Annotated in this window: 35 protein-coding genes (1 of these 35 running past the window's edge); 14 read left to right on the top strand and 21 right to left on the bottom strand. The window is 70.7% G+C overall.

What is annotated here, in order from left to right; all coding sequences use genetic code 11:
• Positions 1–67: 67 nt before the first annotated feature.
• The 5 genes from ACYVK5_RS04220 to ACYVK5_RS04200 all read right to left on the bottom strand — a co-directional run bounded on the left by ACYVK5_RS04220 (position 68) and on the right by ACYVK5_RS04200 (position 6,310).
• Complete coding sequence (locus tag ACYVK5_RS04220) at positions 68–703, bottom strand: response regulator transcription factor (RefSeq protein WP_460702109.1); 636 nt, start codon at positions 701–703, stop codon at positions 68–70.
• The gene (locus ACYVK5_RS04215) at positions 696–2,084 is read right to left on the bottom strand and encodes a sensor histidine kinase (protein ID WP_460702970.1); all 1,389 of its coding nucleotides are present in this window, start codon (positions 2,082–2,084) and stop codon (positions 696–698) included. Before ACYVK5_RS04215 ends, ACYVK5_RS04220 begins: the two co-directional genes overlap by 8 nt.
• A 30-nt stretch (positions 2,085–2,114) precedes the next feature.
• A complete protein-coding gene (locus ACYVK5_RS04210) occupies positions 2,115–3,245 on the bottom strand; it encodes a hypothetical protein (protein ID WP_460702107.1) in 1,131 nt (376 codons plus the stop codon).
• Positions 3,246–3,416: 171 nt separating this feature from the next.
• Positions 3,417–5,039, bottom strand: a complete 1,623-nt coding sequence (locus ACYVK5_RS04205; RefSeq protein ID WP_460702105.1) for a succinic semialdehyde dehydrogenase — start codon at positions 5,037–5,039, stop codon at positions 3,417–3,419.
• Between the two features lie 146 nt (positions 5,040–5,185).
• Positions 5,186–6,310 carry a GuaB3 family IMP dehydrogenase-related protein gene (locus ACYVK5_RS04200; protein WP_460702103.1) on the bottom strand — a complete coding sequence of 375 codons (1,125 nt, stop codon included), beginning with the start codon at positions 6,308–6,310 and terminating at the stop codon, positions 5,186–5,188.
• 188 nt (positions 6,311–6,498) lie between these two features.
• On the opposite strand from ACYVK5_RS04200, the gene ACYVK5_RS04195 reads away from it, so the two are divergent.
• Positions 6,499–7,221, top strand: coding sequence for an exonuclease domain-containing protein (locus ACYVK5_RS04195; RefSeq protein ID WP_460702101.1), 723 nt, complete (start codon positions 6,499–6,501; stop codon positions 7,219–7,221).
• A gap of 123 nt (positions 7,222–7,344) precedes the next feature.
• Positions 7,345–7,977, top strand: a complete 633-nt coding sequence (locus ACYVK5_RS04190; protein WP_460702099.1) for a GNAT family N-acetyltransferase — start codon at positions 7,345–7,347, stop codon at positions 7,975–7,977.
• Between the two features lie 120 nt (positions 7,978–8,097).
• Here ACYVK5_RS04190 and guaB read toward each other — a convergent pair whose 3' ends face one another.
• Together guaB and ACYVK5_RS04180 are read right to left on the bottom strand one after the other, a co-directional pair.
• Positions 8,098–9,615 carry an IMP dehydrogenase gene (gene guaB / locus ACYVK5_RS04185; RefSeq protein ID WP_460702097.1) on the bottom strand — a complete coding sequence of 506 codons (1,518 nt, stop codon included), beginning with the start codon at positions 9,613–9,615 and terminating at the stop codon, positions 8,098–8,100.
• Positions 9,616–9,891: 276 nt separating this feature from the next.
• The gene (locus ACYVK5_RS04180) at positions 9,892–11,124 is read right to left on the bottom strand and encodes a MerR family transcriptional regulator (protein ID WP_460702095.1); all 1,233 of its coding nucleotides are present in this window, start codon (positions 11,122–11,124) and stop codon (positions 9,892–9,894) included.
• 191 nt (positions 11,125–11,315) lie between these two features.
• Between ACYVK5_RS04180 and ACYVK5_RS04175 the strand changes: the two genes are divergently transcribed.
• Positions 11,316–11,603: a WhiB family transcriptional regulator gene (locus ACYVK5_RS04175; protein ID WP_192860911.1), complete on the top strand. Its 288-nt coding sequence runs from the start codon at positions 11,316–11,318 to the stop codon at positions 11,601–11,603.
• Between the two features lie 256 nt (positions 11,604–11,859).
• On the opposite strand, the gene groES is transcribed toward ACYVK5_RS04175, so the two are convergent.
• On the bottom strand, positions 11,860–12,156 hold the full coding sequence (gene groES / locus ACYVK5_RS04170) for a co-chaperone GroES (RefSeq protein ID WP_123815680.1): 297 nt from the start codon (positions 12,154–12,156) through the stop codon (positions 11,860–11,862).
• Between the two features lie 329 nt (positions 12,157–12,485).
• Between groES and ACYVK5_RS04165 the strand changes: the two genes are divergently transcribed.
• The 3 genes from ACYVK5_RS04165 to tsaD all read left to right on the top strand — a co-directional run bounded on the left by ACYVK5_RS04165 (position 12,486) and on the right by tsaD (position 16,163).
• On the top strand, positions 12,486–13,802 hold the full coding sequence (locus ACYVK5_RS04165) for a class I SAM-dependent methyltransferase (RefSeq protein ID WP_460702092.1): 1,317 nt from the start codon (positions 12,486–12,488) through the stop codon (positions 13,800–13,802).
• Positions 13,799–14,950 (top strand): glutamate--cysteine ligase, encoded by a 1,152-nt coding sequence (locus ACYVK5_RS04160; protein WP_460702090.1) that lies wholly within the window; start codon positions 13,799–13,801, stop codon positions 14,948–14,950. Before ACYVK5_RS04165 ends, ACYVK5_RS04160 begins: the two co-directional genes overlap by 4 nt.
• 109 nt (positions 14,951–15,059) lie before the next feature.
• Positions 15,060–16,163 (top strand): tRNA (adenosine(37)-N6)-threonylcarbamoyltransferase complex transferase subunit TsaD, encoded by a 1,104-nt coding sequence (tsaD, locus tag ACYVK5_RS04155; protein WP_460702088.1) that lies wholly within the window; start codon positions 15,060–15,062, stop codon positions 16,161–16,163.
• Positions 16,164–16,226: 63 nt separating this feature from the next.
• On the opposite strand, the gene ACYVK5_RS04150 is transcribed toward tsaD, so the two are convergent.
• The 6 genes from ACYVK5_RS04150 to alr all read right to left on the bottom strand — a co-directional run bounded on the left by ACYVK5_RS04150 (position 16,227) and on the right by alr (position 22,177).
• Complete coding sequence (locus ACYVK5_RS04150; RefSeq protein ID WP_460702086.1) at positions 16,227–17,186, bottom strand: sulfurtransferase; 960 nt, start codon at positions 17,184–17,186, stop codon at positions 16,227–16,229.
• Between the two features lie 183 nt (positions 17,187–17,369).
• On the bottom strand, positions 17,370–17,879 hold the full coding sequence (gene rimI / locus ACYVK5_RS04145; protein ID WP_460702083.1) for a ribosomal protein S18-alanine N-acetyltransferase: 510 nt from the start codon (positions 17,877–17,879) through the stop codon (positions 17,370–17,372).
• A 20-nt stretch (positions 17,880–17,899) separates the two neighbouring features.
• Positions 17,900–18,649: a tRNA (adenosine(37)-N6)-threonylcarbamoyltransferase complex dimerization subunit type 1 TsaB gene (tsaB, locus tag ACYVK5_RS04140; RefSeq protein ID WP_460702081.1), complete on the bottom strand. Its 750-nt coding sequence runs from the start codon at positions 18,647–18,649 to the stop codon at positions 17,900–17,902.
• 108 nt (positions 18,650–18,757) lie between these two features.
• Complete coding sequence (locus ACYVK5_RS04135) at positions 18,758–20,035, bottom strand: cellulase family glycosylhydrolase (RefSeq protein WP_460702079.1); 1,278 nt, start codon at positions 20,033–20,035, stop codon at positions 18,758–18,760.
• A 205-nt stretch (positions 20,036–20,240) separates the two neighbouring features.
• Positions 20,241–20,816, bottom strand: coding sequence for a tRNA (adenosine(37)-N6)-threonylcarbamoyltransferase complex ATPase subunit type 1 TsaE (gene tsaE, locus ACYVK5_RS04130; RefSeq protein ID WP_460702968.1), 576 nt, complete (start codon positions 20,814–20,816; stop codon positions 20,241–20,243).
• A 53-nt stretch (positions 20,817–20,869) separates the two neighbouring features.
• Positions 20,870–22,177, bottom strand: coding sequence for an alanine racemase (gene alr / locus ACYVK5_RS04125; RefSeq protein ID WP_460702077.1), 1,308 nt, complete (start codon positions 22,175–22,177; stop codon positions 20,870–20,872).
• A gap of 77 nt (positions 22,178–22,254) precedes the next feature.
• Between alr and ACYVK5_RS04120 the strand changes: the two genes are divergently transcribed.
• Positions 22,255–23,295, top strand: coding sequence for a pseudouridine synthase (locus tag ACYVK5_RS04120; RefSeq protein ID WP_460702075.1), 1,041 nt, complete (start codon positions 22,255–22,257; stop codon positions 23,293–23,295).
• Here ACYVK5_RS04120 and ACYVK5_RS04115 read toward each other — a convergent pair.
• The 4 genes from ACYVK5_RS04115 to ACYVK5_RS04100 form a co-directional block, all read right to left on the bottom strand.
• Positions 23,289–23,774, bottom strand: a complete 486-nt coding sequence (locus ACYVK5_RS04115) for a type II toxin-antitoxin system RelE family toxin (RefSeq protein ID WP_460702073.1) — start codon at positions 23,772–23,774, stop codon at positions 23,289–23,291. The genes ACYVK5_RS04120 and ACYVK5_RS04115 overlap by 7 nt on opposite strands.
• A complete protein-coding gene (locus ACYVK5_RS04110; RefSeq protein ID WP_460702071.1) occupies positions 23,771–24,160 on the bottom strand; it encodes a hypothetical protein in 390 nt (129 codons plus the stop codon). The genes ACYVK5_RS04115 and ACYVK5_RS04110 overlap by 4 nt, the downstream gene beginning before the upstream one ends.
• Positions 24,157–24,531, bottom strand: coding sequence for a hypothetical protein (locus ACYVK5_RS04105; protein WP_460702070.1), 375 nt, complete (start codon positions 24,529–24,531; stop codon positions 24,157–24,159). The genes ACYVK5_RS04110 and ACYVK5_RS04105 overlap by 4 nt, the downstream gene beginning before the upstream one ends.
• A 225-nt stretch (positions 24,532–24,756) precedes the next feature.
• Positions 24,757–24,903, bottom strand: coding sequence for a hypothetical protein (locus ACYVK5_RS04100; RefSeq protein ID WP_460702068.1), 147 nt, complete (start codon positions 24,901–24,903; stop codon positions 24,757–24,759).
• A gap of 248 nt (positions 24,904–25,151) precedes the next feature.
• Between ACYVK5_RS04100 and ACYVK5_RS04095 the strand changes: the two genes are divergently transcribed.
• The 4 genes from ACYVK5_RS04095 to ACYVK5_RS04080 all read left to right on the top strand — a co-directional run bounded on the left by ACYVK5_RS04095 (position 25,152) and on the right by ACYVK5_RS04080 (position 27,778).
• Positions 25,152–26,576: a helix-turn-helix domain-containing protein gene (locus ACYVK5_RS04095; RefSeq protein ID WP_460702066.1), complete on the top strand. Its 1,425-nt coding sequence runs from the start codon at positions 25,152–25,154 to the stop codon at positions 26,574–26,576.
• Entirely contained in the window at positions 26,573–26,950 is a 378-nt protein-coding gene (locus ACYVK5_RS04090) for a hypothetical protein (RefSeq protein WP_460702064.1), read from the top strand. The genes ACYVK5_RS04095 and ACYVK5_RS04090 overlap by 4 nt, the downstream gene beginning before the upstream one ends.
• A 73-nt stretch (positions 26,951–27,023) precedes the next feature.
• Positions 27,024–27,584: a peptide deformylase gene (def, locus tag ACYVK5_RS04085; RefSeq protein ID WP_460702062.1), complete on the top strand. Its 561-nt coding sequence runs from the start codon at positions 27,024–27,026 to the stop codon at positions 27,582–27,584.
• A gap of 26 nt (positions 27,585–27,610) precedes the next feature.
• A complete protein-coding gene (locus ACYVK5_RS04080; protein WP_460702060.1) occupies positions 27,611–27,778 on the top strand; it encodes a hypothetical protein in 168 nt (55 codons plus the stop codon).
• Between the two features lie 64 nt (positions 27,779–27,842).
• Here ACYVK5_RS04080 and ltrA read toward each other — a convergent pair whose 3' ends face one another.
• Complete coding sequence (gene ltrA, locus ACYVK5_RS04075) at positions 27,843–29,411, bottom strand: group II intron reverse transcriptase/maturase (RefSeq protein WP_460702058.1); 1,569 nt, start codon at positions 29,409–29,411, stop codon at positions 27,843–27,845.
• 841 nt (positions 29,412–30,252) lie between these two features.
• Between ltrA and trpS the strand changes: the two genes are divergently transcribed.
• The 3 genes from trpS to ACYVK5_RS04060 all read left to right on the top strand — a co-directional run bounded on the left by trpS (position 30,253) and on the right by ACYVK5_RS04060 (position 35,862).
• Complete coding sequence (gene trpS / locus ACYVK5_RS04070) at positions 30,253–31,401, top strand: tryptophan--tRNA ligase (protein WP_460702056.1); 1,149 nt, start codon at positions 30,253–30,255, stop codon at positions 31,399–31,401.
• A 278-nt stretch (positions 31,402–31,679) separates the two neighbouring features.
• Complete coding sequence (locus tag ACYVK5_RS04065; RefSeq protein ID WP_460702054.1) at positions 31,680–35,252, top strand: hypothetical protein; 3,573 nt, start codon at positions 31,680–31,682, stop codon at positions 35,250–35,252.
• A 127-nt stretch (positions 35,253–35,379) separates the two neighbouring features.
• Complete coding sequence (locus ACYVK5_RS04060) at positions 35,380–35,862, top strand: glutathione peroxidase (RefSeq protein WP_460702052.1); 483 nt, start codon at positions 35,380–35,382, stop codon at positions 35,860–35,862.
• Positions 35,863–35,967: 105 nt separating this feature from the next.
• Here ACYVK5_RS04060 and ACYVK5_RS04055 read toward each other — a convergent pair whose 3' ends face one another.
• Entirely contained in the window at positions 35,968–37,293 is a 1,326-nt protein-coding gene (locus ACYVK5_RS04055) for a copper amine oxidase (RefSeq protein ID WP_460702050.1), read from the bottom strand.
• Between the two features lie 219 nt (positions 37,294–37,512).
• Positions 37,513–43,725: the 3' portion of a choice-of-anchor G family protein gene (locus ACYVK5_RS04050; RefSeq protein WP_460702048.1), read on the bottom strand. Its footprint extends 249 nt past the window's final position; 6,213 of the gene's 6,462 nt are visible here — the last part of the coding sequence; its start codon lies off the right edge, out of view — the gene reads right to left on this strand; its stop codon occupies positions 37,513–37,515.

The following is a 43,725-nucleotide window of genomic DNA, read 5'->3' as shown; positions in this document are numbered from 1 at the left end:
TCGCTCGGGGGACCGACTTCACGACATCCGGCCGACCACTCGACATCCGGCCGACCACAGCGCCCCCCTACAGGTCGATCAGCCCCGCCTGGTAGGCGCGCACGACCGCCTGGGTGCGGTCCCGGGCGCCCAGCTTCGCCAGCGCAGACGCGACATGGGTGCGGACCGTCTCCACGCCCACCACCAGCGACGTCGCGATCTGCCCGTTGGTCATGCCCTCGGCGACCAGGCCGAGGACCTCACGCTCGCGGGCGGTGAGCCGCGCGGCGTCCCCGGCCGGGCGAGGACGCGCCCGGACCAGGCGCCGGACCGCGTCCGGGAACAGCAGGCTCTGCCCGACGGCGACCGTGCGCACCGCCTGGACCATCTCGTCGGCGCCCGCGCGCTTGAGGAGGAAGCCGGACGCCCCCGCCTGCAGCGCGTCCAGCACGTAGTCGTCGTGCTCGAAGGTGGTCACGACGAGCACACGCGGCGGCGCGGGCAGGCGTAGCACCAGCTCCGTCGCACGGATCCCGTCCACTCCGGGCATGCGCACGTCCATGCACACCACGTCGGGCCGCAGCTCCCGGGTGAGCGAGACCGCCTCGGCCCCGTCGCCCGCCTCGCCCACGACCTCCAGGTCCGGCTCCGCGCCCAGGATGAGCCGCATCCCGCCCCGCACCAGCGGCTCGTCGTCGGCGAGCAGCACGCGGACCTCAGGCATCGTGTTCCTCTCCTTCGGACTGCCTCGGCCGCGCCGCCGACTGCAGGCTGGATGATTCGGCGGCCCTGGACCGTCGAGGCACTCCCGCGCGGGGTGGACGAGCCGCTTCGGCATCCGCGGGTGGCGCGGTGAGGAGAGGCAGGCGGACGGACAGGACCCAGCGACCGGCGTCGTCCCCGGTCGCGCGGGGGCGGGCTGCGGGCACTCCGCCGTCGGCCGCTCCGCGGACCTCGCCCATGACGCCCGCCTCCGCGCTCCCGCCGAACAGCGACGCACGCTCCTGGATCCCCACCAGCCCCCGACCACCGTCGCGGCCGTCCCGCGCGCCCGTTCCGGGCGCCACAGCGTTGCTCACCTGCACGATCACCTCGTCCTCCGTATGCCCGATCACGACCCGCACCTCTCCCGGCGCTCCGTGCCGACGCGCGTTCGTCAGCCCCTCGGTCACGATGCGGACCACGGTACGGTGCAGCAGCGGCGGAAGGGCGGGCGGCAGGTCGACGTCGGCCGCGACGTCGAGCCCGGCACGCCGGTGCTGCTCGACGACGTCGGCCACGCCGCCCACGGACGACGGCGACCTGTCGTCCCGGAGCACCCCCAGCAGGGCGTCGAGCTCGGCGAGCGCACCGCGGGACACCTCCTCGATCGCGGCGAGCGCCACAACCGCCTGCTCGGGTCGCGAGGTCGCGACCCGCCTGCCGGCAGCGGCCTGGACGGAGACGACGGTCAGCGCGTGGCCGATGCCGTCATGCAGTTCTCGGGCCAGGAGCGTGTGCTCGGCCTCCCTACGCTGCCGCGCGAGGGCGACCTCGAGCCGGTCGGCCGCCGTCGGGCCGAGGAATCTGCCCACGAGGCGCTCGGCGAGCGCGCCGGCGGGCCAGGCCGCCCCCAGCAGCACGACCGCACCGATGACGCAGCCGACGACGACGGCGGCCCGGGCCGCCACGCTCTCCGGGACCGGGACGGGGGAACCGATCGAGTGGCCGGTCGTCGCCTCGAACCCGATCACGGCGGCCGCCGGCACCAGGCCGAACAGGCAGAACGCGACGACGAGCCCGGTCAGAAGGTGGAACGCCGTCCACGTGGCGGTCCGGATCCGGTGGATCCAGGTCATGGTCCCGGGAATCACGAGGTCGCCGCCATGGCTCAGCAGGCTCCGGGCGGCTGTCACCTCGAGTTCCCGGGCTCCGGGAACCAGCCCCAGCGCGAAGGCAACGGCCAGGCTCACCACTCCGACAAGGATGTCCGAGGGATATCCGCTGTCCGGCGCGAACAGGGTTCCCACCACGACGGCCCGGAGGACGTAGAACACGACCAGCACGACGGCCAGCCCGATCGCGGCGCCGAGCATCGCCCAGGCGAACCGCCGCACGAAAGTCATGGTCACTCCGCCATCTTCCCTTGGCGGCGGTCAGGCCGCCGCGAGCTGCGAGCGGCGGTGCGCCACGTAGCCCCAGACCGCGAGCGCCAGAGCCGGGCCCCAGTACCAGCACGGGAACGCGATGGCGCTCAGGACGAAGTCGCCGGCGCCGCGTCCGGCGAACGCCACCAGCATGGGCAGGGCGGAGATGATGAGCGTCGCGGCGACGAAGCCGCCCGGGACCGCGGCGGCCGCGATCGGCACGGGCTTTCCCGCCAGGCCGGGAACCCAGCGGGGAAACACCTCGCCCCACGGCCGGATGAGGCCCAGCGTGAGCACGAATCCGACCCACGCCCCGCCCGACAGCAGGAGCCCCCACACGCGGGCGTTCATGTCGACGCCGTCCATGGCGAGCACGGGCCACGGCGTCAGCCAGGTGAGCCTGATCAGCGCGTACGGGAGCGCCCCGGTCGCCGCGACGATGGTGATGGCCTTGCGGTGGCGCAGCACCCACGCGGTGGCGCGCCGGGCGCCCCCGCCGGCGGCGAGGGCGCAGGCGGCAACGGCCGCCCACGCGGTGGTGACGGCCAGGAGCAGCAGCACGACGCCGACGGTGCCAGACATCTCGGCTACGGCCTGGCCCGACATGGCGAGGGCGCCGGGGATCGCCGGACCTGCGACGACCGCTCCCGCGACGACGATCGCGAGTGCCGGGAGCCCCACCGTCCACCGGGCCCGCGGGTACTTGCGGACGACCTGCACGAGCAGGACGACCACGACGACGGGGATGGAGAAGGCGACCAGGTAGCCCACGATGGACAAGGTCCCGATGCTGCCCATGCCGAGGCCGAGCACCGCGACCTGCAGTGCTCCGGCCGCGACGAGCGCGCGGTTGTTCAGCGCGCCGGCGAGCCCCGCGATCCCGGCCGCGACGCCGAGGAGGGCGACCACGGTGTGGAGCACGGTGGCGAACCCGGCGCCGGCCAGGTCGGCGATGAGGGCGTATCCGGTGTGGGTGTAGAAGCCGGGGATCAGGCCCGCGAGCCAGCCCCCGCCGATCAGCGCGGCAACGGCGCTCAGGATGGTGGCCCCGGCCAGGAAGCGGTCGGGGCGGGCCGGACGGCCCTCGTCCCCCGCGGTGCCGCCGAGCGGCCCGGCGGTAGTGATTTCGGTGTGTGACATGGCGTTCCTCCGATCTGGAAGGTGTACGCCTCCACACTCTCCGTCGCCGGCCGGAACGCCCTCCCCCGATCAGGGGATCCGACGACGGCGGCCGGGGGAGCTTCGTTCGCCCGGAGCCCCACCTGCCGTCACCGAACCGCGCTCAGGTTGCGGTTCAGGGCCTCCCGCCTCTCACGGGATCCGGAGCTTGCGCATCCCCTCGAGCGCGGCGCTGAGGATGCGGCTCGGTGCCGCGCCCTCGAGCGCGAACACGGCCTCGATGCCGAGGCCGCGCCCCGCACCGCGGGCCGTCACGACGGTCCGGGTCTGGGTCATGGCCTCGACGGACGACCTGCCGTGCCGCCGCCCCAGTCCGGAAGCCTTCCAGCCGCCTGTCGGCGCGCCGACGGAGCCCCAGGTCAACATGTATCCGTCGTTGATCGAGACGGAGCCGGCCTCGATCTGCTCCGCGACCTTCCGGGCACGGCCGGTGTCGCCGGACCAGACCGACATGTGCAGGCCGTACTCGGAGTCGTTCATCACGGCGACGGCCTCGTCGTCGGACCGCACCCGGGTCACGGAGACGACGGGGCCGAACGTCTCCTCGCGGGCGACGAGCGCGTCGGACGGCACGTCGTCGAGCACCGTGGGCGCGTAGAAGTAGGGGCCGATGTCGGAGCGGTGCACGCCGCCGGCCAGCACGACCGCGCCCCGCGCGAGGGCGTCGTCGACGTGTTCGCTGACCTTGGCGAGCTGCGCGTCGGAGGTGAGCGAGCCGACGTCGGCCGTGTAGTCGAGGCCCGCGCCGAGCCGCAGGTTCCGCACGTCGCGTACGAGCTTGGCGACGAACTCGTCGGCGACGGCCTCGTGCACCACGATCCGCTCCGCGGACAGGCACAGCTGCCCGGTGCTGGCGAAGCACGCGCGGACGACGCCGGGCAGCGCGGTGGCGACGTCGACGTCGTCCGCGATGTAGATGGCGTTCTTGCCCCCGAGTTCCAGGGTGGCGCCGACGAGTCGCTCGCCGGCCCGGGCGGCGACCTTGCGCCCGACGGCGGTGGAGCCGGTGAACGCGACGTGGTCCGCGCCGTCGACCAGCGCCTCCCCCGTCTCGCGGCCGCCGGCGACGATCTGGAACAGCCCGGCGGGCAGGCCCGCCTCCTCGAGTATCCCGGCCGCCCACAGCGCGGTCAGCGTGGTCTGCGGATCGGGTTTGACGACGACGGCGTTCCCCGCCACCAGGGCCGGCAACGCCTCCGACAGCACCAGGGTGAGCGGATAGTTCCACGGCACGATCGCCCCGACCACCCCGACCGGACGACGCTGCACGCGCACGCCCGTGACGAGCGGGATCATGCCCGCGGGGCGGTCCGTGGCCAGGTAGCGCCGGGACTTCACGGCGTAGTGGCGGGCGACCTGCGCGACGTCGCCGACCTCCTCGAACGCGGACCGCCGCGCCTTGCCGGTCTCGAGCTGGATCAGATCGAGGACCTCGGACTGGCGCACCAGAACGATTCGAGCGAGATTGTCGAGCACGCGGGTCCGCACGGAGAGGTCGGTCCGCGACCAGGCCCGCTGGGCGAGGCGCCCGCGCTCGATGGCGGCGGTGACGTCGGAGCGCGACGACACGGGGATCGTCGCGAGCGGACCTCCCGTGAACGGGCAGGTCGACCGGTGGGTCCCGGCGCCCTGCGACGAGGCGACGCGCGCCACGAGCGGCGCGACGAGCTCCGGTTCGAGCACGTACGTGGACTCGGGACTCTCGGGGTCGAAGACGGATCCGACAGCAGCTTCACCCGGTGTCTCGTCGATCATGCGGGCCACCATACGCGTAAAACGAGCCAGCACACAGGGTCGGAGAGATGAAAACTTCTATCAGAAATTCACCCATTGGTCCCTGAGCTTCGCGAACACCTGCCCACCGGAATAAACTTTCAGGCGGGCGGCGGGCGGCGGGCGTCTCAGCGCGGCTGGTACGGCGAGACGACGACCTCGACCCGCTGGAACTCCTTGAGGTCGCTGTAGCCGGTCGTCGCCATCGCCCGGCGCAGGGCGCCCACCAGGTTCAGCGTGCCGTCGGCCTGACGGCCCGGGCCGAACAGGATCTCCTCCAGCGTGCCCACCGTCCCGACCTCGACCCGCTCGCCGCGCGGCAGCTGCGCGTGGTGCGCCTCCGGGCCCCAGTGCCACCCGCGCCCCGGGGCGTCGCTGGAGCGGGCGAGCGCGGCGCCCAGCATGACGGCGTCGGCGCCGCAGGCGACCGCCTTGACGATGTCGCCGGAGTGGCCCACGCCGCCGTCGGCGATGACGTGCACGTACCGGCCCCCGGACTCGTCGAGGTAGTCGCGGCGCGCGGCGGCGACGTCGGCCACGGCGGTGGCCATGGGCGCGTGGATGCCCAGGGAGACGCGGGTGGTGTGGGCGGCGCCGCCGCCGAAGCCGACCAGCACGCCGGCCGCGCCCGTGCGCATGAGGTGCAGGGCCGCCGTGTAGGTGGAGGCACCGCCGACGACGACGGGCACGTCCAGTTCGTAGATGAAGCGCTTGAGGTTGAGCGGCTCCGCGTTCCCCGAGACGTGCTCCGCCGAGACGGTGGTGCCGCGGATGATGAACAGGTCGACGCCGGCGTCGACCACCGTCTTGTAGAACTCCTGCGTGCGCTGCGGCGACAGCGCACCCGCCACGGTCACGCCCGCACGGCGGATCTCCTGCAGGCGCTCGGTGATGAGGTCCGGCTTGATCGACTCGGCGTAGATCTCCTGCATGCGCGCGGTGGCGTGCTCGGCCGGGAGCTCCGCGATCTCCTCCAGGAGCGTCTCGGGCCGCTCGTAGCGCGTCCACAGGCCCTCGAGGTCGAGAACACCGAGTCCACCGTGCTCGCCCAGTGCGACCGCCGACGCCGGGCTCATCACCGAGTCCATCGGCGCCGCGACGATCGGCAGGTCGAAGTGGTACGCGTCGATCTGCCAGCCGACGGAAACGTCCTCGGGGTCACGCGTACGGCGGGAGGGCACCACGGCGATGTCGTCGAAGGAGAACGCGCGCCGCCCTCGCTTGCCGCGTCCGATCTCGGTCTCGTTGCTCACCCCGGCAGCCTACTCAACGCCGCCGGGACGGGGCTGCCGGGACCGTCATGTGGTGCGGCGACACAGGTGCGATATGCGACACTTCCTGGCGCTGTGCTCCGAGAACGTGCGCGTCGCTCTTCGTCGGTGTCAGTCACCAGTGGCATGGTTCGTGGTGAGCCCGGAGACCGCACGAGTGGAGGAGCACCATGGACATCGGACCTGGCTGGATCCGCCGGCCGCTGCTCGGCTTCGACACGGAGACCACCGGCGTCGACGTGACCGGTGACCGCGTCGTCACCGCCGCCCTCGTGCATCGTGTGCCCGGCGTGAGCACGGACGTGCACACCTGGCTCATCGATCCCGGCGTGGAGATCCCCGAGGAGGCTGCGGCGATCCACGGCATCACCACCGAGCACGCGCGGGAGCACGGCCGGCAGCCCGCCGAGGCGCTGGAGGAGGTCGCCGCCGAGCTCGCCAGGCACCTGGCCCAGGGGGTGCCCGTCGTCGCGTACAACGCCGCCTTCGACCTGTCCCTGCTGGATCACGAGCTCGTCCGGCACGGCCTGCCCACGCTGCCGGACCGGCTCGGGCACTCCGTGGGCCCGGTCATCGACCCGCTCGTCATCGACCGCTGGAAGGACCGCTTCCGCCCGGGCAAGCGCCGGCTCGGCGACCTGTCAGAGGTGTACGGCATCACGTCCGACGGCGAACTGCACACCGCCGAGGTGGATGTGCTCGCCACCCTCGACCTCCTGGCGGCCCTGGTGGCCCGCTACCCGGAGCTCGACGACACCCACCTGGTCGACCTGCACCAGTCGCAGGCGGGAGCCCACGCCGCCTGGGCGGACGGGTTCAACTCCTGGCGCGCGGAGCAAGGCCTGGACGGCCCGGGCGCGTCCCCCGTCTGGCCGGTCCAGGCCGCGGGCTGAGGCCCGGGGTCCGTGCCACGGGCTGAGCTCGTCGGGCCGCGGGCCGAGGCAGCGCGGGCGCTCGCACCGTGACGATGCGGACGGGCGATGAACCGAACGGTCACCGAACGTACGATCCGGCGCATGAGCCAGACCGAAGCGGCAACCAGGTTCACCGAGATGACGGACGACGACGTCGAGGGCGTCGTCGCGCTGTGGCACGCCTGCGCCCTGACACGCCCGTGGAACGACCCGCACGTCGACATCGCTGAAGCCCGGAGCGGCCCGACGTCGACGATCCTGGTCTTCCGAGACGACGGCCGGCTCTCACCCGCCGATGGGGGCCGCGCCGCGGACGAGCGGGCCGCCGACGGCCGCGCCGCAGGCGAGCGGGCCGCGGAAGAGCGCGCTGCACGAGAGCGGTCCGTTGAGGACCCGGCCGCAGGCGAGCGGGCCGCGGAAGGCGGCTTGGCGGAGAACGGTGGCCCGTCTCATGGCGGCTCGGCGGCGTCCCCTGCCCGGGGAGACGTCGTCGCGTCCGTCATGGCGGGGCTCGACGGGCATCGCGGGTGGTTGTACTACGTCGCGGTGTCACCGGATCGTCAGGGAGGCGGACTGGGCCGGGCGGCCGTGACCGCCGGCGAGGCCTGGCTCCGCGCCGCCGGCGCACGGAAGGTCCAGCTCATGGTGCGCACCACGAACTCCGCTGTCGTCGACTTCTACGAGAAGCTCGGCTATGCCGACCAGAAGACCGTGGTCCTCGGGCGCTGGTTCTGAGCCCCGGAGAACGTTCTGAGCCCCGGAGAACGAGGTTGCTTTCGCTTCACCCGCCTGAAGCGAAAGCAACCTCATGTCTGACCGGCGCGGCACGTCGTGGCGCGACCGGCGCGACGCGGTTCAGCGGCCGGAGTAGTTCGGCGCCTCCACCGTCATCTGCACGTCGTGCGGGTGGCTCTCGTGCAGCGACGCGGACGTGATCCGCACGAACCGGCCCTTGGCCTGCAGCTCCGGCACCGTCCGGGCGCCGGTGTAGAACATCGTCTGGTGCAGCCCGCCGACGAGTTGGTGCGTCACCGTGGCGAGCGTGCCCTTGTACGGGACCCGCCCCTCGATGCCCTCGGGGACGATCATGTCGTCGCTGGTCACCTCGGCCTGGAAGTACCGGTCCTTCGAGTAGGACTTCTTCCCGCGGGACGACATCGCGCCCATCGAGCCCATGCCGCGGTACGACTTGAACTGCTTGCCGCCGACCAGGATCGTCTCCCCAGGGGCTTCCTCGGTACCGGCCAACATGGAGCCGAGCATCACGGCCTCGGCGCCCGCCACGAGAGCCTTGCCGATCTCGCCGGAGTGCCGCATGCCGCCGTCGGCGATCACCGGCACGCCGGCCTCGCGCGCGGCCAGCGACGCCTCGTACACCGCGGTCACCTGGGGCACGCCCACGCCCGTGACGACGCGGGTGGTGCAGATCGATCCGGGGCCCACGCCCACCTTCACCGCGTCGGCGCCGGCCTCGACGAACGACTGCGCGCCCTCCCGCGTGGCGACGTTCCCGCCGATCACCTGCACGTCCCTGGTCGCCGGGTCGGTCTTGAGTCGCTTCACCATGTCCAGCAGCAGGCGGACGTTCCCGTGCGCCGTGTCCGCCACGAGCACGTCGACGCCGGCCTCGATCAGCGTGGTCGCCCGGGTCCACGCGTCGCCGAAGTACCCGATCGCCGCGCCCACCAGCAGGCGGCCCTGCCCGTCCTTCGACGCGTTCGGGAACTGCTCCGACTTCACGAAGTCCTTCACGGTGATGAGACCGGTGAGCCGCCCGTCGTCGTCGACCAGCGGGAGCCGCTCCACCTTGTTCTGCCGCAGGAGCGCCGTGGCGTCCTCGCGGGTGATCCCCTCGGGGCCGGTGATCAGACCGTTGGACGTCATGACCTCGTCGACCTTCGTGGTGGCCCACTCGGCGACCGGCGTGAAGCGCAGGTCGCGGTTGGTGACGATGCCGATGAGCCGGTTGCCGGCGTCCACCACGGGGAAACCGGAGATCCGGTACTCCCCCGCGAGCTGGTCGAGTTCCTCGAGCGTCGCGTCCGGCCCGATCGTGACCGGATTCGAGATGATGCCGGTCTGCGTCCTCTTCACCATGTCCACCTGGAGCGCCTGGTCCTCGATGGACAGGTTGCGGTGCAGCACCCCGATGCCGCCCTGCCGGGCCATCGCGATCGCCATGCGCGATTCGGTCACCGTGTCCATCGCCGCCGACACCAGCGGTACGCGGATGGAGATCTCCCTGGTCAGGCGGGAGGTCGTGTCGATGTCCGACGGGGCCAGGTCGGAGTAGCCGGGAAGCAGCAACACGTCGTCGTACGTGAGACCGAGGAAACCGAACGGGTCGTGCGCCGAGGGTGGGGTGGGCTCCATGTCAAGAGTCTACGGTGCGAGGCCCCGCGATATTCCGTGGCCGGTGATCCGGAGAACGTCGCCTCCGTCACGCCGTCCGCGTCGCGTGCCCGCGCCCGGGAGAACGGCGGCGAGCACCCGCTGCCCCAGGGCATGCAGGAAGCACGTGGACCTCGGGGTCGGGCCGGCGGGGATGAGGTTGGCGTCTCCGGCACGAGGTTGGTGACAGCGGCTCTCGGGCGATACGCGCAAAGCTCGTGCCAGGGGCACCAACCTCGTTCCAGCTGGCAGAACCCTTTACCTGAGGACGGCCAGCACCTCGTGGAGGAGGCCGTTGAACGAGCGGACCCGCTGCACCGTGGGGCCGAACGGTACGTCGACCGCGGCGGCGTCCGCCCGCATCCCGACGAGGAGCGGCAGGTCCGGGTAGGCCTCGTGCACCGCGTGCACGACGTCGAGCGCCGGGCGGGTCTGCGTGGTCGCGAGCACGACGGCGGCGGGCCGGACCATCGTCACCAGCTCCACGGACCGGTGCGTGCTCGCGGGGCCGGTGACGATCCGCGCCATCGTCCCCTTCGCCGCGAGCGACGCCGCCAGGGCGTGCGCCCGCAGCGGCACCAGTTCGTCCGGGGCGGCGAACACGAGCACGATCTTGCGCATGCGGCTCGGATGGTTCGCCGGCGGGCCGCCGGCCTCGACCACCTCCCGCTCGAATTCCTCGGTGTAGTCACGGAGGCTGGCCAGCGCGGCCGCGGCGAGCACCATCTCCGGCACCTCGCCCGGTCCGGCCAGCACGGTCCTGACCGCGACCTGGTCGAACGCCGGCTCGACGAGCTCCGTCCACCACACCGACGGGTCGTCCTCGGGGCTGAGGCGCAGCAGCGCGTCGCAGGCGGTCCGGCTGTACTTGATCGCGGCGTCGACCAGGGCCGACACCCTGCTGGACCAGGACGTCCCGCCCACCGCGCGCGGACGCCCGGGCTCGCGCTGCGCTCCGCCGCCTCCCGGCAGGGCACGCAGATGGCCGCGGCGCGACCCCTCGTGCTCGGCGTGTCCGGACGCGTCCGGGGCGCCACCCGGCACCGACGAGGACGCCCCGCCCGCCGCCGCGGACGCACGCCCCGAGCCGAGATCCGGCCTCTGGCCGCCTTCGACGCCGTCGCCCTCGTCTTCCGTGTCCGGACCGGAGGACGGGGCCGTGCCGTCGCGCTGCGCGAGTTCGGCCGACTCGTCCGACTGCACGGTGGCCAGTTCCTCGTCGCTCGCCTCGATCGCGGCACGGGCGGCGTCGCCCGGCGCGTGGCCTTCGAGAGTGAGCCGCCGCATGACCAGCAGCCTCGCCACGTCACCGGGCGTGTACCGGCGGTGCGAACCCGCGGTGCGGCCAGACGGGCCCAGCCCGTAACGACGGTCCCAGGTACGCAGGGTCGCGGGTGCGACCCCGAGGCGTTTGGCCACCGCCGCGACGGCCAACCCGGGGCTCGACGGGCGGGGCCCGCCTTGACTCTGGGCAGGCCGCGTCGATGTCATGAATCTGATTCTGCCGAGCCGCGCAAACGTTCGCCACCGATCCGCCCGGTGTGCCGCTTATCTCCGCATGTTTCAGGGCGATCTCGGTCAAACCTTGTCAGAGGTGGCGCGGTTCGCCATGAAACGAACAGGTAGCGCTGGCGCAAAAACGCCTCTTGAACAACTTCTGCACAACTTGTAGGTTGTTCGGCATGACGGAGATCTCGAGACTCCCCGGTCCGGTCATGGAACTGTGGGAGTGGCAGTACCAGGGGGCATGCCGCGACGCGGACGACACGCTGTTCTTCCACCCGGAGGGGGAACGCGGGTCCACGCGCCGACGTCGAGCCGAAGCAGCCAAGGCCATCTGCCGGTCGTGCCCGGTGATGATGCAGTGCCGCGAGCAATCGCTGCGCGTGCGTGAGCCGTACGGGGTGTGGGGAGGCCTGAGCGAGGACGAGCGATCTGCGATCCTCGCGGGCAAGACACACTCGGCCTGACGCACTTCGCCGCACGGAGCGCGCAAGTGGCGGCACCACCGCCGCATCGTCCATCCGCGCGCGCACCGAACGAGACGGCTGCCGCTGTGATCCGTCACGGCAGCCATCCTGTTCACGGCCGAGCAGGATCATGGTCGGCCATCAGGGGGTAGAGGCCACGTCGGCGGGCGACACCATCACCGACGCGATCTCTTCAGCACGAAGGGCCCCGCACACCTCGGTGTGCGGGGCCCTTCGTGCTGCTGCGGGGCTACCTTCAGCCCGCGACCACGGCGAGGATGTCACGCGAGGAGAGGACCAGGTAGTCCTCGCCCGCGTACTTCACCTCGGTGCCGCCGTACTTCGAGTACAGAACCTTGTCGCCCACGGCGACGTCCACCGGCACACGGTTGCCGTTGTCGGAGACGCGGCCCGGACCCACGGCCAGGACCTCGCCCTCCTGGGGCTTCTCCTTGGCGGTGTCCGGGATGACCAGGCCGGAAGCGGTCGTGGTCTCAGCCTCGAGGGCCTTGACGACGATCCTGTCCTCGAGCGGCTTGATGGGGACCGACACGTCGGACCTCCTCTTTCTGCGAGTAGATCAAAGATCAGCTACGTTGACGGGTTGGCTCGAGCGTTCGGCGGGCCGCCGTCGTCGCGGGTGCCGGCGGGCACGGAACATCTCGCGTCATCGCTGCGCCGGCGCATGAGCCGTGCGGCGATGACACCCTCAATCTAGGTCGGGGCTAGCACTCGGTCAAGGCGAGTGCTAGCTCCGCGTGGCGAGCCGCGCCTCGGACGCATCGTGAGCCGCACCCCGGAGAAGATGCAGCAAATACACAATTAAGAAAATTCTTGCCCAGGGCCTCGCCATGAGCAGGGAGAACATGGAAAGATCTGCCCATGGACGCGGCGATTCTGAGCAAACTTCTCAGCCCTGATGGTCGGGCCCTGCTTGGTGCACTCCCGCCCTACGACGAGCGTTCCGCCATGCGCACCTCCACGAAGCTTCGTGAGCAAGGTGTCGCCCCTGACCTCGCGGCGGCCGCTCTCACGCAGTCCCGTCTACGCGGCAAGGCGCGGACCAAGTTCGGCGAGCTCGCCGAGCAGATGTTGTTCACCGCCGACGGCCTCGAGCAGGCGACGCGCCTGCGCGTGGCGTCGCTGCACGCCGATCGCTTCACGAGTGCGGGCGTCACTCGTGTCGCGGACCTCACCAGTGGCATCGGCGCCGATGCCATGGCGTTCGCCGGGGCGGGACTGCGCGTCCTGGCCACGGACGTCGACGAGGTCACGGCACGGATCGCCGCCTGGAACCTGCGGCAGTTCCCGGAGGCCGAGGCGCGCCATGCCGACGGTCTCGCCCTCGATCTGCACGCCGAGCAGATCGACGGCGTCTACGCCGACCCGGCACGGCGGACGCACGGGCCTCGCGGCAGCCGCCGCGTCTTCGACCCGCGCAGCTACGAGCCGGCGCTGGACAGCGTGTTCGCGCTGCGCGACGTCGTCCCCGCCCTGGGCATCAAGGTGGGGCCAGGCATTCCCCACGAGGGCCTCCCGCGGGACGCCGAGGCGCAGTGGGTCTCCGTCGACAACGACGTCGTCGAGGCCGGTCTGTGGTTCGGCCCGCTCGCGCCGGAGGGTCCGGGCCGCAGCGCGCTCGTGCTGCGTACCACCGTCGACGGCGACGGCAAGGAGCACACCCGCACGCGCGTGCTGCGAGCCTCGGATCATCCGGACGGCACGGCGCTCGAGGCGCCCACCGGCGCCGTCGGGCAGTACCTCTACGAGCCCGACGGCGCCGTCATCCGGGCCGGCCTCGTCGCGCACGCGGCCGCGGAGCTCGGCGGGCGGCTGATCGACCCGACGATCGCCTACGTCACGACGGATGCCCCCGCGCCTCCGCCCGGTGGCTCCGCCGCGGACCGGGCTCCGTCGTCCGTCGCCACGCACCCGCTCGACGTCGCCGGCCCCGCGCCGATCGCGACCGGCTACCGGGTGCTGGACACGCTCCCGTTCGGGCTCAAGCGCCTCAAGGCGTACCTGCGGGAGCGGAACGTCGGGCAGCTGACGATCAAGAAGCGCGGCACCGCCGTCGTGCCCGAACAGCTGCGCAAGCAGCTCGTCCTCACCGGGACCGAGGAGGCGACGATCGTGCTCACCCGGGTCGCCGGCGCCCAGACGGTCCTGCTCGTCGAGCCGCTCCGGGGCGGGGCATGACGGGCCCCGCACCCGTGCCGTTCGGCACGTCACGGCGTTCCAGCATCGGCCTCGAATGGGAGGTCGGGCTGGTTGACGTCGGTTCCGGTGCGATGTCGCAGGTAGCACCGCAGGTGATCGAGGAGCTGTCGCCCGAGGGCGCCGATCCGCGCATCAAGCCCGAACTGCTGCGGAACACCGTGGAGATCGCGACGGGGGTGTGCGACGACGTCGGCGCGGTGGGCGCCGAGCTCAGCGAACTCCTCGACCGGGTGACGATCTCGGCGGGCAAGCACGGCGCCGCGGTCCTCGGCGGTGCCATGCACCCGCTCGCGCACTGGGCGGACCAGCTCGTCACCGACAAGGAGCGCTACACCCGCCTGGTCGACCGCATCCAGGTGTTCGTCCGGCAGCTCGTGACGTGGGGGCTGCACGTGCATGTCGGGGTCGAGCGCCGCGACAAGGTGCTCGCGCTGGTCCAGGGCATGCTCACCTACGCGCCGCACCTGCAGGCGCTGTCGGCGTCGTCGCCCTACTGGGCCGGCGTCGACACGGGGTACGCCTCCACGCGAGCCATGCTGTTCCAGCAGATCCCGACGGCGGGACTGCCTCACCCGTTCACCGAGTGGCACGAGGTGGAGTCGTACGCCGAGGACATGCGCCGCGTGGGCGTGGCCCAGGAGTTCAACGAGATCCACTGGGACGTGCGACCGTCGCCGGCGTACGGGACGATCGAGGTCCGGGTCTGCGACGGGCCGACGAACGTCACCGAGGCGACGGCCCTGGCCGCGATGACGCACTGCCTGGTGGAGCACCTGTCCACCGAGCTGGACCACGGCCGGGAGCTGCCGACGCTGCAGCCGTGGTTCGTCAAGGAGAACAAGTGGCGGGCGGCGCGGTACGGCATGGAGGCGACGGTCATCACCTCGGCCGACGGTGACCAGCTCCCGGTGGCCGACGCCGTCGCGAAGGTGCTGGTCGAACTCGAGCCGACGGCGGAGCGGCTGGGGTGCGCCGAGCACCTCGCCGCGGTCTCCGACATCGTCCGGGGCGGTTCCTCCTCCCAGCGGCAACGCGCCGTGGCGGACGCCTCCGACGGTGACCTGGCGGCGGTGGTGCGCGCCATGCTCGCCGAGATGAAGGCCGGGCGACCGCTCTCCCCGGGCTGACCGTCCACGTCGGCTTCCGCCGAGCTCGACGGGACCGTCGTGACCCGTGCCTGCGCCAGGACCGCGTTCGGTGCACGAACGTGCGGCCCGCGCGGACTAGCCTGGCCCTATGACGTCCTCCGGCGACCCGCTCGTGCTCGGTATCGAGTCCTCCTGCGACGAAACCGGCGTCGCCCTCGTCCGCGGCAACGACCTGCTGTTCGACGCCGTCGCGTCCTCCATGGAGGAGCACGCGCGCTTCGGCGGGATCATCCCCGAGGTCGCCAGCCGCGCCCATCTGGAGGCGATGATCCCCACCATCGAGCGGGCGCTCGGCGAGGCCGACGTCGACCTCTCGGACGTCGACGCCATCGCCGTCACCGCCGGTCCGGGCCTGGTCGGCCCGCTGACCATCGGGGCGTCCGCCGCGAAGGCGCTGTCGATCGGCCTGAACAAGCCGTTGTACGGGGTGAACCACGTCATCGGGCACGCGTGCGTGGACCAGCTCGTCGACGGAGAGTTCCCCGACCGGGTCATGGCGCTCGTCGTCTCCGGCGGCCACTCGTCCCTGCTCCTCGTGGACGACGTCGCCACCGACGTCACCGAACTCGGCTCCACCCTGGACGACGCGGCCGGCGAGGCCTTCGACAAGGTGGGCCGCCTCCTCGGCCTCCCCTACCCCGGCGGCCCGCACGTCGACCGCCTGGCGCGCGAGGGCAACCCGACGGCGATCCGCTTCCCGCGCGGCCTCACCGCGCCGAAGGACCAGGAGCGCCATGCGAGCAACTTCAGCTTCTCCGGCCTGAAGACAGCCGTCGCCCGCTGGGTCGAGGCCCGCCACGACGCCGGCCTGGCCGTACCCGTCGAGGACGTGTGCGCCTCGTTCGCCGAGTCCGTCGCCGACGTGCTCACCGCCAAGACCATCGCGGCCTGCCGGCGGCACGACGTCGACACCCTCGTCATCGGGGGTGGTTTCTCCGCGAACTCGCAGCTCCGCGAGATGGCCGCGAAGCGGTGCGCCGAAGCCGGGATCGACCTGCGCATCCCGCCGATCCGCTACTGCACGGACAACGGCGCGATGATCGCCGCCCTGGGTTCGGCGGTGGTCCGCGCGGGTGTGGCACCGAGCACCCTGGACATCCCGGTCGACTCCTCCATGCCGCTGGAGACGATCACGGTCTGCAGTCGGTCCGAAGTCGGTCCGAAGTCGGGTGGTCGGTCGGATGTCGGATGATCGGCCGCTCGGGGGACCGATCATCCGACATCCGACCGACCACCCGACAAGGGACCGATCGCGTCAACGACCGGAGTCGCCCGTCGCGATCTCGCGGGTGGGGTCGCTGGACCATTGGGACCAGGAGCCGGGGTACAGGGATGCCTCGATACCCAGTGCCGCGAGCGCCGCGATCTGGTGCGACGCCGTGACTCCGGAGCCGCAGTACACGCCGACGGCGGCACCGGCGGCAGGTTCCTCGCCCGGTCCGGCGCTGTGGCCCTCGCCCGGTCCGGCGCCGGGACCCGCGTGCGACGCAGCGCCATGACCGACGTGAATCCCCAGTTCGGCGAATCTTTCTCGGAGCGCTGCATCGTCGAGGAAGCGCCCGTCGTCGCCGAGGTTGCCGGTCGTGGGAGCGGACAGCGCGCCGGGGATGTGTCCCGCTCGCGGGTCCACCGGCTCAATCTCTCCCCGGTACCGCTCACCGGCCCGCGCGTCCAGCAGCACGCCGTCGCCGTCGGCCAGCGCGGCGGCGTCGTCGGCGTCGAGCACGGGCATCCCGCCGGGTCGCGCGACGAAGTCCCCCGGCTCGGCGGTCACGTCGCCGACCTCGAGCGCGTAGTCGGCCGCGCGCCAGGCGTCGAGTCCGCCGTCGAGGATGCGGACGTCCTCCAGCCCGTAGTAGCGCAGCAGCCACCAGGCACGGGCCGCAGACGTGCCGCCGACGCCGTCGTACACGACCACGCGGGAGTCCGGCCGCAGGCCCCAGCTGCGGGCGGCGGCCTGGAAGGCGGCCGCGGACGGGAGCGGATGCCGCCCGGCAACCGGGGATCCCGGCGCGGCCAGCTCGGCCTCCAGGTCGACGTACACCGCCCCGGGAAGGTGTCCGGCGCGATACCGCGCGGCGCCGTCGGTCATCCCGAGGGCCCACCGCACGTCCAGCAGCACGGGTGCCCCCGCCTCGGGATCCACCTGCGTCCCACCCGTGACCTGCAGATCCGCCGCCAGCTCCGCGGCGTCGACCAGCACACGTTCTCTCACGTCCCCACTCCCTTCCTCATCGCCCGGAACCACCCAGGACTCACCATTCCAGGGGCGAACTTATCGCGCGGGTACGTGCGGTCGGTCCGTTGTCCGTGCGGTCGGTCCCTCAGGCGACCTCAGGCGACCGACCGCATGGCCTACCCGCGCGATCCCTTGGCGCGCCGGATCGCAGGTTCCGCGTCAGGCGGCGTCGCCGTCGTCGGTGGCCGCATCCGGCTCCGTCCGCAGGGCCAGGCGCATCGTGTAGGCGTCCTTGTCCTCGGGCTGGTAATAGCGCTTGCGCACGGACAGCACCTCGAAGCCGGAGCGGCGATACATCGCCAGGGCGGGCTCGTTGTCCACCCGCACCTCGAGCAGCACGGCCTGTGCCTTCAGCTTCCTCGCGTGTGCGATCAACTCGTCCAGCAGCAGCCGGCCCACGCCGCTGCGCTGACGCTCCCTGGCCACGCCGATGGTCATGACCTGCGCGTCGTCACCGTCGAACCAGAGGCCCGCGTATCCGACGACGGGATCCGGCCCGATCGTGCCGGGCTCGTCCATGGTGGCGACAATGTACCAGCGGCCGAGCGCGGCGAGCTCGTCGGCCAGCATCCCGTACGTCCAGGCGCCGGACCCGAACAGGTCGCGTTCCAGCCACAGCACGCGGTCGAAGTCGGAGCTGCGCAGCGGGCGAGAATGAAACTCGGGCATATCACCAGGGTAAGCGCGCCCTACCCCAGGGCGGGAGACTTTCGCCCGGCGGGTTCCTGCACGTCCGGACGTCGCAGGTACAGCGGCTCGGTCGGCAGGTCGGCGCCGGCGGCGCGGCGCGCGAGCGCGAGTCGCGCCAGCACGGTCGCGTCGGGCAGGAGGGGGGCGTCGTCGTCGAGCAGCAGGACGTCGGGATACAGGGCAGCCCCCTCACCGACGACGACGGTGCGGGTGGCGAGCGGGCCCGGCTGCGAACCCGCGGCGCTCGCCGGGGTGCCGAGCTGCGTCTCCGCGACCGCCGCGGCGCGGCCGACGTCGGGCCCCGCGACCGTCTCGACCACGGGAACGCCGTGCGGCCCCTCGTGCGCGACGACGCGGTAGCGCGCCCAGTAGACCTCCTTGCGCCGGGCGTCCGACGTGACCAGCACCTCGTCGTCGGGGTTCAGCCCGAGGTCGCTCACCGCCTGCGCCGCGAGCCCGTCGATGCTCGGCACGCCGAGCACCGGGATCCCGAGCGCGAGCGCCAGGGCCCGTGCGGTGACCAGCCCGACCCGCAGCCCGGTGAACGGCGCGGGCCCGGTTCCGGCGACGACGGCCGTGAGTTCGGTCCGGTCCACGCCGGCGTCGTCCAGCACCTGGGTGATGAGCGGGGCGAGGGACTCTGCGTGGCGCCGGCGCTCGTCGGCGGAACAGGCGGCGAGGCGGCCGCCGCTCTCGCTCACGAGCGCGACGGTCACGGCGGCGGAGGTGTCGATGGCAAGGACGGGCACGGACCAAGCGTAGTTCGGCCCCACCCCTGCCGGACGGTCACGGCTCAGCCGCGTCCGGGCTGCGGCCGTCGGCGGGTGGGCGGCCGGCCGCCCACCCGCCGACGGTTCCTAGAAGTCGTCCGGCGTCCGGATGCGGTCGCGGATCCAGAGTCCGGCCTCCTTGAGGTTCCCGGTGCCGAACGACCCGGCGGCGCAGCTCCCGGGCACGAGGACCGCGCCCGACCGGTGGTCGTCGGAGAAGTTCCAGTTCACCCAGCTGATCTTCTTCTCCGCCGCCAGGTCGAGGTAGCGCTGCGACATGGTGAAGTCGTTGGCGCCCTCGCCCGCGTAGTCCTGGGTGCCGAACTCCGTGATGAACATCGGGATCCGGTCGGCGGCGCGGGAGAGCGTGTCCAGGTACGCCTGCCCGTGCGACGCGGCGTAGAAGTGGAACGTGTACATCACGTTCGAGGCGTCGACGGGGTCGTTCACGACCTCGGACTCGTCCGAGCCGTCGGAGACGCCCAGTGAGGACCATCCGCGGGTCCCCAGCAGGACGACGGCGTCCGGGTCCTGCGCGCGGATCACGGGGACGATCTGCTCGTGGTAGCTCTTGACGGCCTGCCATGACACGCCGTTGGGCTCGTTCGCGACCTCGTAGATGATGTTGTTCTTGCCGCTGTGCCGTTCGGCGACGGCCGTGAAGAACGTCCTGGCGCGGTCCAGGTTCACGTTCGGGTCGCCCGGGTCGAGCATGTGCCAGTCGACGATCACGTACATGCCGCGCGCCGTGAGCATGTCGATGTAGGTGTGCACCAGCTCGGTGAACCGCTCCGGGTCGGTCTCGTAGCCGCCCTCCTGCACGTAGGTGGAGATCCGCACGACGTCGGCGTTCCAGTCGTGGGCGAGGGTGTCGAGCGACGCGTCGTTCACGCACTGGGAGTACCACTGGGTGCCGTGCGTGCTCATGCCGCGGAGCTGGATGCGCGTGCCGTCCTCGTTGCACAGGCCGACGCCGCACACGTGGAGCTGGCCGTTCGCCGCGACGGGGGTGCCGGGGTCCGGCTCGGGTCCGGAGTCCGTCGGTGTGGGCGTCGGCGTCGGGTCGCCGGTCGGGTCCGGGGCGGGCCCGCCGTCGCACGTCCCGTCGTGCGTCCAGAGCGCCGGCGTCGACGCCGGGTCCCAGCCCGCGCCGGGGTACGCCGTGTGGGTCGTCGTCGCGGTGTAGCCGCCGCCCTCGTAGGTGACCTGGTCGCCCGCACTGTAGCTCGTGCCCTCCGCCCAGGCCGGTGCGGAGCAGTTCACCGCGAACGCCGGGACCAGCAGGCCGGGAACTACTGCCGTCCCGAGCGCCAGCATCACGGCTGCGGCGAGTGCGACGAGTATCGAGCTGCGACGGATGACCACGTGAAACCACCTCGGTTCGTGTCCGGAGCCGGAGCAGGCCGCAGCTGCGCTGCCTGCCGGTCATGGGACGCTAACAAGGCAGGTGACGTGGTGGATATGAGGGATTGCCACACGTGAACCGGCGTCGGACACCGGCACGGCCGACGGAGCCCCGGCACGCGTGTTCCGCCGCTCCCGTGGCCGTGTCAGGCCGGCGGACGCCCCCTCACAGGCGCAGGCCGGCCCACCGCTCTCCCACGCCGCGGATCGTCGCGCGACGTACGCCGGACTCCGGGTCGTCCGGGTCCGGGTCTCCGCCGCGCGGGCGGACCAGGTCGATCTCCAGGCGGTCCTCGGTGAGCGCCTCGGCGAGCCCGCGGCCCCATTCGACGACGGTCACGGACTCGTCCAGCGACGAGTCCAGGTCCAGGGCGTCGAGTTCGCCGAGACCGCCGAGCCGGTAGGCGTCCACGTGCACGAGTGCCGGCCCGCGCGTGCCGTCCTCGCGCGGCAGCGGCGGGTGCTCGCGGGCGATGATGAACGTCGGCGACGCGACCTGTCCGCGCACGTGCAGCGCGCTGCCGAGCCCCTGGGTGAGGGTCGTCTTGCCCGCGCCCAGGTCTCCGGTGAGGATCACCAGGTCCCCGGCCTGCACCAGCCCGGCCAGCCGCGCGCCGAGCGCGCGGGTCGCGTCGGCGTCGGGAAGTTCGAGGCTGATCGTGCCCGACGACGGCGCCGCGCCCTGCTCCTCCGGTGCCCCCGCGTCCGGCGCCGCCCCCGCCGATCGGCCCGCCCCGGCCATGCGCTCCGGCGTGCCGGATCCCGTGGGCGCGCCGCTGTCCGTCGTCGTCCCGTTCACGACCAGGTCTCCTTCCCGGCGAGCGAGCCGAGTTCGAGCCGGTCCGCGCCCACCTCCTCCGCGCCCGTGTACACGCGCGGCATGCGCGCGGCGACGCGGGTGACGATCTCGTAGCTGATGGTGCCGGCGGCCTGCGCCCAGTCCTCGGCGTTGGGCGCCCCGGCGTGCTCGACGCCGTCGGACTGCCCGAACAGGGTGACGACGTCGCCCGCCTGCTCGGTCGCGTACGGGCCGAGGTCGACCATGATCTGGTCCATGCACACCCGGCCCGCGACCCGCACGACGCGGGCGGTCCCCGGCCCGGCCTCGCGGGACGCGACGTCGTTCACGTCCCCGCCGACCAGGACCGGCCCTCCCTGGCCGAGCGCTCCGCCGCTGGCATGCCGCGGGATACCGTCCGCGTACCCGAGCGGGATCACGCCGAGCGTGGTGGCCTGCGACGTCGTGTAGTGCAGGCCGTAGGACACCCCGCTGCCCGCGGGGACACGCTTCACGGTCGCGAGGCGTGCCTCCACGGTCATCGCAGGCCGCAGCCCGTAGGTGCTCGGGACGCTGATCTGCGGCACGGGCGTGAGGCCGTACATCGCGATACCCGTCCGGACCAGGTCCCACGCCATCTCGGGCCGGGTGAGCGTGGCGGCGGAGTTGGCGAGGTGCCGCACCTCGGGCGCGAAACCGGCGTCCTCGACGGCGGTGACCGTGTCCTCGAACGTCTTGGCCTGGGCATCGATGCTGGGATGGCCGGGCTCGTCGGCGCACGCGAAGTGCGACATGACGCCGGTCACCTCGACGAGCCCGCGCAGCTCGGCGGCGCGGCGCAGCACGCCGGGCAGGTCGTCCTGGGTGATGCCGTTGCGGCCGAGTCCGGTGTCGACCTTGAGGTGCACGCGCGCGGGGCGTCCGGCGGAGCGGGCGGCGTCGGCCGCCGCGTCGAGCCCCCAGGGTGCCGCCACACCGAGGTCGATGTCGGCGAGCAGCACGTCCTCCAGGGGCGCGCCGGGGGCGTAGAGCCAGGTCAGCACGCGCGCTTCGGCAGGGGTGACGCCGGACTGACGCAGCCGCAGCGCCTCGCCGACCTGCGCCGCACCGAGCCACGTGGCGCCGCCCGCGAGCGCCGCCCGCGCGACGGGCAGCAGCCCGTGCCCGTAGGCGTCGCCCTTGACCACGGCCATGAGGGCGGCACCCGCGGCGGCGCGGCGCAACGCCACGACGTTGTCGCGGATGGCGGTGAGATCGACGACGGCGCGCGCGGGGTACTCGGGATCGAACCCGGGCAGGACGCCGAGGGGCGGGGTGGTGCTCACGAAGGTGATTCTCCCACTGGCGGCGTGCCCGCTGCCCAGGGTGTCGGCCGCCCGCTTCCCCCGCGTTACCGTGAGGCGTGCGCTCGCCCCTGCCCGTGCGTGACGGGCTGAATCCCACGCGGCTCGTGCTGCCGCACGACGACACGACCGTCGCCCGGTATCCGACGTCGTACGCGTGGCTGCTCGACCGGTTCCCCGACGACGCCGCCCGCCTGCGGGAGAAGGTTGCGGCCGGGGAAGTGGTCACCGGTCGCGGTGAGCCCGTCACGGCCAGCACCCCGTACGAACCGCGCGGATTCCTCTTCCTGTACCGCGACCCGCCGTCGGACGAGCCGCACATCCCCTTCGAGCCGGAGATCCTGCACCGCGACGACGACCTGCTCGTGGTCGACAAGCCCCACTTCCTCGCGACCATGCCGCGCGGCCGCTGGATCCGGAACACCGTGCTGGTGCGCCTGCGCGCGACGCTCGACCTGCCCGAGCTCAGTCCCGTGCACCGGCTCGACCGGCCCACGGCCGGGGTGCTCGTGCTGACGGTCCGCCGCGAGGTGCGGGGGGCGTACCAGATGCTCTTCCAGGAGCGGCGGGTGCGGAAGGTCTACGAGGCGGTGGCGCCGCTCCCCCGGCTCGTGTCCGTGGACGACGGCGGTCGTGGCGCGGCGGGTGCGGACGGTGCGGCGAGCCTGCAGGCGTCGTCGGACACGGATCTGCTCCGCCGACTGGCGGACGGGCAGGCCGTCACGGTGCGCTCGCGGATCGTCAAGCACCGCGGGACGGCGCCCGCGCAGGAGGTCCCGGGCGAGCCGAACGCGGAGTCGCTGATCGCGCTCGTCGCCGCCGACGAGGCGCGCGGCCTGGGCCTCTACCGCCTGGAGCCGCACACCGGCAAGACGCACCAGCTCCGCCTGCACATGGCGTCGCTCGGTGTCCCGATCCTGCACGACCCGTTCTGGCCGGTGCTCCGCGAGGACGCCCCGGACGACTTCGCGCGGCCGCTCCAGCTGCTGGCGCGGTCGGTGGAGTTCCGGGACCCGCTGAGCGGGGCGCTGCGCCGGTTCGAGTCTCGTCGGTCCCTCGACATATCGCTCCCGTCGCAACCTTGCCGGACGCGTCAGTAGACGTTCTTGCGGTCTCCGGCTTCGAGGACCAGGACGAGGAGTTCGTCGTCGTCGATCTCGTAGACGACCCGGAAGTTCTCTCCGACCTTGATCCGGTATTCGAACTGCGTGCCCTTCATCTTCTTGACACCGTCCGGCCTGGGCCTGTCGGCCAGGGCGTCGATCCTTGCCATGATCTGGTCGTACGCCTTGCGGTTGGCCTTCTTGATCTGGTCGAGTTGCCTGCGCGCGGTGTTGTGGATCTTGATCCGGTAGCGGCTCACCTCGACCGTGACCGTGGTGACCACCAGCCGGTCACGCTCGGCAGTCAGGCGGACACGGTAGATCCCGATCTTGACGTCCTGCGCGGGTCGCGGGGCGGCGGCCTGTCTGGTGATGTCGGCCTTGATCTTGTCGTAGGTGCGCCAGTTCTTCTTCTTGATCCGGCGTAGTTCACTGTCCGCGGCGCTGGTGTACGTGATCTTGCGGGCGGCGGTCATCCGTCGTCCTCGTCCTCGGTGATGAGGTCACCATCGATCGTGTACCAGGTGCCGTCGTCGGGCTCCTCCGGCTCGCGAGCCCTCCACTCGGCCTCGGCCTCCAGCTCCAGACCCTCGAAGTTCTTCAGATCGGTCGTGTCGATCAGTACGGCGATGACCTGGCCGTTCTTGGTGATGCCGATCTTGCGTCCCGGATCGGTGGCCAGTGCCTGGGTCATGCGGGTCAGCGCCTGGCCGGTGCGGTCGAGGTCGACCATGTGTTCCAGGTCCACGTCGGTGCGCACGGTGGCCCGGTCGATGAAGCCGAGACTCGCCTCCTCGTCCGTCAGCCCGTCGCCGAGGTCGTTGCTGAGGTCGTCGCCGAGGTCGCTGGTGAAGTCGTTCATGCCCGCTCCTGCGCTCGGCGCTTCTCGTTCTCGATCGTGCCGGCACTCACCCGCGGCTGACGGGCCTGGTGCTCCCCGGGCATGTCCTGGTAGCGGACCTGCAGGTGCTCGAAGATCGAGGCGTCCACACGATCCATGACCGCGCCCACGACGAGGCCGTCCTTGACGAGCCCGAAACGACTGCCCAGGTTCTCCAGCCAGTACTCGAACAACGCCGCCGCAGGCGCGTCCAGGTCACCGATGTCGTGGACTTCGTCCAGGTGGATCGGGGTGGTCTCGAACCGGCTCTCGCCGTCATCACTGGCCATGTCCGGCACGCTATCGCGCACCCGCGAGGCCGTCAGCGGCAGGGGCGTGAAGGACTTCCTCATGCGGGCCTCCTCGTGTGGTTCGGCCCGCTCTCACGCGGGTGCGGTGCGGTGGTGGTCACCATGTCCTCCAGGTGCGTTGTTGGTGGTGCCTGGGGGTGGGCCGGGACCGAGGGGCGTCGGTCCCGGCCCGTCTGGGTGCCCGCCCGGGGTGGGCGGGCTTGCGGCCGGGCGCTGGCAGGGATGCGTGGGGCGGGGTGCGCGTCCGGCCGCAAGAATTGGGAGGGTTCAGGGTGGGGCGAGGGGTAGCTCGAATCCGGCGGGGCGTTCGGAGTGCCGTCCGAGGACTGCGGCCGTGCTACGCCATTGCGCACGCCGTTTGCCCTCGAAGCCGCGGGGGAAGTCCAGGCCGGCCTCGTGGGCGGCCTGTTCCATGTCGCGCATGGTGGCGCCCCGGGCGGCGGGCTGTTCGTCATGTCGTGCTCCCCTGGTCGGACTCGGAGGGCAGGCGTTGCCGTCACGTTCGACCACTGTGTGGGGGTGCGGTTCTGGAAGATCCCGCCGCTGCCGGGTGCATTTCTTCCAGGCGTTGGAAGTTTTCGCTCCAGTAATGACTCGCGGAGGTGTCGTTCTCTACGATCGAGGCGGACGTCGCACGTCAACAGGCCATCGAAGGGGCGGGCATGGCCACCAGCGCCAAGGCACGACGAGAACAGCTCCGCGAGCGCCTGCTCGCTCAGGGGCACGCGATGGCGCATGTCGCCGCCGAGATCGGCACGACGTTCCGCGTACGCCCACGCACGGCGTGGCGGTACGCGATGGGCTGGCCGCAGTGGAAGCTCGTGCAACAGCTACGCACGACCAACCCTGACCTCACGATCTCCGAGAGCCGGGTCAGCGAGTGGGAGTCCTGGCCCTATGGCGGCACAAAGCCGTCTCTGACGATCCTCGGGGCGCTGGCCCGCACCTTCGGCAACGGCTGCACAGTCAGCGACCTGCTCGACGACGCCGACCAAGAGCTCTTCTCCCTCGCCGAGCTGATGGTGGTCGACCATACTGCCGACCGCTCCGAGCACGTCATCATGGTGCCCAGCACGGGCTCTACGGTGACCGGCCCGGTCCGGGAGGGAGACGACGACGTGCACCGCCGGGAGATGCTGCGACTGCTCAGCACATTCGCCGCGACCATGCTCCTCCCCGTTGCCCCTGCTCCGGGGCCGACGCCGCCGGTTGCGGAGTTCCGGAAGTTCAATGAGCACCTGTGGCAGGTGTACGCATTCGCCCCGTCGAAGAGCGACGCGATGCCGCTGGTGCGACGGCAACTGTCGGTCCTCGTGGAATGCCTGCGAGGTTCTCCCGGCCCGAGCGCGCGTCGGCATCTGTGCACGCTGGCGGCGGACCTGTTCCAGCTCGCCGGAGAGATCTACTTCGACGCGGACCACTACACCGATGCGGCGCACTGCTATCACCTGGCGGCTCAGGCCGGTAAGGAGGCCGGCTCGCACGACCTGTGGGCCTGCGCGCTCACCCGGCATGCCTACCTTTCGGTGTATGAGAAGCGATTCGCCGACGCCGCACCATTGCTTGACCTCGCCGCAACGATTGCCACGCGAGGCGACGGCGAACTGTCGACACGCCACTGGGTAGCGGCCGTGCAGGGCGAGACCTTCGCCGGCCTGGGAGACCTGGACGCCTGCCGCCGGGCGCTGGACAGCGCCGAGGAGGTCGCCGGACTGACGGGAACAATCCACAACGGCGGCTGGCTGCGCTTCAACGGCTCCCGACTCCCCGAAGAACGCGGCACCTGCTACGTGACCCTGGGCCGCCCAGACCTGGCGGAGGCCGCACTGACCGAAGCGCTCGGTCACGCCACGTCCATCCGCCGCCGCGCCGGAGTCCTGGCAGACCTCGCAGTCGTGGGCGCTCAACGCGGTGACCTCGACCAGGTCATCACCCACGCCGACGCCGTGCTCACGCACGCGCACGAGACCCGGTCCGGCATGATCGCCCGCAAGCTACTCGACCTGCGCCCGCACCTCGGGCCGCTCCAGGGCGACCTCCGAGTTCGGGAACTCGACGCCCGGATCACCACCCTGACCGCAGCATGACGAAGGGAACCACGTTGCACCACGAACCCGGCCGCATCTTCCGCGAGGCATGGATCGCCGGCGTTACCGCGCACTATCCGGGTGAGCCCAAGCCCGGCTACATCGCGCCCTGGGACGAGACTCCCGAATGGGAGCGATCCGCCGCCGCGGCCGTCTTCGACCAGATCCGCGCCTTCGCTGAGACCACCGGCGGTGCGGCCAGCCGGCTCACCCGCGAGCAGAAGGGCCGGTTCGTCGCGCTGTGCTGGATCGGGCAGATCTACAAGCACTTTCCCGATCCCAAGCCCTCCTACGTCGCGGACTGGGACGACATGCCCGCCTGGCAGCAGAAGACCGACACCGAGATCTTCGAGACCATCGAACGTCTCCGATAGGAAGCGCCAGGAGAGACCTGGCGCGGCACGTCCACCGGCTGCTCACCCCTCGCATCCCGGAGGAGGAAACCTCATGACGCTGACGCACAGTAACGCCGACTGGATCGCCGGGATCGCCGGTGAAGGCGTGGTCACCATCGGCGACCCACGCCTGAAAGCACCCACCCGCGAGGTCGACCTCGGGCCAGACACCATGAACCTGCTCGACGCGATGGTGGCCCGGCTGCGCGAGCTCAACGGAGCTGGCCTGGCAGCACCCCAGATCGGCGCTTCGGTGCGGGTCGCGGTCATCGAGGTCCGCAAGACCGACGTCTTCCCCGACCGGCCCGAACACCCCCTGATCGAACTGATCAACCCCACCATCACCCGACACTCCAACAGCCAGGCCTCAGACTGGGAGGGCTGCTTCTCCGTACCCGGACTCCTGGGCCAGGTACCCCGCGCCGAGACCATCACCGTGGAGCACACCACCCGCGACGGCGAACGCGTCACCCGCGACTACAGCGGCTACGTGGCCCGCGTCATCCAGCACGAGACCGACCACCTCGACGCCATCGAGTTCGTCGACCGCATGCCCGACATGCACACCCTCACCACCGTCCAGAACTGGCTCCACCAACGCCAGAACGCCTGACGACACCAAGGAATGAACCTGGAGCGATGACGGCAGACACGGGCAACGCCGCGACGGCGCTTCGGACACCCGGGCCGATCACCGAGACCATGGCAGAGCTCGGCATCGTGCAAGAAGGCGACCCAGGTCTGCGCCGCCCCGCCCGGCCGCTCACCCTGCCCGAGGACGCCGGGACAGCGCGCCGTGTCGGGTAGCCCCGGCTCGTTGCCGAGCCGGGGCCCCCTCAGAACCGGACGTGCGGCTTTCACCGCATCCGGCTCAAGCAAGTCCCGTCGGGCGTCGTGGGGTACGGGGTTGGGGTGCTGGTGTATCCGGTGGCACTCGGCGTTGACGGCGCTGCTGCCAGTAGGAGGTCAGCGCCGGGTCGTCCGGGGACGCGTCGGTGTTGACCATCTGGTAGCGGCGGATGGGTGTCCACTGCAGTTTCTGCAGGTAGGCGCCAGTTTCCTGATCGCCGAAGACCGAGCGGTCCTGTCGGGACGGGTTGAACCGCCCGAAGTAGCGGTCCGCGATCCATCCGTCCGTCTTCGCCGGGTGTCGGCGCCTGGCCCACTTCAGCAGCGTCCACCACAGGGTGTTGTCGATGCTGCTGAAGGTCCGGTTGGACACGACCGCGCGGTAGTACCCGGCCCAGCCGCGCAGGATCGGGTTGAGCCTGCTGATCACGGCAATCGCGTTCGCGCCGTAGAGGCTGCGCACCTCGGCGCGCAGCCTGGTGCGGAACCGTTTGACCGCTGCCTTGGACGGCTTGATCAGCAGTTTCCCGACGTTGCGGTAGTGGCGGATGTTGAACCCGAGGAAGTCGAACCCCTCGGACAAGGCCACGATCCGTGTCTTGTCCTCGTTGAACGACAGCCCCCGGGGCGCCAGCCACTTGGCGAGGTCGCCCTTGACCTGTTGTGCCTGCTCACGGGAGTGGCAGAGCGCGACCAGGTCGTCGGCGTACCTCACCAGGACCGGAGTGCCTGACACCGACCGGCCGTGTCGTGACGGCCTCGTATCGGTCCGGGCCCCTGCAGCGGTCTCCATTCCGTGCAGGGCGATGTTCATCAGCAACGGGCTGATGACCCCGCCCTGCGGCGTTCCCTCGTGAGTCGGAGCGAACGATCCGTTCTCGATCACCCCGGCCTTCAACCATCTGGCCACGCGTTCCCTGGCGGGGAACCCGTGCAGATGATCGAGGAGCCGGTCGTGATCGATCCGGTCGAACGCCGCCGTCAGGTCCGCATCGAGAACCCAGGACCGCTGCGGGTTCTTGCCCTTGCAGACCAGCCAGATCGCCTCGATGGCGTCGTGACAGCTCCGGCCGGGACGGAAGCCGTAGCTTCGCATCTCGAACCGGGCCTCCCACTCAGGCTCCAAAGCGTTGAGCACCACGGCTTGAGCCGCACGATCGGCGATCACGGGGATGCCGAGCGGGCGTCGCTTGCCGTTCGCCTTGGGAATGTAGATCCGCCGCACCGGCCGGGCCTGCGACGTGCGCCCGTGTTGTTGGACCCACCGGGCAAGTTCCACCCGGTCCGATCCCCACAGCGCGGTGCGCCCGTCGATCCCGGCCGTCTTGCGTCCCTTGTTGACCTGCGCGACCCGGCGCGTGCTGAGCAGCGCGTTGGCCCGGGATCGCAGCATCAACCGTTGCAGGCTGCGCACCTTACGGTGCTCGCCTGCCCTTGACGCCGTGAAGATGCGTTGCCGCAGCCGTCGTACCTCCGCCTCAGCCCGGGTCCAGTCGACCTGGCCCCAGTCCTCGGGGAAGTCTCGCGGTCCGTTCACCGTCACCGTGGTGGCGGCGTCCAACGTCCCCGCGTGTTCCGTCGTTGCGTTCATCGTCCTCTCTTCACAGACTCACCTGACCCGCGTGGGCTCCCTCTCGGGCCGAGCACACCGCTCGTATCCGGCCGGTTCGACACCCACCACGACCAGGAGGCGGCCGCATCCTGCGTGGGTGTCCTTCCCGTCGCCTTTCGACGCACCGGCATTCGCTTCTCGGGTCATCCTGTCCCGGCTGGGAATTCCGCTCCCCTTACGGTTCGCCTACCAGTCCGAAGACTGGACCCAGACGGGGTTTCCACGTTCCACATGCATGAGACACGGACGGAATGGGCGCCCTCTATACCCCGGGGACGATGGTGCTCACCCAACTGCTTGGCAGTCAGCAGCCGGCATACGCCGCTTCACATCGGCATAGTCCCTAACCCGGTCCGGGACCGCTTCCCTTCATCCGGACCTTCAACCTGACGAGGCATCAACCAAGGGTTCACACGTGTTCGCCCGCCCGTCCTTCTCCTTGCCCGTAGCCCTCGGAAGGAACGAGGACCCTTCGGCTTGAACCCTGGGCTCCGCACCCCGCAGTTACCCGCGACGCACGCCAGGGAGGAGACCGGCCATCGAGCACGAACCGGAGATCACGCCACCATCTGGAGCCTCCTACTACGTGACCTACTCATGTCATGCGACTTCGTGTCGCACGTGCCGCAGTCGCTGCGGAATAGCCTCCGGCTATGCTCAAGGGCATGACCTCTCGGCGTTTCTGGTGGCGGCTGCGCTCGCAGCCGTGACCTGACGCGCCCTTCGCATCGTCCCGAGCCGCCTGCCGCAGCCGGGACGTTCGCATGTGGGGACGGTTCTCCGACGGTGGCAGGCGTGACACCAAAGAGGAGAACCAGCCATGACACTTCCCACCACCGTTCCGAGCGTTGCGACCGCTCCCGCTGGACCGTCGTCGGACACGGCACGCGAGAACGTGCACGCGACCGATTCAGTACGCGCCGCCCGGGAACGCTCTACGGTCCTGGAGCAGCGGATCGCTGCAGACCCGGCCCGGTTCCGGGTGCTGACGGGTGAGCGGCCCACAGGGGCGCTGCACCTGGGGCATCTGATCGGAACCCTGGACAACCGCGTGCGCCTGCAGGCCCGCGGCGTGGACGTCTTCCTGATCGTCGCGGACTACCAGGTCATCACCGACCGGGACGTGGCCGGCGACCTGCCCGCCGTGGTGCGTGACGTGCTGTTGGACTACCTCGCCGTCGGGATCGACCCGGAGCGCACCACGATCTTCACCCACTCGGCCGTGCCCGCGCTGAACCAACTGCTGCTGCCGTTCTTGTCGCTGGTGACCGTGGCCGAACTGGAGCGCAACCCGACCGTCAAGGCCGAGACGCTCGCGGCCGAGCGGCGCGGGAGGCGTGGCATGTCGGGGCTGATGTTCACCTACCCGGTGCACCAGGCCGCCGACATCCTGTTCTGCCACGGCAACCTGGTCCCGGTGGGACAGGATCAGCTGCCGCACCTGGAGATCACCCGCACGGTCGCACGGCGGTTCAACAACCGGTACGCGCCTGCGGCCCCGTACTTTCCTGAGCCGGACGCGTTGATCGTTCCCGCACCGACGATCCTGGGGAACGACGGGGCAAAGATGTCCAAGTCCGCGGGCAACGCCCTTGAGCTCCGCGCCGGCGAGGACGAGACGGTCGCGTTCATCAAGCGGGCCAAGACCGACCCAGAGCGGCACATCACCTACGAGCCCGACCGGCGCCCGGAGATCGCCAACCTGCTGACCATCGGAGCCCACTTCGCCTCAACGACACCGGAAGCGCTGGCTGAGGAGATCGGCGCCGCCGGGGCCGGACAGCTCAAGCAGGTCGTCACCGAAGCGCTCGTGGAGGGTCTGCGCCCGATGCGCGCCCGCCGCGCCGAGGCTGCCACCCGGGGCCCGCAGTACCTGCACGACCTCCTCGCACGCGGGAACACGCGCGCCAACGAGATCGCCGACCAGACCCTCGACGAGGTCCGAGACCTCATGCACATGACCTACTGACGCACAAGCACCGGAGCGTCTGCGAGGCCTCGCGGGCTGTACGTCATCACGGGCCCCGATCCAGAGGGTCACGCCCATGGTCCTCGCCCTTTCGAACGCGACGTCACCAGCCCAGCCCTCCGAAGCGATCACTATCGATCAATTCGTTGACCCGAAGCGTCACGACCGCCTACTTTCTGATCAGGGGAGTGAACAGGCTTCGCACCATTCGATCAGAACCAATCATCGATGATCGCCGCTCTCCGTACCAGACCAGTCAAAGACGACGGAGAGCACCCATGTCACGTCCCCATCGCCGCAGGGGCAGGCCCGCCGCTGCGGTCGCAGTCCTCACACTGGCCGCGGGCGGCCTGCTTTCTCCATCGGCCGCCGCCGCTCCGGACACGGCCGCGGCTACGCCGTCGGCCATCGCGACCACCGGCCCCGAACTCGACGTCGACGACCCGTCGATCGACTGGCGCGAGCTCGTCGTCGACGGCGACGACGTCGAGCGCCGCGCGGACGGCACGCCCTACAACGTGTTCGGTGGCTTCGGCTCGGTGTCGTGCAACAACACCGGCAAGCTGCTCCTCGACTACAAGGAGGAGAACCCGGACGCCTACTGGTCGATCATGCGCCTGCTCTTCGACCCGGTCGACGGCGCGGGCCTCGCGCACATCAAGGTCGAGCTGGGCGCGGACTCCAACACGTCGTCGGGCGCGGAGCCGGCGACCAAGCGGAGCGCCGACGAGCCGGCCAACGTGCTGCGCGGCGCCGGCTTCCACTTCATCGCCGACGCACTGACGATCAACCCGGACATCGAGACCGAGGTCCTCCGCTGGGCCGAGCCGTCGTGGACCGGCAACGACCCGGCCAAGCGCTACCAGTGGTACAAGGAGACGATCGACGCCGCGTACGACACCTACGGCGTCGAGCTCGACTGGGTGAGCCCGTCGCAGAACGAGGTGCGCCGCGACACCTACCAGGACGCCGAGCTCGACTGGACCGTCCAGTTCGCCAAGTGGCTCGAACGCGACGCGACCGCCGACGACGCCCGCTTCGACTACTCGAAGATCAAGATCATCGCGCTCGACTCCTACCGCGAGGGCGACCGGATCGCCGGCAAGATCCTCGCGGACCCCGAGGCGCTCGAGCAGGTCGACGCGCTCGGCTACCACTACGACATCGTGGGCGGCCCCAACGTCACGCGGCTCAACAAGGAGTTCGGCAAGCCGATCCTGTACTCCGAGGGCGTCGCGCCCATGATCGACCCGCAGTACCGCGTGAACGCGGAGCCCGCGCGCGGCGGCGTCGGCGGCGCGGTCGGCGCCGCGGACATCGCGGACCGCTTCATCAACGCCTACCGGTGGAGCGGGGCGGGCGACGACCCCGCGCACATGACCACGTTCCTGTTCCAGCCGGCCGTGAGCGCGATGTACGAGGGCCAGCAGTACTCGCCCAAGCACCTGATCCGGGCGTCCGATCCCTGGTCGGGCTACTGGGAGGGCGACATCGGCATCTCGACGGTGCGGCACTTCCACCAGTTCGCGGAGCACGGCTGGGAGTACATCGAGGGCGCCACGGGCGGCGACGGGACCAAGGGCGACGGCGGCACCAACGTCGACACCTCGACCCGCACCGTCATGACCCTGCGCACCCCCGCAAGCGCCGACGGCGAACCCGAGCTGACGCAGGTGCACGCCAACAACACGGCGACCGCGCGGTACTTCGAGGTCAAGGTCGCGAACCTGGGTGAGGGCGGCCGGTCGCTCCACGCCTGGGAGACCACGGGCCCGGAGGCCGGTGAGGCGTACGACGCCAACTACTTCCAGAACGTCGGCCACTACGCACCCGTGCGCACCGAGACGATCGGCGGGACCGAGCACGACGTCTACCGCGTGCAGGTCGAGCCGTACTCGATCCTGACGCTGTCCACTCTGCCGCACGGCGTCGACGGCACGACGCGGGAGTACACGCCGGGCGACTACGCGTCCGAGGCGGAGGACGAGATCCTCGGACTGCCCTACCGCGACAACTTCGAGTACGACGACTACCGCACCACCGTCGTGGGCGGGGAGCGGATGTCGTACGTGGAGCGCCGCGGCGGAACCCCGCGGTACACGGCGGACCAGGACGGCGCGTTCGAGGTGGTGGAAACCGGCCGCTGGTGGCACCGCAACAACGTGCTGCAGCAGCAGATCCACGCCGAGAACCGGGGCTTCACGTGGAACGTGTGGGGCGACGGGCGGCAGGATGTCCTGCAGTCGGCCGCGCCGTCGACCGTGCTGGGCGACCACCGGTGGGCCGACTACACCGCGAGGATCGACTTCCGCCTCGACGAGACCGTGAGTGACGAGAGCCTGGCCAACTTCGCGGGTCTCGGCGTGCGGCAGGTCTACGCGCGCGGCGGCGATCAGGCCACCTACGCCACCCGAGTCCACGCGGACGGCACGTGGGAGCTGCGCAAGCTCGACACCGTCGTCGCGTCGGGCACGCTCGACGGGTTCGACCCGGGGGCGTGGCACCGGCTGTCGGTCGAGGCACGCGAGAACGTCATCACCGCGCGGCTGGACGGTGACCTGCTGAAGCAGTGGGTCGACCCGGCGGCCAACCCGGTGCTCGCGGGCCGCGTCTCGCTCGTCAGCGGGTTCTACAACACTCAGTACGACAACCTCGCGATCACGCCGATCAAGGGCCAGGCGTGGAAGTCCGAGAAGCTCGACGACTCCGACGCGCGCGTGTCCTACCCCGACGGCGCGCGATTCGCGCAGTCGAGCTTCACGCATTTCAACCGGACCCTGCACGTGCTCACCGAGGGGCAGTCCGCCACGCTGGACTTCACCGGCACGGGCCTGAACCTGTTCGGCGCCACGGGCGCGGCGACGCTTGAGGTCGCGATCGACGACCGGCCGGTGCGCACCGAGCAGGTCGGTGCGGCCGGGACGCGCGAGACGTCGTACTGGCTGCGTGGCCTGAAGCAGAAGCGGCACACCGTCACGGTTCGCGTCGTCAGCGGGACGTTCACGCTCGACGGCTTCGACGTGCTCAGCGGCGGGGCCCGGCCCCCGAGGGTGCCCGACGCGAAGCGGCCCGTCGCCGTGGCGGAGCCGATCGCGCGGTCCGCGACCGCCGTCGGCCAGGAACCCGACCTCCCCGAGACGGTGGTCACGACGTCGGCCTCCGGGTCGGCCATCGACGCCGCGGTCGACTGGTTCGTGCCCGCCGGCGCGTTCGACGAGCCGTACTCCATGGTCCGCATCGACGGGACGTTCAGGAACGACCCGTCGCTGCGGGTCTCGACGATCGTCGAGGTGGTACCGGAGGGCCTGGTGTACTTCGTCGACGCCAACGCGCCGGCGGTCGGTGGCGGCGAGGCGTACCCCGCGGTCCGGGCGCTCGCCGACACCCGCGGCGAGGGGCTGCGCAACGACGTGCCCGACGCCCTGTGGTCCGACGACGCCGGCTGGGGCCGTGCGGCGTCGTACTCGGGCAAGGCGCCGCTCGGGACCAACCCCTACGACAAGATGCGCGAAACGGGCTACTACACCTCGGGCACGGGGCAGCCGCTGGACTACCGGCTGACCCTCCCGGCCGGTGAGTACACGATCTCGTCCGGGCACACCGAGTGGTGGAACCCGGGCAACGGGCGGTCGCGGCGTATGGCGACGTCCGTCTCGTGGACCGGGGGCGACGGCGCGGCACACTCCGTACCGCTCGGCGCGGTGGCGTTCCCGAACGGCAGCAGCGGCCGTTCCGAGGTGCTGACGGGGAGCTTCACGCTCACCGAGGAGACCGTCGTGACGTTCCGCGTCGCGAACGACGGCGGCACGGAGGCGCCGGTGCTGAGCTGGCTGGCCGTGGCCGCGGGCTGACACCCTCTCGCGCGCCGCGGGACCCGTCCCGCGGCGCGCGAGACCCCACCGCCCGGAGCCAGGCATCGTCCCAGGTCCACCGCGGACCTGGTTATGAACGGGCCGCCGCCGATGCCAGGATGGACGCATGAGCCTCTACGACATCCCCTTCCGCCGGATGGACGGCAGCGAGACCACGCTCGCCGACCACGCCGACGACGTCGTCCTTGTCGTCAACGTCGCGTCCCGCTGCGGCCTCACGCCCCAGTACACGGCGCTCGAGCAGCTGCAGAAGGCCTACTCCGACCGCGGGTTCACCGTGATCGGGTTTCCCAGCAACCAGTTCTTCCAGGAGTACGGCAGCAACGAGAAGGTCGCCGAGTTCTGCTCCACGACCTACGGCGTGACCTTCCCCGTCGTGGACCGCGTCAAGGTGAACGGGCGCCACACGCATCCGCTGTACGCCGAGCTCAAGAAGACCGCCGACGCCGACGGCCACTCCGGTCGCGTGCGCTGGAACTTCGAGAAGTTCCTCGTCCTCCCGGGCGGCGAGGTGCGCCGCTTCGACCCGCACACGGTCCCGGACGCCCCGGAGGTCGTCGAGGAGATCGAGACCCATCTCCCCCGCTGACCCACCCGGGCCATGAAGTCTCCGTCGCCGGCATGAGCCTGGCGCACGTCGCACTCTGGCGACGCGCGGCAAGCTCGTGGTCAGGGCGGGAACCTCGTGCCGGCGCTATTCCAGCGGCGGCGGGCTGCCGTTGACGCGCTCCTGGCCTGCCGGCACGTCCGGTCGCGTGGCTGTGACGTCGCGCGGGATCATCGAGAAGCCCTGCCAGTGGGACTCCATCGGGCTCTGATCCTCGTCCCGTGGCACGTGGTGGAACCCGACCGCCACCCACGACACGACGTCGTCCAGCTCCTGCCGGTCGGCGACGTAGTCCGGGACGCCGCGGCCGCAGTGGCCGTCCCGGTTCGCGGTCGCGAACAGCTCGCAGTCCGCCGCCTCGGTGAAGGCGATGTCGTAGCCGCCGTGCTCGTGCCCGTCGTCCCGCGTGAACGTGAACGACGACGACGCGCCCAGGTCGATCTCGTAGCTGACCGGGTGCCCGTCGTCGTTCAGGCGGTCCGGGTTCAGCACGCGCCACCAGCGACGGTTCTGCATCTTCCGCGTGTCCTCGCGGCCGATCTTCTCCAGGCTGCCGACCACCACCCAGGACTCCGGGCCCATCTCGTCCGTGTCCCCGGCGTCGTACTGCTCGACCCCCAGCCCACCGCGCCCGCCGAGCGCCCAGTGCACCTTCCACACCACGTTGTGCGAGTGGCTGGCCGCGTGGTCGTGGTCGCCCTCCCCGACGGCCCAGCCATGCTGATCATCGGTGTAGTCCGCCGGCGACAGGTCCCCGGTGGCGCCGAGCTCGGGAGTGATCGAGCCGTCCGCGCCGAACGTGTACTGCGTGACGTACTCGTACCAGCCCACCTTCGACACGGTCGACAGCCGCAGGTCCTTCCGGCGTTCCACCAGCGGCTCGGACCCCGGCGCCTCGCCGGTCGCGTGGTAGGCGATGCCGCCGTCCACCGTCTCCCGGCAGAGCACCTCGCGTGTCTCGACGCCTCCGACGCTGCCGTCGCCGAACACGGGCATGTCCGCCGTCACGCGCTCTCCCCCGCACGACTTCTCGTTGAGCGTCAGCATCGAGCGTCCGCCGAACCCCTGCGACGTGATGTCCTCGGTGTTGCGCAGGCCGGAGTCGTACGGCACCTCGAGCTGCCCGATCGTGAGCGACGCGAGCACCTGCATCTGCTTGTGCCCCACCGGCGCGAAGGTCACGTCCTCCAGCACCAGCCCCGTGTTGTGGTCGACCCGCCAGCACATGCTCCAGGCCGAGCCGCTGCTGAGCGTCTGCGTGACGGGCTCGTTCTCGGCGCAGTCGGGTTCCTCGATCGCCGCCGACGACATCGATGCGCCCCGAGGCACCCGCTCGTCCCCCGTGGTGGGCTCCGCGGACACCACCAGCAACGTGACGACCACCGCCGCGATGGCGGCGAGGCAGACGACCATCACCGCCACGATCCCCGTCTGACCCGGCCACGACCGCCGTCGTTCACCACTCTGATCCGGCACCCTGCTACCCCCTGAAAGTCGCTGGTGAGACCCCTCGCTCCCACCGATCTTCAGGCACGGACCGGCCCGGCGCGACTTGCGTCACGCCGGGCCGGTCTCGCTGTCATGGTGGTCCGGATCGCCGGCCGGCGAGCGGCCGGCGATCCGGACGGTTCGTCATCGGAGGTTCATCACCTGCCGACGACGGATCAGGATCGCACCCGCTGCGAGCAGCAGGAACGACATCACCGCGAGCATCGACGCGTCCGAACCGGTCGCGGCGAGCTGACCCCCGCCGTTGCCGTTGCCGGACTTGCCGTGGCCGTTGTGGTGGCCGTGCCCGTTGTCGCCGTCACCGGAGCCGTTGCCGTCCCCGTCACCGTCGCCACCGTTGCACTTGCAATCGCCGTCGCCGTTCCCGTCGCCATCTCCGTTGCCGTTGCCGTCGTGGACGACGACGTCGAAGCCGGCGATGGCGTGGTCACCGTGAACGGTGCTGGTTGCGATGCCCACGTGCGGGCCGGCGGTGAAGTCGGCCGGGACCGTGAAGGTCCAGCTGACGACGCCGTCCGCGTCCGCCGCCGTGCCCATGAGGGCGACCGGCGACGAGTGGATCAGCCCGACGACGACCTCACCCGGGTGGAAACCCGAGGCGTAGAACGTCTGGCTGTCACCCGGCTCGACCGTGCCGTGCTCGAACCACGCGTCCAGCGCACGGGCGACACCCTCCGGACCGCAGACCGCGATCGGCACCGAGGCACCGTCGCCGCCGTCCTCCGGCGTGGCGATGATCTCGTGCAGACCCGGGTCCGAGCCCTCCGGCACCGTGATGATCACCTGGAACCCGCACTGCTCGTTCACCGTGACCATGACCGGGTCGCCCAGGGGCTCACCGTCCGGACCGTAGAGCTGCACCTCGACCTCGGCGCCGGCCTCGAAGCCCATCCCGGTGACGAGCACGTCGTCACCGACCGTCACGACCTCGGTCGTGGCGAACAGGGCCGGGTTGGAGCACTCGCCGCCGGGGCCGCCGTCATCGTCGCTCACCGTCAGCGGAGCTTCCGCCGGGGTACCCGTGGTGTCGTCGGTACCGATCACCATGTAGTCGCCCGGCTCGGCGTCCTCCGGAACCATGAGCGGCATGGTGAACATGCCGTTCTCGTCCGTCGGAACATCCTCGATCGGGTCGCCCACAGGGTTGCCGTCGGGGTCAACGAGCTGCACGGTCACGGTGCTGTCGGGCGTGTAGCCCTCACCGGTCACGTCAGTGGTCTCACCCGCGTAGACCTCGGACGGGTCGACCGACAGCGTCGGGTCGATACCGTCCGCGGGGTTCACGGTCAGCGGGGTCTCGGCGGACTCGTCGGTCTCGTCGTCCGTGCCGATCACCGTGTAGTCGCCCGGCTCGGCGTCCTCCGGGACACACAGGTCCACCGAGAACGCACCGTTCTCGTCCGTGTCGGCCGAGATCGGGTCACCCACGGGGTTACCGTCGGCGTCCGTCAGCTGCACCGTCACCGTCGAGTTCGGCGTGTAGCCCTCACCCGACACCACCGTGCACTCGCCCGGCTCGACCTCGGTCGGGTCGACCGAGATGGACGGACCGTCGCCGTCACCATCGGTCACCGTCAGCGGGGCCTCCGCCGGGGTGTCCGTCGTGTCGTCCGTACCAACCACCGTGTAGTCACCCGGCTCGGCGTCCTCCGGAACCATGAGCGGCGTGGTGAACTCACCGTTCTCGTCCGTCGGAACATCCTCGATCGGGTCACCCACCGGGTTGCCATCGGAGTCGACCAGCTGCACGGTCACGGTGCTGTCAGGCGTGTAGCCCTCACCGGTCACGTCAGTCGACTCACCCGGAGCAACCTCGGACGGGTCGACCGACAGCGTCGGGTCGATCTCACCCGGGCCGCCGTCACCGTCGGTCACCGTCAGCGGAGCCTCCGCCGACTCGTCGGTCTCGTCGTCCGTACCGATCACCGTGTAGTCGCCCGGCTCGGCGTCCTCCGGGACACACAGGTCCACGGTGAACGCACCGGTCTCGTCGGTCTCGGCCGTGATCGGGTCGCCGACGGGGTTACCGTCCGCGTCGACCAGCTGAACGGTCACGGTGCTGTCAGGCGTGTAGCCCTCACCGGACACCTCCGTGCACTCACCCGGGTCAACCTCGGTCGGGTCCACCGTCAGAGTCGGGTCGATCTCACCCGGACCACCGTCACCGTCGGTCACCGTCAGCGGGGCCTCCGCCGGGGTGTCCGTGGTGTCGTCGGTGCCAATCACCATGTAGTCGCCGAGCTCGGCGTCCTCCGGAACCATGAGCGGCGTGGTGAACTCACCGTTCTCGTCCGTCGGAACATCCTCGATCGGGTCACCCACCGGGTTGCCATCGGCATCGACCAGCTGCACGGTCACGGTGCTGTCAGGCGTGTAGCCCTCACCGGTCACGTCAGTCGACTCACCCGGAGCAACCTCGGACGGATCCACCGACAGCGTCGGGTCGATCTCACCCGGACCACCGTCACCGTCGGTCACCGTCAGCGGGGCCTCCGCCGGAGTGTCCGTCGTGTCGTCCGTACCGACCACCGTGTAGTCACCCGGCTCGGCATCCTCCGGAACGGTCAGCGGCGTGGTGAACATGCCGTTCTCGTCCGTCGGAACATCCTCGATCGGGTCACCCACCGGGTTACCGTCGGAGTCGACCAGCTGCACGGTCACGGTGCTGTCAGGCGTGTAGCCCTCACCGGTCACGTCAGTCGACTCACCCGGAGCAACCTCAGACGGATCCACCGACAACGTCGGATCGATACCGTCCACCGGAATCACCGTCAGCGGAGTCTCGGCCGGCGTACCGGTCTCGTCGTCCGTGCCGATGATGGTGTACTCGCCGGGCTCGGTCTCCTCCATGATCACGGCGGGGAGCACGAAGCTGCCCGTCTCGTCCGTGGTGGTGGTCACCGGGTCGCCGACGGGGTTGCCGTCGGGGTCGACGAGCTGGATCGTCACGGTGTTGTCGGGCGTGTACCCGTCACCGATGATGTCCGTGGTGTCCCCCGGAGCGACCGTGTCGGGGTCAGCGACGATCGTCGGGGCGATCCCGTCGACCGGGTTCACGGTCAGCGGGGTCTCGGCCGACTCGTCGGTCTCGTCGTCCGTACCGATCACCGTGTAGTCACCCGGCTCCGCGTCCTCCGGAACACACAGATCCACGGAGAACGCACCGTTCTCGTCCGTGTCGGCCGAGATCGGGTCACCCACGGGGTTACCGTCGGCGTCCGTCAGCTGCACCGTCACCGTCGAGTTCGGCGTGTAGCCCTCACCCGACACCACCGTGCACTCGCCCGGCTCGACCTCGGTCGGGTCGACCGAGATGGACGGACCGTCGCCGTCACCATCGGTCACCGTCAGCGGGGCCTCCGCCGGGGTGTCCGTCGTGTCGTCCGTACCGACCACCGTGTAGTTGCCCGGCTCGGCGTCCTCCGGGACACACAGGTCCACGGAGAACGCACCGTTCTCGTCCGTGTCGGCCGAGATCGGGTCACCCACCGGGTTGCCATCGGCGTCGACCAGCTGCACGGTCACGGTGCTGTCGGGCGTGTAGCCCTCACCGCTGACCACCGTGCACTCACCCGGAGCAACCTCGGTCGGGTCGACCGACAACGTCGGGTCGATACCGTCCGCAGGGGTCACGGTCAGCGGAGCCTCGGCCGGCGTACCGGTCTCGTCATCCGTACCGACCACCGTGTAGTCACCCGGCTCGGCGTCCTCCGGAACCATGAGCGGCGTGGTGAACTCACCGTTCTCGTCCGTCGGAACATCCTCGATCGGGTCACCCACCGGGTTGCCATCGGAGTCGACCAGCTGCACCGTCACCGTCGAGTCAGGCGTGTAGCCCTCACCGGTCACGTCAGTCGACTCACCCGGAGCAACCTCAGACGGATCCACCGACAACGTCGGATCGATACCGTCGACCGGCGTCACCGTCAGCGGAGCCTCCGCCGGGGTATCCGTCGTATCGTCCGTACCGACCACCGTGTAGTCACCCGGCTCCGCATCCTCCGGAACACACAGATCCACCGAGAACGCACCGTTCTCGTCCGTGTCGGCCGAGATCGGGTCACCCACGGGGTTACCATCGGCATCCGTCAGCTGCACCGTCACCGTCGAGTTCGGCGTGTAACCCTCACCCGACACCACCGTGCACTCACCCGGAGCAACCTCGGTCGGGTCGACCGACAACGTCGGGTCGATCTCGTCGACCGGCGTCACCGTCAGCGGGGCCTCCGCCGGGGTGTCCGTCGTATCGTCCGTACCGACCACCGTGTAGTCACCCGGCTCCGCATCCTCCGGAACACACAGATCCACCGAGAACGCACCGTTCTCGTCCGTCGGAACATCCTCGATCGGGTCACCCACGGGGTTACCATCGGCATCCGTCAGCTGCACCGTCACCGTCGAGTTCGGCGTGTAACCCTCACCCGACACCACCGTGCACTCACCCGGAGCAACCTCGGTCGGGTCGACCGACAACGTCGGGTCGATCTCGTCGACCGGCGTCACCGTCAGCGGGGCCTCCGCCGGGGTGTCCGTCGTATCGTCCGTACCGATCACCGTGTAGTCACCCGGCTCCGCGTCCTCCGGAACACACAGGTCCACCGAGAACGCACCGTTCTCGTCCGTGTCGGCCGAGATCGGGTCACCCACCGGGTTACCGTCGGCATCCGTCAGCTGCACCGTCACCGTCGAGTTCGGCGTGTAACCCTCACCCGACACGACCGTGCACTCACCCGGAGCAACCTCGGTCGGGTCGACCGTCAGCGTCGGGTCAATCGGCGCGGGCGTGATCACGACAGGAGTCTCGGCCGGGGTCCCGGTCTCGTCGTCCGTGCCGATGATCGTGTAGTCGCCCGGCGGCGTGTCCGGAGTCGAGCAGAGTTCGATGGTGAACTCGCCGTTCTCGTCCGTGTCGGCCGTGATGGGGTCACCCACCGGGTTGCCGTCGGCGTCGGTCAGCTGCACGGTCACCGTCGAGTTCGGCGTGTAGCCCTCACCCGAGACCTCCGTGCACTCCCCGGCCGGGAACTCTGTCGGGTCGGCCGTGATGACCGGCTCGATGGCGTCCAGCCCGCAGGCGTCGATACGGACACCGGAGTTACCCAGCCCGATGCTGCCCAGCTCACCCTGCATCAGACCCAGCCAGAGTGCCGAGACCTCGAGCGACGCAAGCGCGTCCTCGCCCGTGTCAGTGGTACAGGTCGCCGTCTCCTGGTGGTTGATCTGCAGCGAGATGAACTGCGTGATCACGTCGAACACCGGCGACAGCGCGGTCCCGATGGTCTCCGTGACCAGGCCCGTCTTGATGTCGGTGATCAACAACTCGAACACCTGGGCGCCCTCATCACTGATGAGGAAGTCGTACACGGCCGCGAATATGGGAGTCAGCAGCGCACCACCGGTGTTGATCGTGGTGGCCAGCGTCTGGCAGAGAAGCGTCGCCGTCACGCCCGAGCAGTTCGTCTCGACCGGCGGGAAGTCCCCGCTGGCCGCGTCGGCCAGGTTGACCGTCCACGTCACGTCGACGACGTCGCCGGGGAGCGGACCTTCCTGGAACCAGTTGCAGCTGATCGTGACGGCGCTCAGCGATTCCTCGATGGCGGTCGCCATGATCTGAATGGCTTCCTCCATCAGCTCGTGCACGCCCTCGGCGATCTGCGGATACGTCTGATCGTCAATGACCTCGTAGTTCGGCGCTAGACCGTTCATCCCTGCATCGTCGCCACCGCCCCACGGGTCATTGCCCTCGACCAGGTGCTCCAGGTGGATCTCCGCCGTGCCCGTGGAGAAGTCGATCGTGACGAGCTGGTTCGCCGACGTGAGCGGCTCCCCCACCACGGCATTGACGATCGTCCCCTGCATGTTCGAGTCGACCGAGCACTCCGGGGCCGGAAGGCCCGGAACATTCAGCGCACTGACGAGGTCGGCGACGTCGAATACCTGATTGACCAGGTCCTCGACCGTCGTGTCGATCTGACCGCCCAGGTCGAAGATCTGGCCGGCGGCGTCCTCGATCAGCGGCGAGTGCATCAGCAGCGACGCGTCGCCCAGAATGTACTGCCCGGGTCCGGTCACGCCGCCGTCCGGGTCGAGGAACTCGCCGTCCTCGGCGATCACCTCGGAGCCCAGTGCACCGAGCTGGAGGTCGAGCTGGTCGACTGCCAGGTCCGTGATCCCGCTCACACCGGCAGTGTCCGCGAGGGCAAGCAGGTCCAGGGTTGTCGTTCCCCAGTCTCCCTCGTCCGTCCCGTCGATCGTCACGCCGCCGTCGGGGCCGATCACGCCGGAGGCGGCACGACCGTCGAGCGGCGAGGTGGCCTCGCTCGTGCTGGCGAGTGC

The organism is Myceligenerans halotolerans (assembly GCF_054782975.1).
Note: the sequence above shows the minus strand (reverse complement) of the source record. Positions and strands in the feature narration are given on the sequence as shown.

Excerpts from the sequence above, each read along its gene's own strand:
- ACYVK5_RS04175 (WP_192860911.1), top strand. The coding sequence starts at position 11,316 with ATGACGGAGATCTCGAGACTCCCCGGTCCGGTCATGGAACTGTGGGAG.
- guaB (WP_460702097.1), bottom strand. The coding sequence starts at position 9,615 with ATGGAGCCCACCCCACCCTCGGCGCACGACCCGTTCGGTTTCCTCGGT.
- ACYVK5_RS04065 (WP_460702054.1), top strand. The coding sequence starts at position 31,680 with ATGTCACGTCCCCATCGCCGCAGGGGCAGGCCCGCCGCTGCGGTCGCA.
- def (WP_460702062.1), top strand. The coding sequence starts at position 27,024 with ATGACGCTGACGCACAGTAACGCCGACTGGATCGCCGGGATCGCCGGT.
- ACYVK5_RS04110 (WP_460702071.1), bottom strand. The coding sequence starts at position 24,160 with ATGAACGACTTCACCAGCGACCTCGGCGACGACCTCAGCAACGACCTC.
- tsaD (WP_460702088.1), top strand. The coding sequence starts at position 15,060 with ATGACGTCCTCCGGCGACCCGCTCGTGCTCGGTATCGAGTCCTCCTGC.
- ACYVK5_RS04165 (WP_460702092.1), top strand. The coding sequence starts at position 12,486 with ATGGACGCGGCGATTCTGAGCAAACTTCTCAGCCCTGATGGTCGGGCC.
- ACYVK5_RS04095 (WP_460702066.1), top strand. The coding sequence starts at position 25,152 with ATGGCCACCAGCGCCAAGGCACGACGAGAACAGCTCCGCGAGCGCCTG.
- ACYVK5_RS04100 (WP_460702068.1), bottom strand. The coding sequence starts at position 24,903 with ATGGAACAGGCCGCCCACGAGGCCGGCCTGGACTTCCCCCGCGGCTTC.
- ACYVK5_RS04055 (WP_460702050.1), bottom strand. The coding sequence starts at position 37,293 with ATGGTCGTCTGCCTCGCCGCCATCGCGGCGGTGGTCGTCACGTTGCTG.
- ACYVK5_RS04190 (WP_460702099.1), top strand. The coding sequence starts at position 7,345 with ATGAGCCAGACCGAAGCGGCAACCAGGTTCACCGAGATGACGGACGAC.
- ACYVK5_RS04220 (WP_460702109.1), bottom strand. The coding sequence starts at position 703 with ATGCCTGAGGTCCGCGTGCTGCTCGCCGACGACGAGCCGCTGGTGCGG.
- rimI (WP_460702083.1), bottom strand. The coding sequence starts at position 17,879 with ATGCCCGAGTTTCATTCTCGCCCGCTGCGCAGCTCCGACTTCGACCGC.
- ACYVK5_RS04060 (WP_460702052.1), top strand. The coding sequence starts at position 35,380 with ATGAGCCTCTACGACATCCCCTTCCGCCGGATGGACGGCAGCGAGACC.
- ACYVK5_RS04090 (WP_460702064.1), top strand. The coding sequence starts at position 26,573 with ATGACGAAGGGAACCACGTTGCACCACGAACCCGGCCGCATCTTCCGC.
- ACYVK5_RS04210 (WP_460702107.1), bottom strand. The coding sequence starts at position 3,245 with ATGTCACACACCGAAATCACTACCGCCGGGCCGCTCGGCGGCACCGCG.
- ACYVK5_RS04080 (WP_460702060.1), top strand. The coding sequence starts at position 27,611 with ATGACGGCAGACACGGGCAACGCCGCGACGGCGCTTCGGACACCCGGG.
- ACYVK5_RS04195 (WP_460702101.1), top strand. The coding sequence starts at position 6,499 with ATGGACATCGGACCTGGCTGGATCCGCCGGCCGCTGCTCGGCTTCGAC.
- ltrA (WP_460702058.1), bottom strand. The coding sequence starts at position 29,411 with ATGAACGCAACGACGGAACACGCGGGGACGTTGGACGCCGCCACCACG.
- ACYVK5_RS04180 (WP_460702095.1), bottom strand. The coding sequence starts at position 11,124 with ATGACATCGACGCGGCCTGCCCAGAGTCAAGGCGGGCCCCGCCCGTCG.
- ACYVK5_RS04105 (WP_460702070.1), bottom strand. The coding sequence starts at position 24,531 with ATGAGGAAGTCCTTCACGCCCCTGCCGCTGACGGCCTCGCGGGTGCGC.
- ACYVK5_RS04160 (WP_460702090.1), top strand. The coding sequence starts at position 13,799 with ATGACGGGCCCCGCACCCGTGCCGTTCGGCACGTCACGGCGTTCCAGC.
- ACYVK5_RS04215 (WP_460702970.1), bottom strand. The coding sequence starts at position 2,084 with ATGACTTTCGTGCGGCGGTTCGCCTGGGCGATGCTCGGCGCCGCGATC.
- trpS (WP_460702056.1), top strand. The coding sequence starts at position 30,253 with ATGACACTTCCCACCACCGTTCCGAGCGTTGCGACCGCTCCCGCTGGA.
- ACYVK5_RS04115 (WP_460702073.1), bottom strand. The coding sequence starts at position 23,774 with ATGACCGCCGCCCGCAAGATCACGTACACCAGCGCCGCGGACAGTGAA.
- tsaE (WP_460702968.1), bottom strand. The coding sequence starts at position 20,816 with ATGGCCGGGGCGGGCCGATCGGCGGGGGCGGCGCCGGACGCGGGGGCA.
- ACYVK5_RS04205 (WP_460702105.1), bottom strand. The coding sequence starts at position 5,039 with ATGATCGACGAGACACCGGGTGAAGCTGCTGTCGGATCCGTCTTCGAC.